The sequence below is a fragment of the Haemophilus haemolyticus M19501 genome, from assembly GCF_000222025.1.
Lineage (GTDB): Bacteria > Pseudomonadota > Gammaproteobacteria > Enterobacterales > Pasteurellaceae > Haemophilus > Haemophilus haemolyticus_G.
This window is the reverse complement of sequence record NZ_AFQO01000013.1, coordinates 1-51,126: the sequence shown is the minus strand read 5'-3', so window position 1 is coordinate 51,126 and position 51,126 is coordinate 1. Positions and strand designations below refer to the sequence as shown.

At 37.6% G+C, this 51,126-nt stretch carries 42 protein-coding genes, 1 tRNA gene, 1 rRNA gene and 2 pseudogenes; 17 read left to right on the top strand and 29 right to left on the bottom strand.

Annotated elements, in window-relative coordinates:
- Window positions 1-27: 27 nt before the first annotated feature.
- The 6 genes from GG9_RS02195 to glpA all read right to left on the bottom strand — a co-directional run bounded on the left by GG9_RS02195 (window position 28) and on the right by glpA (window position 10,405).
- Window positions 28-1,686, bottom strand: coding sequence for an amino acid ABC transporter ATP-binding/permease protein (locus GG9_RS02195; RefSeq protein ID WP_005632262.1), 1,659 nt, complete (start codon window positions 1,684-1,686; stop codon window positions 28-30).
- Window positions 1,679-3,424 carry an ABC transporter ATP-binding protein/permease gene (locus GG9_RS02200; RefSeq protein ID WP_005632259.1) on the bottom strand — a complete coding sequence of 582 codons (1,746 nt, stop codon included), beginning with the start codon at window positions 3,422-3,424 and terminating at the stop codon, window positions 1,679-1,681. The genes GG9_RS02195 and GG9_RS02200 overlap by 8 nt, the downstream gene beginning before the upstream one ends.
- Window positions 3,425-3,551: 127 nt before the next feature.
- Window positions 3,552-5,906, bottom strand: a complete 2,355-nt coding sequence (locus GG9_RS02205) for a TonB-dependent hemoglobin/transferrin/lactoferrin family receptor (protein ID WP_005632257.1) — start codon at window positions 5,904-5,906, stop codon at window positions 3,552-3,554.
- Window positions 5,907-6,134: 228 nt separating this feature from the next.
- On the bottom strand, window positions 6,135-7,415 hold the full coding sequence (glpC, locus tag GG9_RS02210; RefSeq protein WP_005632254.1) for an anaerobic glycerol-3-phosphate dehydrogenase subunit GlpC: 1,281 nt from the start codon (window positions 7,413-7,415) through the stop codon (window positions 6,135-6,137).
- 10 nt (window positions 7,416-7,425) lie between these two features.
- Entirely contained in the window at window positions 7,426-8,724 is a 1,299-nt protein-coding gene (glpB, locus tag GG9_RS02215; RefSeq protein ID WP_005632252.1) for a glycerol-3-phosphate dehydrogenase subunit GlpB, read from the bottom strand.
- Complete coding sequence (gene glpA / locus GG9_RS02220) at window positions 8,714-10,405, bottom strand: anaerobic glycerol-3-phosphate dehydrogenase subunit A (protein ID WP_005629395.1); 1,692 nt, start codon at window positions 10,403-10,405, stop codon at window positions 8,714-8,716. The genes glpB and glpA overlap by 11 nt, the downstream gene beginning before the upstream one ends.
- 292 nt (window positions 10,406-10,697) lie before the next feature.
- Between glpA and glpT the strand changes: the two genes are divergently transcribed.
- The 4 genes and pseudogenes from glpT to GG9_RS09525 form a co-directional block, all read left to right on the top strand.
- Window positions 10,698-12,140, top strand: a complete 1,443-nt coding sequence (glpT, locus tag GG9_RS02225) for a glycerol-3-phosphate transporter (protein WP_005632249.1) — start codon at window positions 10,698-10,700, stop codon at window positions 12,138-12,140.
- A 103-nt stretch (window positions 12,141-12,243) separates the two neighbouring features.
- Window positions 12,244-13,338 (top strand): glycerophosphodiester phosphodiesterase, encoded by a 1,095-nt coding sequence (gene glpQ / locus GG9_RS02230; RefSeq protein WP_005632247.1) that lies wholly within the window; start codon window positions 12,244-12,246, stop codon window positions 13,336-13,338.
- Window positions 13,339-13,545: 207 nt separating this feature from the next.
- Window positions 13,546-13,824, top strand: a pseudogene (locus GG9_RS02235) (aquaporin); the annotation flags it as partial.
- Window positions 13,818-13,982, top strand: a pseudogene (locus tag GG9_RS09525) (glycerol kinase); the annotation flags it as partial. The pseudogenes GG9_RS02235 and GG9_RS09525, both read left to right, overlap by 7 nt.
- 76 nt (window positions 13,983-14,058) lie before the next feature.
- Here the strand turns inward: GG9_RS09525 and gpt are convergent.
- Window positions 14,059-14,526, bottom strand: a complete 468-nt coding sequence (gene gpt, locus GG9_RS02240; protein WP_005632242.1) for a xanthine phosphoribosyltransferase — start codon at window positions 14,524-14,526, stop codon at window positions 14,059-14,061.
- Window positions 14,527-14,636: 110 nt separating this feature from the next.
- Between gpt and pepD the strand changes: the two genes are divergently transcribed.
- Entirely contained in the window at window positions 14,637-16,091 is a 1,455-nt protein-coding gene (gene pepD, locus GG9_RS02245; RefSeq protein WP_005632239.1) for an aminoacyl-histidine dipeptidase, read from the top strand.
- Between the two features lie 98 nt (window positions 16,092-16,189).
- On the opposite strand, the gene GG9_RS0108860 is transcribed toward pepD, so the two are convergent.
- Window positions 16,190-16,284 (bottom strand) — tRNA-Sec (locus GG9_RS0108860).
- Between the two features lie 70 nt (window positions 16,285-16,354).
- Between GG9_RS0108860 and selA the strand changes: the two genes are divergently transcribed.
- Genes selA through GG9_RS02260 form a run of 3 tightly spaced genes read left to right on the top strand, consistent with a single transcriptional unit; the run spans window position 16,355 to window position 20,478 of the window.
- Window positions 16,355-17,740 carry an L-seryl-tRNA(Sec) selenium transferase gene (selA, locus tag GG9_RS02250; protein WP_005632236.1) on the top strand — a complete coding sequence of 462 codons (1,386 nt, stop codon included), beginning with the start codon at window positions 16,355-16,357 and terminating at the stop codon, window positions 17,738-17,740.
- On the top strand, window positions 17,737-19,596 hold the full coding sequence (gene selB / locus GG9_RS02255; protein WP_005632234.1) for a selenocysteine-specific translation elongation factor: 1,860 nt from the start codon (window positions 17,737-17,739) through the stop codon (window positions 19,594-19,596). Before selA ends, selB begins: the two co-directional genes overlap by 4 nt.
- Window positions 19,597-19,614: 18 nt before the next feature.
- Window positions 19,615-20,478 carry a DUF3298 domain-containing protein gene (locus GG9_RS02260; RefSeq protein ID WP_005632231.1) on the top strand — a complete coding sequence of 288 codons (864 nt, stop codon included), beginning with the start codon at window positions 19,615-19,617 and terminating at the stop codon, window positions 20,476-20,478.
- Between the two features lie 44 nt (window positions 20,479-20,522).
- On the opposite strand, the gene GG9_RS02265 is transcribed toward GG9_RS02260, so the two are convergent.
- From GG9_RS02265 to mnmG, 11 genes are all read right to left on the bottom strand, one after another.
- Complete coding sequence (locus GG9_RS02265; RefSeq protein ID WP_005629232.1) at window positions 20,523-20,951, bottom strand: F0F1 ATP synthase subunit epsilon; 429 nt, start codon at window positions 20,949-20,951, stop codon at window positions 20,523-20,525.
- A 30-nt stretch (window positions 20,952-20,981) separates the two neighbouring features.
- Complete coding sequence (gene atpD / locus GG9_RS02270) at window positions 20,982-22,355, bottom strand: F0F1 ATP synthase subunit beta (protein WP_005632228.1); 1,374 nt, start codon at window positions 22,353-22,355, stop codon at window positions 20,982-20,984.
- Window positions 22,356-22,371: 16 nt separating this feature from the next.
- A complete protein-coding gene (gene atpG / locus GG9_RS02275; protein WP_005632226.1) occupies window positions 22,372-23,241 on the bottom strand; it encodes a F0F1 ATP synthase subunit gamma in 870 nt (289 codons plus the stop codon).
- 15 nt (window positions 23,242-23,256) lie between these two features.
- The gene (gene atpA, locus GG9_RS02280; protein WP_005632225.1) at window positions 23,257-24,798 is read right to left on the bottom strand and encodes a F0F1 ATP synthase subunit alpha; all 1,542 of its coding nucleotides are present in this window, start codon (window positions 24,796-24,798) and stop codon (window positions 23,257-23,259) included.
- A 12-nt stretch (window positions 24,799-24,810) separates the two neighbouring features.
- Window positions 24,811-25,344, bottom strand: a complete 534-nt coding sequence (atpH, locus tag GG9_RS02285; RefSeq protein ID WP_005632223.1) for a F0F1 ATP synthase subunit delta — start codon at window positions 25,342-25,344, stop codon at window positions 24,811-24,813.
- 12 nt (window positions 25,345-25,356) lie between these two features.
- The gene (gene atpF, locus GG9_RS02290) at window positions 25,357-25,827 is read right to left on the bottom strand and encodes a F0F1 ATP synthase subunit B (RefSeq protein WP_005632221.1); all 471 of its coding nucleotides are present in this window, start codon (window positions 25,825-25,827) and stop codon (window positions 25,357-25,359) included.
- A gap of 38 nt (window positions 25,828-25,865) precedes the next feature.
- Window positions 25,866-26,120, bottom strand: coding sequence for a F0F1 ATP synthase subunit C (gene atpE / locus GG9_RS02295; protein ID WP_005632219.1), 255 nt, complete (start codon window positions 26,118-26,120; stop codon window positions 25,866-25,868).
- Between the two features lie 48 nt (window positions 26,121-26,168).
- Entirely contained in the window at window positions 26,169-26,966 is a 798-nt protein-coding gene (gene atpB / locus GG9_RS02300) for a F0F1 ATP synthase subunit A (protein ID WP_005632216.1), read from the bottom strand.
- 36 nt (window positions 26,967-27,002) lie between these two features.
- Entirely contained in the window at window positions 27,003-27,377 is a 375-nt protein-coding gene (locus GG9_RS02305) for an ATP synthase subunit I (protein WP_005632214.1), read from the bottom strand.
- Between the two features lie 125 nt (window positions 27,378-27,502).
- Complete coding sequence (gene rsmG / locus GG9_RS02310) at window positions 27,503-28,114, bottom strand: 16S rRNA (guanine(527)-N(7))-methyltransferase RsmG (RefSeq protein WP_005632213.1); 612 nt, start codon at window positions 28,112-28,114, stop codon at window positions 27,503-27,505.
- 167 nt (window positions 28,115-28,281) lie between these two features.
- Window positions 28,282-30,171, bottom strand: coding sequence for a tRNA uridine-5-carboxymethylaminomethyl(34) synthesis enzyme MnmG (gene mnmG / locus GG9_RS02315; RefSeq protein WP_005632212.1), 1,890 nt, complete (start codon window positions 30,169-30,171; stop codon window positions 28,282-28,284).
- A 507-nt stretch (window positions 30,172-30,678) separates the two neighbouring features.
- On the opposite strand from mnmG, the gene GG9_RS02320 reads away from it, so the two are divergent.
- The gene (locus tag GG9_RS02320) at window positions 30,679-31,356 is read left to right on the top strand and encodes a cation diffusion facilitator family transporter (protein ID WP_005632210.1); all 678 of its coding nucleotides are present in this window, start codon (window positions 30,679-30,681) and stop codon (window positions 31,354-31,356) included.
- Between the two features lie 24 nt (window positions 31,357-31,380).
- On the top strand, window positions 31,381-31,773 hold the full coding sequence (locus GG9_RS02325) for a MerR family transcriptional regulator (RefSeq protein WP_005632208.1): 393 nt from the start codon (window positions 31,381-31,383) through the stop codon (window positions 31,771-31,773).
- An 86-nt stretch (window positions 31,774-31,859) separates the two neighbouring features.
- Here the strand turns inward: GG9_RS02325 and cpdB are convergent, their stop codons facing one another.
- The 4 genes from cpdB to pepE form a co-directional block, all read right to left on the bottom strand.
- On the bottom strand, window positions 31,860-33,833 hold the full coding sequence (cpdB, locus tag GG9_RS02330) for a 2',3'-cyclic-nucleotide 2'-phosphodiesterase (RefSeq protein ID WP_005632207.1): 1,974 nt from the start codon (window positions 33,831-33,833) through the stop codon (window positions 31,860-31,862).
- 92 nt (window positions 33,834-33,925) lie between these two features.
- Window positions 33,926-35,197 (bottom strand): M20 family metallo-hydrolase, encoded by a 1,272-nt coding sequence (locus GG9_RS02335; protein WP_032825128.1) that lies wholly within the window; start codon window positions 35,195-35,197, stop codon window positions 33,926-33,928.
- 70 nt (window positions 35,198-35,267) lie between these two features.
- Entirely contained in the window at window positions 35,268-36,563 is a 1,296-nt protein-coding gene (dcuC, locus tag GG9_RS02340) for a C4-dicarboxylate transporter DcuC (RefSeq protein WP_005632205.1), read from the bottom strand.
- A 17-nt stretch (window positions 36,564-36,580) separates the two neighbouring features.
- Complete coding sequence (pepE, locus tag GG9_RS02345; protein WP_005632204.1) at window positions 36,581-37,285, bottom strand: dipeptidase PepE; 705 nt, start codon at window positions 37,283-37,285, stop codon at window positions 36,581-36,583.
- A gap of 122 nt (window positions 37,286-37,407) precedes the next feature.
- On the opposite strand from pepE, the gene GG9_RS02350 reads away from it, so the two are divergent.
- Complete coding sequence (locus GG9_RS02350) at window positions 37,408-38,643, top strand: Zn-dependent hydrolase (RefSeq protein ID WP_005632203.1); 1,236 nt, start codon at window positions 37,408-37,410, stop codon at window positions 38,641-38,643.
- 36 nt (window positions 38,644-38,679) lie between these two features.
- Here GG9_RS02350 and GG9_RS02355 read toward each other — a convergent pair whose 3' ends face one another.
- From GG9_RS02355 to GG9_RS02370, 4 genes are all read right to left on the bottom strand, one after another.
- Window positions 38,680-39,147: an Lrp/AsnC family transcriptional regulator gene (locus GG9_RS02355; RefSeq protein ID WP_005632202.1), complete on the bottom strand. Its 468-nt coding sequence runs from the start codon at window positions 39,145-39,147 to the stop codon at window positions 38,680-38,682.
- Between the two features lie 93 nt (window positions 39,148-39,240).
- On the bottom strand, window positions 39,241-40,770 hold the full coding sequence (locus GG9_RS02360; RefSeq protein WP_005632201.1) for a YfcC family protein: 1,530 nt from the start codon (window positions 40,768-40,770) through the stop codon (window positions 39,241-39,243).
- Between the two features lie 105 nt (window positions 40,771-40,875).
- The gene (gene arcC / locus GG9_RS02365; protein WP_005632200.1) at window positions 40,876-41,808 is read right to left on the bottom strand and encodes a carbamate kinase; all 933 of its coding nucleotides are present in this window, start codon (window positions 41,806-41,808) and stop codon (window positions 40,876-40,878) included.
- Between the two features lie 9 nt (window positions 41,809-41,817).
- Window positions 41,818-42,822: an ornithine carbamoyltransferase gene (locus GG9_RS02370; RefSeq protein ID WP_005632198.1), complete on the bottom strand. Its 1,005-nt coding sequence runs from the start codon at window positions 42,820-42,822 to the stop codon at window positions 41,818-41,820.
- A gap of 365 nt (window positions 42,823-43,187) precedes the next feature.
- On the opposite strand from GG9_RS02370, the gene hcp reads away from it, so the two are divergent.
- From hcp to crcB, 4 genes are all read left to right on the top strand, one after another.
- The gene (gene hcp, locus GG9_RS02375) at window positions 43,188-44,840 is read left to right on the top strand and encodes a hydroxylamine reductase (RefSeq protein WP_005632197.1); all 1,653 of its coding nucleotides are present in this window, start codon (window positions 43,188-43,190) and stop codon (window positions 44,838-44,840) included.
- Between the two features lie 103 nt (window positions 44,841-44,943).
- Window positions 44,944-45,966 (top strand): NADH oxidoreductase, encoded by a 1,023-nt coding sequence (gene hcr, locus GG9_RS02380; protein ID WP_005632196.1) that lies wholly within the window; start codon window positions 44,944-44,946, stop codon window positions 45,964-45,966.
- A 111-nt stretch (window positions 45,967-46,077) separates the two neighbouring features.
- A complete protein-coding gene (locus GG9_RS02385) occupies window positions 46,078-46,896 on the top strand; it encodes a Cof-type HAD-IIB family hydrolase (protein ID WP_005632195.1) in 819 nt (272 codons plus the stop codon).
- A complete protein-coding gene (gene crcB, locus GG9_RS02390; protein ID WP_005632194.1) occupies window positions 46,896-47,282 on the top strand; it encodes a fluoride efflux transporter CrcB in 387 nt (128 codons plus the stop codon). Before GG9_RS02385 ends, crcB begins: the two co-directional genes overlap by 1 nt.
- Here the strand turns inward: crcB and recX are convergent.
- Complete coding sequence (gene recX / locus GG9_RS02395) at window positions 47,279-47,737, bottom strand: recombination regulator RecX (RefSeq protein WP_005632193.1); 459 nt, start codon at window positions 47,735-47,737, stop codon at window positions 47,279-47,281. The two genes, crcB and recX, sit on opposite strands and share 4 nt — an antisense overlap.
- 79 nt (window positions 47,738-47,816) lie before the next feature.
- Window positions 47,817-48,881: a recombinase RecA gene (gene recA / locus GG9_RS02400; protein ID WP_005632192.1), complete on the bottom strand. Its 1,065-nt coding sequence runs from the start codon at window positions 48,879-48,881 to the stop codon at window positions 47,817-47,819.
- Window positions 48,882-49,268: 387 nt separating this feature from the next.
- Here recA and tfoX point away from each other — a divergent pair, with 387 nt between their 5' ends.
- Window positions 49,269-49,922, top strand: a complete 654-nt coding sequence (tfoX, locus tag GG9_RS02405; RefSeq protein ID WP_005632191.1) for a DNA transformation protein TfoX — start codon at window positions 49,269-49,271, stop codon at window positions 49,920-49,922.
- A 295-nt stretch (window positions 49,923-50,217) separates the two neighbouring features.
- Window positions 50,218-51,126 (top strand): 16S ribosomal RNA (locus GG9_RS0108855); the annotation flags it as partial.

Genomic DNA, 51,126 nt, shown 5'->3' with positions numbered 1-51,126 from the left:
AACAGTGCGATTTTTTGTTGTCTTAGTTTAGGACATTCTGCCGTTTTCTATTCCAATCACCTGATCACAAATTGCCATTGTGGATTGGCGATGGCTGACGAGAATAATCAATTTTTCAGCTTTAACATCGAGTAATGATTTCAAAATCATTGCTTCGTTTAAACTATCTAAATTGCTAGTCGGTTCATCAAGTAAGATAATCGAGGCATTATGCAAGAATGCTCGGGCAATACCGATACGTTGTTTTTCACCGTCAGAGAGATTGCCGCCCAATTCGGTCATTTTTGTTTGATAACCTTGTGGCAAGCTTAAAATGAAATCATGAATTGAGGCTTTCTTCGCGGCTTCCATAATTTCTTCTAATGTTGCATCACGGCGCGCAAGGCGAATATTTTCCTCAATAGTTTCGTTGAAAATATAGGTTTGCTGAGTAATGTACGCCATACTGTCACGCAAACTATGGGTGTTGATGTTAGGTAAAGTTTCGCCGTTAATTTTGATGCTACCTGATTTAGGATCGTAAAAACGCATCAGCAATTTCAATAAGGTACTTTTACCGCTACCGCTTCTGCCGTGAATCCCTAAGATTTCACCTTTTTTCACAGACAAGCTGACATCCGATAAAATTTGTTCTTCGCCGTAAGCGAAGTTTACATTCTCAACATCAATGAGAGAAACCTCTTTCAAATCGACCGCACTTTCTACATCTTTTAACTCTGGTTCTTCTGCTAGCAAGCTTAATACTCGCTCACCTGAAGCCAAGGTTTGTAATAAGTTGCTTGAAAGGTTACTTAAGGCGATAACTGGCCCGTAACTCGACATCAATAAAATTACGCCGATTAAAAAGGCTGAAAAATCAATTTTATCTAGGCTAAACAAAATTAAGCCTGTGAATAACATAATGATGTTAAACGCCGATACTGCCACTTCAGTATAAACACGAACTTTTGCTTCTTGGTCTTTAATGCGTTCAAAAGCCGTATCAATTTTTTGGCTGCGTTGTTGGATTTCTGCTAAACGTTGTTGTGCATAGCCAAAAAGTTGAATTTCTTTCATACCACGCACGCTGTCGAGGAAAAAGTCATTCATTTCGCCCACTAATTCTCGATAACGTCTGCCATCTTCACGTGCCAATTTGGTGGTGATAATCGGTAAAATTACACCCACTGTTAAATACGCCGCCAATGCCACAAGCACAAACCAGCCTGAAAGATGCGTAAAAACCAACAATAAAATCGCAGAGGTAAAAAACGCAATCATAATTGGTGCAATGGTGTGTGCATAGAACACTTCGAGTAATTCGATATCGTTGGTCACCAATGACACTAATTGCCCCGCTTGTTTATCTTGCAACTTCACAAAAGCCAAACGGCGCAAGGAAGAAAACACTTTATCACGCAATAAAGCCAATAATTTAAAAGCAATATAGTGCCCAGACATTTGCTCTAAATAACGCAATGCGCCACGAGCCACCGCTAACACGATAAGTGCGGTCAAAATTCCAGAAAAACTTAAATGGGTGTCAAAGTTTAAGATATTCACTAACCCCATCGCACCCAGTACCATAATAAAGATGGCAGCCAGGAAACCGAGCGTACCCATAGTAATGGTAAACGCCATAATGTGTGCAAGTGGAGTCACTAATTTCAACAAATGCCCCATCACAACAAAACCATTTTTACGCATTTGCCACCTCTCTAATTTGTTCTAAATCTTTTTGTTGTTGGAACATTTCAGCATACGCACCTTGTTTTGCCATTAAGCTTTCGTGTGTGCCTTGCTCAATCAATTTACCTTGGTCAAGTACGTTAATACAGTCGGCATTTACCGCATTTGCCAAGCGGTGAGAAATCATCACAATGGTTTTTTGTTGTTTAAATTGTTGAATGAACTGCAAAATAATTTCTTCGCTTTCCACATCAATGTTACTGGTCGCTTCATCAAAAATATAAAGCTCGGCATTGTGTAATAAAGCACGCGCTAAGGCTAAACGTTGAATTTGACCGCCCGATAAATTTGCGCCACGGCTTAATAATTGCATATCTAAGCCGCCATTTTCGCGTACAAATTGGGCAAGATTCACTTGTTCTAAACACGCATAAATTTGCTCGTCTGTGGCATCAATTTTCGCCATTGTCATATTTTCACGCAGCGAGCCTTTAAACACGTAGCTACTATGGCTCACCAAGGATACTTTTTGATAGAAAGAAGTGCGGTCTATTTCAGAGGCGTTTTGTCCATTAAACAAAATCTCACCTTGTTGCGCTTTATTAAAGCCCATCAACAACGAAACTAAGGTTGATTTACCGCAACCACTTTTACCCACAAACACCGAAAGTTGGTTTGGTTGAATCGTTAAAGTTAAACCTTGAATTGCCGGTTTTTCTGCAGAATACGCAAAATGTAGATCTTTAATTTCCACTTGAACGTTATTTTTGGCTTCAAAATTTACCGCACTTTGTTGGGTTTCCACAGGTGTATCAAGTAATGTGAAGATCTTATCTGAAGCCGCTTTACCATTCATCGCCACATGGAAGAATGAACCAAGCAAACGAAGCGGAATAAAAAACTCGGAGGAAAGGAGAATAAATAAAATCACGCCTAACACGCTGAGTTGTGCATCTTGGAATTGCAATAATGCGGTTAAAATCCCGATTGCCGCGCCGCCGTAAGCAAGTAAATCCATCAGTGATACCGAGTTAAGCTGCATGGTAAGCACTTTCATGGTAATTTTGCGGAAATGCTCTGCTTCTTCATCCATTGCTTTCGCTTTGTAAGCATCATCTTGATAGATTTTTAGCGTAATTAAACCTTGTAAGTTATCTAAAAAGCTGCTGCCTAATCCCACATAAATCGACCAATATTTTGCCAAAAGTTTTTTAGCGATTTTATTTACCGCAATAATCGACATTGGAATAAGTGGCACGCAAATTAATAAAATAATGGCTGTTTTAAAGCTGAAAAAGATCAGGAAAGCAAAGAGTGTAAGTGGAGCAAGCAAGCTATAAAAAAGCTGCGGCAAATAACGCCCAAAGTAGATTTCAAGCTGTTCCACACCTTCTGATGCCACTTGGATAATGCTTGAGGTGGATTGTTGATTCACTTGGTTAAGCGGCATAGAAGCCAATTTACGATAAATAAGGCTACGCAATTCATGCTTCACTTTTGTGCTGGCAAAATAAGACGCCTGCACCGATTTTTTACCCGCAAAAGCACGTAATGCCAATGCCGCAATTAAAATCACACCTAAACCCACCGCACTTGACATCGTCAACTCTTTAAAATAAGCGGCTTGTAAAATATAAGAAAACACGACGGCACTAATAATCCCGCCAACTAGCGCCACCCAATTCCACAACACCGTGACGCCAATCCATTTTTTGCTGTCAGCCACAGTGTTAATTAGGCGTTTATCTATCATCATAATGATTGCTCCTAAAATAAAAAGAAGTACGCATAGAATTATGCGTACTTAGTGTAGGGTGGGCTTCAGCCCACCAACAAATAATCGTGAGATATTTTGGTGGGCTAAAGCCCACCCTACAAATTAATTAGAATCTAATTTCTACAGAGGCTGCGAAGTTACGGCCTGGAGCATAGAAACGTTGAAGACCTTTTCCTTGTGAATCAACTGTGTTAGTTGTAGCTCCAACTAATGGGATACCTCTTAATGAATCCCAAGTATGATAACGACGGTTAAACACATTATATACGCCAGCTCTTAATGTTATATCTTTTGTTACATTTAGATAGCCGTATAAATCAAAAATCATTGCTCGTTTATTTAAATAAGGAAATTCAATACTATCTAAATAAGTTTTTCTGTAAGTTGGACATATTGTTTCGGGTTCATACCAACTACTATCTTCGTTGTAATTTGGATTAGGAACAACTGGAACAGTACAACGAAAATCATCTTTTAAAACCTTTGCATCCTTCCCTTTTTTACCACTTAAATAAGTTAAACGACTGAATATTCCCCATTTTCCATTAGGATCTTCATAATCTAGCCCCAAAATTGCTTTTAATGGTTGAATAGATAATAAACTAGTTTCTCCCGATACTTTACCTTTTGAATATCCTAATCCCCCCATAAACTTGAATCCATTTGGAATAGATGAGGCTAATTGATGCAAATTGAGGTGTCCATTAATTTCAATTCCAGAAATATGAGCGTTATCTTTATTTACTTGTTGAGTAAACAAGGTATGATTATCAGTACCAACCGTTGTTTCATCAAACAAGAAATTTCTATATTTGGTGTAATATAAATTAACACTCAGTTTGCCTAACTCCCCTTTTCCTTCTAATAAAATATTATGCGTTAAGCTTTTTTCCGATTTTAAATTTGGATTAGCCAGCCAGTTTCCCGCTGGATGTTCGTAAGTGAAATAAATTTCTGAAGCATTCGGAACTCTAAAACCACTCGATAATGTATATCCTAATTTCCATATTTCAGTTAAATTCGTACTTAATCCCACAAACCCACTTAAACCATTAAAACTTGCCTCATCAATATCACTAGTGCATGAAATACATCTTGCATTTAAAGCTTGAGGTTTGAGTTTGTAGCGATCATAACGTATTCCTACATCAGAGCTAAAAGTATTATTCCAAGTTATTGAATCAAGCAAAGAAATATAAGTATGATTAGTTCTTATTGGTCTTTGTATTGTATTACGATCAATTTGGGAAGTAGTAACATCGTGTCTATCTATATTTATATTTCTAAAATTATGGCGAGATGTTCCTACCTTTAATGAAAATTTATGAATACCAATATCACTATCAAATTCCTTACTATCCAATCTAAAAGAAATTCGATTGAAGTCAGTTTGCATAAGACGATCATAAATGTTGTCTAATACTTTTTTATTAAAATCAGGTAGAAATGTAGTATTGTTACGTTCGTATGAACCTTTGTAATTTATAGCCCCAACATCTGTTTTTTGCCAATCATAATCTGTACGAAAATAGCTAATTCCCCCTCCTTGAGGAAAATATTCATAGGCTAAATTAACCATTTGACGTTTTCCCAAATCACTAGTTTCACGCCAATTGCTCTCTAGTAAATTATAAGATTTCTCATCTGTATTATTTTTATTTATTTGTCCATTTAATGATGCACTAAATTTATGAGTATCATTTAGTAAATAGGATATTTTAGCTAAATAACTATGATTAGTATGTTGAGATGGGTCTGGAATACCACGTGAATTACCATAAGTATCTAGTCCGCCCTTACCATTACTTTTCATTTCATGACCACGACGTTGAGAATAAAGTAATGCAGCTTCCCATTTTCCATCTTTATAACCTAGACCTGATGTATAAATCCATTCTCGGTTTTTACTGGAATAACCGCTTTTTAATAACCCACCAAACTTATTTTCAGGTTTTACTAAATCAATAGCTTCTAAAGTATGATAATTTACTCCACCACCTAAATACCCACTACCAGAGTTAAAAGAACTAGAACCACGAACAACATCAATTCCACGTACTAACTCAGGATCAATAGTCAAACGAGAGCTATTAAAGTTACCATAACGAGCATAAAGAGAGTTTTCTTCAAAATCAGGAATAGAAACACCATCAATACTAGTACCAACGCGATTACCTTCTACACCACGCATAGCAAAGCCTTTTAAATGGCGACCATTATCACTTATACCAACATCTGTTGTATAACGTACAAGATCTCGTGTATCACGAATCATTTCTTCACGAATAGCTCTTACATTTTTATGAATCACAGCCGGTTGAGCTTGTGTATGAGTTGTACTACTCATTTCATCCGTAACCTTAATTTCAGACAATTGCTCCTCAGCCAAAGCATAACTCGTAACAGACATGCCTGCAGTAATCAGCAACAGAGCATAAGGGGTTAATTTATGTTGTTTCATTTATGATTTCCTCAAGTTAATAAACAGGTGGATTATAAAAAATAAATTTATTTTTGAATAGTATTTTTGAGAATTATTTTTATTTTGATCTAGATCAAGAATTTAGAGAGCATCTCTTCAAATTGAGTTTTAACTCTCATTAAAACCAAAAGTGCGGTAAAAAATTTACCGCACTTTTTTCTACTTATAAAAAATGCACTTTCATTACAAAGTGCATTTTTCTTATTTTTAAGCATCCATCGACATACAGAGTAAGGTTAATGGGTGAATACAGGTCACATTGGATGACATATCAATTTGCCATTTACAGGTTTGGCATTCCGATATGACGTAATCAAACCCACCTTCGTTAATATTATCGAATAGGTTTTTACCAATAGATTGTGAAACTTCATAGTTTTCTGATTTAAAACCGTAAGTCCCAGCAATACCACAGCATTGGCTAGGTAACATGATGATTTCTAAACCAGGAATTTTTTTCAACACTTCTAAAGTATAAGGTGCCCAACCTGCTTTATCTACGTGACAAGCGGTGTGATAAGCCACTCGAAGTTTGAGTGGTTTCAACGGTAATGTTTTACCTTCTTTGAAAAGTTGGTATAGGAACGGTGTCACCATATGAATATGCGGACGCACTTTAGCATTGTCGATGCCTAAAATATGATGGTATTCATCACGCAGATTAAGTGAACAACTTGATGCTTCACTGATCACGTCTAGTCCATTTTCATCTACCATTTTTCCAATGTAATCGGTATTGAACTGTGCGATATTACGGGCACGTTCAGGGAAACCGTTCACCATTAATGGTAAACCACAGCATTTTTCTTTTTCTAATAGCATCACCCCAATGTTCATCGCATTGAACACTTTGAGGAATTCTTTACCAAGCTGTGGATTATTATAGTTCACATAACAACCATGATAATACGCGACTTTACGCTCAAATTTTTGTTGGTCTTGTAACGCATTTTTCATATACCAGCTACGGAACGTGCCAAACGCATATTTAGGTAAAGTACGTTCTTTACTAATTTTAAGCGTTTTTTCCAACATAAATTTGGTCGCTTTTAGGCTTGTGATGGTGTTTACAATCGGCGCTAATGGCGTATTAATTTTCCCCATTACATCCGTGTTACTTAAAATAGCATCACGCAATTTATTCATTAACGGTTTTTTAGACTGTGCTAAGTGGTTATTACGCGCACGCACAATTAAATCACCGATTTTCACATCAGATGGGCAAGCCACTTCACAGCGTTTACAGTTAGTACAATATTTAAGCGCTTCATCGTAAAGTTCTGCTGATTTTAAGCGTAAACGCTCACCATCTGGGCCAGATTGTTTTGGTCCAGGATAAAGCGGGTTGTTGCGTGAAACTGGACAAACAGCGGTACAAGCCGTACATTTAATACAGCTTTCAAAACTTTCGTCGATATATTTATGGCTTTCAGGTGAATTAAGGGATTGTTTTGCACTATCAATGAGTCGTTGAATATTATTATCCATATTATTCCCCCTATTTCGCCAAGATTTCATCAGCAACCGCCAAGGCAGTTACAACTGCGACACCCGAACCACAACCAAGCTCAAGCGCATTAAAACCACCAATCACATTACCGACAGCATATAAGTTCGTTAAATATTGACCGCTCTTTTGTACTTGGCATTGAGCATTAATTGCCACACCAGCAGATTGATAAGGTTGTGGATGAGCAAAACGATGAGCAGTCCAAGTGAAGCGATCTTTATCGTTAAACCCTTCAACACCGATAATATCGGATTCAAAAACTGGCTCATAAATTTTATCAAATTCGGAAATAAGCCCTTTGCTGAAGAAACTTCCTGAAGCTAGTACGAAATTATCTGCGCTGATTTCTTCATCTTCGAGCAAGCGAGTATTAATACAACGCACTTGATTTCCTTCAAATGTTGCACTCAATGCACTATCACCGTTAATCATTAAACCGCCAAGGGATTCAAATTTACGGCGTAATTGAATACGTTGACGCATACCGAGTAATGATGGTGGCAATGTTGGTAATTCAAATAATGCGAGTTTAGTTGCATCACGAAGTGCGGTCATAAATTCTTGGTTTTCTAAACCAAAACAAGCTGGTAAAAATACGGCTTCTGCACCTTGTGCTGATTCAATAATTTCTTTAACGAGATCATTGAATGCAAGTTTGTGCTCTAGAAGTTGAGAGATGTTTACGCTACGGAACTCACGCGCATTTTTGCGAAGCTCGTCTAATTGCGGAATATTTAAGAAACCACTGGTAATCTCACAATGCTCAAATTGTGGATTTAACACCAAATTCGCCGCTAAAAGTTGCGGTTGAAAATCGTGATAACCTTCGATACCAAGCACCGCAATACGTTTATGCGGAAAACGTTCATTGCCTTGTACAGTTGGCACGCTATTTGGTGAAAGCCACGCACCACGTAAACTGCCTAATCCTGTTACACGCCAATGGTTCTTTTCCGTAGAACCAATTAAATCAAGATTTAATTCATTGGCTAAACGTTCAAAATCTTGTGCTTTAGCAAGCACTTTATCAGCACCCAATAAACTATAAGGGTGAGCTGGTAATTCATTACGAAGTGCGGTGATATTTTCTTTTAAATTTTCTACCGCGCGACCTTCTCCATTTTGGGTTGATGGCATACGGCTTAATAAATCTAAAGAGCCGGATGCGAAATCAATGGCTGCTTGACCGTTGTTGATAATCACGCAACGTTTGCCGCGTTGTTGAAGGGCGATGCCACAGGTTAAACCCGCTAAACCACCGCCAATAATGGCTACATCAAAATTCATTGCTATCCGTCCCTTGTTGTGCTTGTTCATCAAGCGGTTTCACATCATTTAAACCTAATACGCTACCATACATCCAAGATGTAAATTCGGCTTCGCGAATAGCTTCACCCCAAGCAATCGGCTCAATACCGCGCCAGCGTTCTTCCATAAAGGCAGAAAGTTGAGTGGTTGATTGAGTTGGTGTTGCCACTTCAAAACGGTTCATTAAACCTGCAGCACGACATGCACAAAGCTCAGCTTGGCAAGTTCCCATACCAACACGTGTACGGCGACGTAAATCCACAATGTTATTTACACCCAGTTCATCAATTGCATAACGAACTTCTCCCGCCGTCACCGCTTCACATTCACAAACCATTGAACGATCTAAACGTTCTTTTTCAAGCAAACGAGTCGCGCGTGAACCATGACGATACACAGCAGAATAACGAATAGTACTTGGTAATGAAATAACTTTTTGGTTGGTCTCTTGACGGCTTTCAGTAGAGCCTGGCAAAGGTTGTTCCGCAGTCACACAACGAGCCGTTTTATTGAGTTTTTTACAAACAAGGTCGGTCGCCCATTCAGCCATTAAACGATAAGTCATTAACTTACCGCCAGTGATTGTAATAAAGCCGTCTAAACCATCGCGTTCTGCGTGGTCAAGTAGCACAATACCACGACTCACATTACGACCAGATGGATCATCATCGCTTGCAACTAACGGGCGCACCCCAGCATAAGCACGTAATACGCGAGTATGACGCAAGCTAGGTGCAAGTTTTTCACCTTCACGGAAAAGAATATCCACTTCTTCTGGCGTAACTTGCATGTTATCGATTTGATCATAAGGAACACGACTTGACGTTGTACCAATAACACAAATTGTGTCGCCTGGAACAAGAATATCCGCATCAGCTGGTTTACGACAGCGGTTAATTACAAGTTTATTAATACGATGGCCCATTACGAGCAATGCACCTTTCGCTGGGAACATTTTGATTTTGAGATCGGCATATTCTGCAATCCCTTGTCCCCAAATACCACCGGCATTCACAACAAGCGGTGCAAAAAATTGGCGTTCTCTACGATTTTTATGATCGTACACATTCACACCAATCACTTTTCCACCCTCACGAATCAAATTTTTTACTTCGCAATAAGTGAACATTTTTGCGCCATTTTCTGTCGCATCCATCATATTAGAGGCAGTTAAGCGGAATGGGTCAATCGAACCATCTGGCACAACAACAGCGCCTACTAAATCTGGATTTACAGAAGGCTCCATAATTTTAGCTAAGTCAGGATCAATGGCTTGCGCATCAATTCCAGATTTTGCACAACTCTCAAGGAAGGTTTTTTGATAGTCGAGAGAATCTTCAGGCAAGGTGATAAATAAGCCTTCCGTTTCATCTACGCAATGACGCGCAATTTTACGCAAAATGCGGTTTTCTTTAATACATTCTTCAGCAGATTCTTGGTCGTTCACTGCATAACGTGCACCACTGTGTAATAATCCGTGGTTGCGTCCTGTAGCACCCGTTGCGATGTCTCGGCGTTCCAATAAAATACAATCAATGCCACGAAGTGCACAGTCACGCGCAATACCTGCACCCGTTGCACCACCACCGATAATAATGACATCGGTACTGAGTGGCGAAAAATCTCCAACATCTTTGTACATGCTAGGCGATAATCCCATGTGTACCCCCAATTCCCAAAATTTAACAAAAAAGTAATATAAAAATCACAGGCATTGTAGAGAAGTGCGGCCAAATTAACAACATTTTGAGCGCAAAAGAAAACAATTTTGTGATACCGATCACAATAATTTTCGCATTCGCTCAAATGGTGTAAAAATTTTGTGAAATACCTCACATTTTTTACTTTTTTTACTTCCTTATTTTTTATTTTCTTTTATCATGCGCCCATCCCTTAGTGTCTAATAAAGGGTGAATAAAACTTACACATAATTAAAAGTTGGAGAAAAAATTATGTTTGGACCATTCAAACCCGCTCCGCATATTGCGGAACTTCCAGCGGAAAAAATTGATTCCACGTATAAACGCTTACGTTGGCAAGTATTCGCAGGGATCTTCTTTGGTTATGCCGCATACTATTTCGTGCGTGCAAACTTTGACTTAGCACAACCTGGTTTAATTCAAGCTGGTCTTTATACAAAAGCTGAGCTTGGTGTAATCGGTTCTGCAGCTGGCCTTGCTTACGGTTTATCAAAATTCGTCATGGCAGGTATGTCTGACCGTTCTAACCCTCGTGTATTCCTACCATTTGGTTTATTGCTCTCTGGTTTATGTATGACCTTAATGGGTCTATTCCCATGGGCGACCTCAGGCATCGCTATTATGTGGGTGATGATCTTCTTAAATGGTTGGTTCCAAGGTATGGGTTGGCCTCCATGTGGTCGTACTATGGTGCATTGGTGGTCTAAATCTGAACGCGGTACTATCGTGTCAATTTGGAATACTGCGCACAATATCGGTGGTATGATGCCTGGTGCAATGGTGTTATTAGCTAGTGCAATTTTCTTCAGCACTCACGGTATTGAAGCGCAAGCAAAAGACATCTGGCAACAATCTTTATACTACCCTGGTATTGCAGCAATGATCTGTGCAATTCCTGTGTACTTCGTCATGCGTGATACTCCACAATCTTGTGGTTTACCATCAATCGAAAAATGGCGTAATGACTACCCAGATGACTATAACGAAAAAACTTACGAAAACGATTTAACTGCAAAAGAAATCTTCGTAACTTATGTATTAAAAAACAAATTGTTATGGTATATCGCGATTGCTAATGTGTTCGTCTATTTAATCCGCTACGGTGTATTAAAATGGTCTCCAGTTTACTTGAGTGAAGTGAAACACTTCAACATCAAAGGTACTGCATGGGCATACACAATCTATGAATTAGCAGCGGTTCCAGGTACATTATTATGTGGTTGGGTATCAGATAAAGTGTTTAAAGGTAAACGTGGTTTAACTGGTTTCATCTTTATGATCTTAACCACTGCAGCGGTTGTTGCGTACTGGATGAACCCAGCTACACCAGAAGCAGAGCTTGCAAACTACTCAGCTTGGTATGAAAACCCATATCAATTAACTGATTTCGTATTAATGACCTTAATCGGTTTCTTAATCTACGGTCCTGTAATGTTAATCGGTTTACATGCTCTTGAGCTTGCACCGAAAAAAGCAGCAGGTACTGCAGCAGGTTTCACTGGTTTATTCGGTTACTTAGGTGGTACTGTATCAGCTTCAGCAGTTATTGGTTGGGCAGCTCAACATTACGGATGGGACGGTGGTTTCTACGTAATGATCGGCGGTGGCGTATTAGCGGTGTTATTACTCTTAATCGTAATGGTTGAAGAAGGAAAACACAAAGCGAAATTAGGCGATACTTACGGTACTAAATAATTAGCTTAAAAAAGGCGGTGGGCAAATTGCTTAGTCGCCTTTTTTGTAACTAAAATCTAAAAACTCTATAAAAATTTACCGCACTCTTAAGGAGAAAATACTTATGAAACTTAAAACTTTAGCCCTTTCTTTATTAGCAGCTGGCGTACTAGCAGGTTGTAGCAGCCATTCATCAAATATGGCGAATACCCAAATGAAATCAGACAAAATCATTATTGCTCACCGTGGTGCTAGCGGTTATTTACCAGAGCATACGTTAGAATCTAAAGCACTTGCGTTTGCACAACAGGCTGATTATTTAGAGCAAGATTTAGCAATGACTAAGGATGGTCGTTTAGTGGTTATTCACGATCACTTTTTAGATGGCTTGACTGATGTTGCGAAAAAATTCCCACATCGTCATCGTAAAGATGGTCGTTACTATGTCATCGACTTTACCTTAAAAGAAATTCAAAGTTTAGAAATGACAGAAAACTTTGAAACCAAAGATGGCAAACAAGCGCAAGTTTATCCTAATCGTTTCCCTCTTTGGAAATCACATTTTAGAATTCATACCTTTGAAGATGAAATTGAATTTATCCAAGGCTTAGAAAAATCCACTGGCAAAAAAGTAGGGATTTATCCAGAAATCAAAGCACCTTGGTTCCACCATCAAAATGGTAAAGATATTGCTGCTGAAACGCTCAAAGTGTTAAAAAAATATGGCTATGATAAGAAAACCGATATGGTTTACTTACAAACTTTCGATTTTAATGAATTAAAACGTATCAAAACGGAATTACTTCCACAAATGGGAATGGATTTGAAATTAGTTCAATTAATTGCTTATACAGATTGGAAAGAAACACAAGAAAAAGACCCAAAGGGTTATTGGGTAAACTATAATTACGATTGGATGTTTAAACCTGGTGCAATGGCAGAAGTGGTTAAATATGCCGATGGTGTTGGCCCAGGTTGGTATATGTTAGTTAATAAAGAAGAATCCAAACCTGATAATATTGTGTACACTCCGTTGGTAAAAGAACTTGCACAATATAATGTGGAAGTGCATCCTTACACCGTGCGTAAAGATGCACTGCCCGAGTTTTTCACAGACGTAAATCAAATGTATGATGCCTTATTGAATAAATCAGGGGCAACAGGTGTATTTACTGATTTCCCAGATACTGGCGTGGAATTCTTAAAAGGGAAAAAATAATATCCCTCACAACCGTGGGTAAACATACCCACGGTTAAATAGGTTTCTATATTGTAGAAGCTAAAAATCTACTCTAACGAGTAACATCATAGTCAATCTAGGTGTTCTAACCTAGAATTCAAATAAGGAGGCTATTTCAAAACACTCCGTATTCTTTTCTAATAAATTCTTCTTTCCTTTTATTTAGGGAAAACACCCTTCATTTAAGTAATTCCTTACATCATTTAACAAATGCTTGGCGCATTCTTTGCTGCAGCATTAGTTTATGCCTTATACCGCAATGTTTTTATCGATTATGAAACAGCCCACAATATTGTTCGTGGTACACAAGAAAGTTTAAGCCTTGCGGGTACATTCTCCACTTACCCTCATCCAAGTTTAAGCATTGGTGGTGCCTTTGCTGTGGAATTTGTGATTACTGCAATTCTTATGGCATTAACTGACGATGGAAACGGAGTACCTCGTGGTCCACTTGCCCCATTATTACAGGCTTCTGGAAAGATTTAGACGAGCTTCGCGATAAAGCCCGCGTAGAACGCACTTTCAGTCCAGACAGCGACAATGACAAACGCGAACGTCGCTACAAAGGCTGGAAAAAAGCAGTTAAACGCTCATTAGAATGGGCAAAAGAAGATGAAGAATAATTTATAATTCTCATACAAAGAGCGGTCAAAACTTCTTTTATTTTGACCGCTCTTTTATTCTGTATCTGTATAAAAATTATTTTCTAGAGAGAGGTGGAACAAAGGTTAAACCTAAATCCCAAGGTTGCTCAATCCAAGTATTTTGTGGAATATCAATCACATAATCATCCACTAATTCCGCACCTGCAGGTTTTGCAAATACAGTCACAAATTTTGCATTAGGATACATTTGACGAATCGCACGCGCAGTATTACCCGTATCAACTAAATCATCTACCACGATAAATCCTTCGCCGCCATTTGGCACTTGGGCTGCATGAAGAACTTGTAATTCACCTTGATTGTTATGATCGTGATAACTTGCGATACAAACGGTTTCAATATGACGAAGACCCAATTCTCTAGCCAATACAGCCGCTGGAAACAAACCACCGCGACTCACCGCAATAATACCTTTCCATTGGGAAGCTGGAAGTAAACGTTCTGATAATTTTCGGGCATGCATTTGAAACATATCCCAAGTCACCACATATTTTTCGCTCATAATTGCACCTTAGTTTAAATTTATCGAGAAATAAAAAATTGCGTAAGGATAACCCGAAATGGCATTTTATGCTATTATTTCGTAAATATTTTCAGTAAAAAGGAGCAATTATGTCTGAAATTACAACACTTAAACCAGCATTACTGTGGAAATGGTTCGATCAAATCTGTGCAATCCCTCACCCTTCTCATTATGAAGATACGTTAGCTAACTTTATTGTAAATTGGGCGAAAGAAAAGCATTTTTTTGTTGAACGCGATGAAGTGGGGAATGTCCTCATTCGTAAACCCGCTACGAAAGGAATGGAAAATCACACACCTGTTGTTCTACAAGCGCACTTAGATATGGTGCCACAGGCTAATGAAGGCAACCCACATGATTTTACCAAAGATCCTATTCAACCTTATATTGACGGGGAATGGGTGAAAGCACAAGGCACAACACTAGGATCTGACAATGGTATCGGTTTAGCCTCTACGTTAGCGGTGCTAGAAAGCAATGATTTAGCTCATCCACCTCTTGAAGTGCTTTTAACAATGACAGAAGAAACGGGCATGGATGGCGCAAAAGGCTTACGTCATAACTGGTTACAATCTGAAATTTTAATCAATACAGATACCGAAGAAATTGGCGAAATTTACATTGGTTGTGCGGGCGGCATTAATGCAAACTTTGAAATCCCCGTTCAATATGAAACCAATACGTTTGAGCACAGCGCACAAATCACCCTTAAAGGTTTACGTGGCGGTCACTCTGGCGGCGATATTCATACAGGGCGTGCAAATGCAATCAAAGTGTTAGCGCGAGTATTAGCAAAACTCTCTCAAAATGAACCGCACTTTGCTCTCTCTGAAATTCGTGGTGGCTCAATTCGTAATGCAATTCCTCGAGAAGCGGTGGCTGTGTTAGCCTTTAATGGCGATGTAAAAGCCACAGAAAGTGCGGTAGAAAATCTAGCGATTGTTCTTAAAGAAGAATTAGCAATTGCAGAACCTAATTTCACACTTTTTGTAGAATCAGCAGAAAAATCTGCAACAGTATTCACTGCACAAAGTACTCAAACGGTTATTAACGCACTCAACGTATTGCCAAACGGCGTAATCCGCAATAGTGATGTAGTTAAAAATGTCGTAGAAAGTTCATTAAGCGTTGGCGTATTGAAAACAGAAGGTAATGTTGTAAAAAGCACCATTTTAGTTCGTTCATTAATTGAAAGCGGTAAATATTACGTAACTGAAATGCTTAGCTCACTTGCAATCTTAGCAAATGCAAAAGTTAAATTTTCTGCACCTTATCCGGGCTGGCAACCGGTAAATGACTCTACTATCTTAGACATTACTCGCAAACATTATGCTGAAGTGCTAGGCGAGCAACCTGTAGTGAAAGTCATTCACGCAGGATTAGAATGTGGTCTTTTAAAAGAACATTATCCACACATAGAAATGATTTCTATCGGGCCAACAATTCGAAATGCTCATTCACCAGATGAGAAAGTGGAAATTTCAACGGTGCAAACCTATTGGGATTTATTGACAAGAGTACTCGCAGACATTCCAGCAAAATAATTAGGCATTAGTCCTAAAGAGCGGTCAAAATTAAAAACAGTTTTGACCGCTTTTATTTTTATAGACAATAGAAATGATAAAAATGAAATATATAGAGTTGGCGGAGGGGAATGGGAGTCGAACCCACCCAAGAACGCTGGCGTCCTCAACAGGATTTGAAATCCTGCCACCTCACCGGAGATGACGCCCCTCCGTGGTTGAAATTACATTTACTTTAGCGTAAATTAATCGGCAATTCAACGTTATTTTAAACGGATTCAAAAATGACCGCACTTTTTCAACAACTTCCTTCCGTTGATAAAATTCTCAAAACACCTCAAGGCTTACAACTCATTACCAAATTTGGTCACACTGCCGTCGTGGTAACGTGTCGAGAATTATTAACGCAAGCTCGTCAATTTATTCAAAAAAATAATCAACTTCCTGAATATTTTTCTAATTTTGACCGCACTTTTGTAGAAATTCATTCTCGACTACAAAAACAAAACCAAGTACAAATCAAAGCGGTGCATAATCTGACTGGCACGGTGTTGCACACAAATCTTGGGCGGGCACTTTGGTCTGAAGCAGCACAACAGGCAGCGCTTTCTGCGATGCAAAAAAATGTTTCACTTGAATATGATTTAGATGAAGGTAAGCGTAGTCATCGCGATAATTACATCAGTGAATTATTATGCAAACTCACAGGTGCTGAAGCAGCCTGTATTGTGAATAACAACGCTGCTGCGGTATTGTTAATGTTAGCGACCTTTGCTCAAGGTAAAGAAGTAATTATTTCTCGTGGCGAATTAATTGAAATTGGTGGTGCATTTCGTATTCCAGATATTATGGAACAAGCTGGATGCCATTTAGTGGAAGTGGGCACAACTAATCGTACTCACCTGAAAGATTATCGTAATGCTATCACTGAAAATACGGCTTTTTTAATGAAAGTGCATAGCAGCAATTATCAAATTTGTGGTTTTACCTCTTCTGTTTCAGAAGAAGAGCTTGCGGAACTAGGCAGAGAAATGAATGTACCTGTAGTCACTGATTTAGGTAGCGGCGCATTGATAGATTTAAGCCAATATAGCTTGCCAAAAGAACCGACCGTGCAAGAAAAAGTAGCACAAGGTGTAGATTTGGTCTCTTTCTCTGGCGATAAATTACTTGGTGGCGTACAAGCAGGCATTATAGTAGGTAAAAAAGAATGGATCGAACAATTACAAGCACATCCTCTCAAGCGTGTATTACGTTGCGATAAAGTCATTTTATCAGGCTTAGAAGCCACATTACGTTTATATTTAAATCCTGAAAAATTAACTGAAAAATTACCCACTTTGCGCTTACTCACTCAGCCATTAGAACAACTCAAAATAAATGCTACGCGTCTCAAAGAGCGGTTAGAATCTCGCTTAAATTCACAATTTGAGATTCAAATTGAAGATAGCCAAGCACTAATCGGTAGTGGCTCACAACCAATGGAAAGAATCCCTTCCATTGCTGTTACTATTGCAGAAAAAACAAACGCAAAACTTTCCGCACTTTCAGCTCGTTTTAAACAACTTTCTCAACCTATTATTGGCCGAATGGAAAACGGAAAAATTTGGCTAGATTTACGTAGCCTTGCGGATATTGAAACACTATTAAATACATTGGATGAACTATGATTATTGTTACTTCAGGTCACGTTGATCACGGCAAAACAGCATTATTAAAAGCATTAACTGGCACAAGTACCGCGCATTTACCAGAAGAAAAAAAACGCGGAATGACCATTGATTTGGGGTATGCCTATCTGCCTTTAGAAAACAAAGTACTTGGCTTTATTGATGTGCCAGGACACGAAAAATTCTTATCAAATATGCTGGCAGGCTTAGGTGGTGTGCATTATGCAATGTTAATTGTCGCCGCCGATGAAGGCGTTGCAGCGCAAACAAAAGAACATTTAGCAATCTTACGCCAGCTTCAATTCCACGAAATTATTGTTGTCATCACAAAAGCAGATCGTACAAATTCAAAGCAAATTGAATCGTTAATCCAAGCAATTAAACAAAATTATAGTTTTTTACGCGATGCTAACTACTTCGTTACTTCAGCAGAAACGGGACAAGGCATCAGTGAATTACGTCATTACTTAGCTAATTTGGCAGAATTAGCTGATACTCAAAAACCTTTCCGCTATGCAATAGACCGAGTATTCAGCGTAAAAGGGGCGGGTACTGTAGTAACAGGCACAGCCTTTTCAGGAACAGTGAAAGTCAACGATGAAATTTACCTTTCCACAGGACAGAAAGTTCGCATAAAAGCGATTCACGCACAAAATACATCAAGCGAACAAGGTATTGCGGGGCAACGTTTAGCGTTAAATTTAAATGCTGATTTAGACCGCACACCAATGAAACGAGGCGATTGGTTATTGCAGAATGACCCACTTCCACCAACAGATCGCATAAGTGTACAAATTTTGGCTGAAGTACCATTAAATGAAAGCCAACCTGTGCATATTTATCACGGAGCGAGTCGCACTACGGGTAAACTCACCTTATTACAGGGAAAAAATGCCGCCAAAAATGACCGCACTTTAGCTGAAATCATATTAGATTCGCCATTATTCTTGGCTTTCGGAGACAAACTTATTTTACGCAGTGGCGATACAAAAACCTTAATTGCCGGCGCAAGAGTATTGGAAATTAACTCGCCAAAACGTCATAAACGAACTGAAGTGCGGTTAAATTTCTTAGCGAATTTAGCATTGGCAGAGAATGCTTCGCAACGTATTGCGCTTACCCTTCAACATAATTCGACAACAGCGCGCCAATTAATGTGGACGGAACAACTGACTTCCTTGCAATTAGATAAAGCACTCGCCGAACGTGGCGCGGTGCGTCATCAAGATTGGTGTTTTAATACTAATTACGTACAAGAAAAAACGCAGCAAATTTTAACTGCGCTTAATACCTATCACGAGCAACATAATGATCAACTTGGTGTAAGCAAAGCCAGATTATATCGAATGGCGACATTGAATCAGCCAGAAAATCTGATTCATCATTTTATCGATGAAATGCTTGATGATGGACGATTACAACAAACGCGTGGCTGGATTCATCTACCAGAGCACAAAATTCAGTTTAATACTGAAGAAAAATCACGTTGGACAGATGTATTAAACGAGTTTGAAAAAGCAAATGGCCAAGCGATTTGGGTGCGAGATATGGCAAATGCGCTCGCTATTGATGAATCAATTATGCGTAATTTTATGTATAAAGCAGGGAAACTGGGTTACCTCACGCCAATCGTAAAAGATAGATTTTTCTTAACTGAAACCATCTATGCTTATGCAAGTCTCATCAAACAAATCGCAGAAGAAAAAGGAAAAGTTTCAGTAAATGAAGTGCGTGATAAATTGAATTTCGGGCGCAAACTTACCGTTCAACTGATGGAATATTTCGACCGAATGGGATTTTTGCGTCGCAAAGGCAATGACCATATTCTACGCGATAAGAATGTTTTTGATTTATGATTTAAAAAGGAAAAGAGTATGAAAAAAACGCTCGTTGCTACATTAATTAGTTCTGTCATATTACTCACAGGCTGCCAAGATAAAGATACTGAAGCAAAAATAAAACAACTAAATCAAACAGTAGCACAACTCACTACTGAAAATACCAAATTAAAAGAGCAAATAGAAAAAACAGTCCCAGCAATTTTTGTGGAAAATGATGAAATATTTAATCAATCTGAAATTATTAAACATCCTAAATCGAAAGAAGATTACCAGCCTGAAGAAACCAAAATTGAGTATTCAATTTCAACAATAAAAACCAATATTGATTGGCTTAATGATTTGTTATGGAAAAAATTGACTGAAAACGAAGAAACGAAAAATATTTCTCGCGAACAATTTGTAGCACGTTATCAAACAGCTTTTGAGGAAGACAAAAAAGAAGTAAAAGAAACACCATCTCTTGGTATTTCTCATTCCATGTGGACAGATTTTATTGCACAAAAAGAAAAACTTGCAACCTTTGCTATTAGTTTTTATGACTATGAAGGTGGTGCTCATGGGATAGAAGGTAATCGCTATTTCACAATTGATCTAACTACACGCCATATTTTGACATTAAATGATTTATTTAATGAAAAAGATTTACCGAAAGTAAAAACACTTTTATGGGAGCAATATAATAATAGCAATAAGGAATATGAACCTGTTATTGGAGCTGATAATTTTAATTTATCGAACAATATTTACTTAGATTCAAGGGGTGTACATTTTATTTATGATGTCTATGAAATTGCCCCTTACGCAGCAGGAGAGCAGGATTTATTGCTCTATTTTGGGCAACTAGAAGAATTATTTAGACCTGAATTTAAGCAAAATAACTATGTAAAATTTCTTTAAGAAAACAAACAAAAAGTGCGGTGAAAATTCACCGCACTTTTTTATTACCGTCTTGTTTTCAAGAGTTTTTCTGTCAATTCATAAGCTCGAAGTTTTGCTAACTCTTTAGAAAGTTTCGCAACCAGTAAATCATGATCTACATCTGATGCATGAGATACAATGTTCTCTTCAGCTTTACGTTTTGCTTCGCGAATACGATCAGCATCTAATTCACTACCACGGATAGCAACATCTGCTAGTACCGTAACAATATTTGGTTGAACCTCTAAAAAACCACCGGAAACATAGATAACTTCTTCATTTCCATCTTGAAGGGTAAATTTAACAATCCCTGGCTTAATTGCCGTTAGCAATGGGGTGTGTCCAGGGAGAATGCCTAATTCCCCCTCAACACCTGTTGCTTGAATTTGTTTTACTTCACCTTCAAAGATTTTTCGCTCTGCGCTTACTATCGTTAAATTAAATGTCGCCATTTTTGTTCTCCTTCAAATGACTTGAAGTGATTACATATTTTTGGCTTTTTCTAGCGCTTCATCGATTGAACCTACCATATAGAACGCTTGTTCTGGGATATGGTCGTAATCACCGCTTAAAATACCTTTAAAGCCGCGAATGGTTTCTTTTAATGGAACATATTTACCCGGAGTACCGTTAAATACTTCAGCAACGAAGAACGGTTGTGATAAGAAACGTTCAATTTTACGTGCACGCGCTACTACTAATTTATCTTCTTCAGATAATTCGTCCATACCAAGAATTGCGATGATATCTTTCAATTCTTTATAACGTTGTAAAATACCTTGTACACCACGAGCAACATCATAATGTTCTTGACCAACAACAAGTGGATCTAATTGGCGTGAAGTTGAATCTAATGGATCAACCGCAGGGTAGATACCTAAAGATGCAATTTGACGACTTAATACAACGGTTGAGTCTAAGTGCGCAAAGGTTGTTGCTGGAGATGGGTCAGTTAAGTCATCCGCAGGTACATATACTGCTTGAACAGAGGTAATAGAACCTGTTTTGGTTGAAGTAATACGTTCTTGTAATACACCCATTTCTTCAGCTAAGGTTGGTTGATAACCTACCGCAGATGGCATACGACCTAATAACGCAGATACTTCAGTACCAGCAAGGGTATAACGATAGATATTATCCACGAAGAATAATACATCACGACCTTCATCACGGAATTTTTCAGCCATGGTTAAACCAGTTAACGCAACACGTAAACGGTTACCTGGTGGCTCATTCATCTGACCATAAACCAAAGATACTTTATCTAATACATTAGAATCTTTCATTTCATGATAGAAGTCGTTACCTTCACGAGTACGTTCACCTACACCCGCAAATACGGAGTAACCTGAGTGTTCGATCGCGATGTTACGGATTAATTCCATCATATTTACGGTTTTACCTACACCCGCACCACCGAATAAACCAACTTTACCACCTTTTGCAAATGGACAAATTAAGTCGATAACTTTGATACCGGTTTCTAATAATTCCGTACTGTTTGATTGTTCTTCATAGCTTGGTGCAGAACGGTGGATAGCCCAACGCTCTTCTTCACCGATTGGACCTTGTTCGTCAATTGGTTCACCCAATACATTCATAATACGACCAAGAGTTTTTGTGCCTACTGGTACTTGAATCGGATCATTCGTGTTTTCTACTTTTAAACCACGTTTTAAACCGTCAGAAGCACCTAATGCGATACAACGTACCACACCGCCACCTAATTGTTGTTGCACCTCAAGTGTTAAACCTGATTCAACTTTTAATGCATCGTAAACTTTTGGCACTGCATCTTGTGGAAATTCAACGTCAATCACCGCACCGATGATTTGTACAATTTTTCCTGCTGACATTACCGTTCCTCTTTTCTTAAATCGCTGCCGCACCGGCTACGATTTCATTCAATTCATTTGTGATACTTGCTTGACGAGCTTTGTTATACACCAACCGCAGATCATTAATTAAATTACCTGCATTATCAGTTGCTGCTTTCATTGCTACCATTCGAGCCGCTTGTTCTGAAGCTAAATTATCTACAACCGCTTGATAAATTTGGGATTCTAAATAACGAACTAAAAGGCTATCTAATAGTACTTTTGGTTCTGGCTCATAAAGATAATCCCAAGTCTGTTGTCTTTCATTTAAATGATCGTCTTTAGATTCTGGTAAAGGAACTAATTGTTGTACAACAGGTTTTTGCGACATCGTATTAACAAATTTATTGTATGCAATATAAACTGCATCAATTTCACCATTACGATAAGCATCAAACATTGTATTTGCGACACCAATTAATTCTTCTAGAGCAGGCGTATCGCCTAAACCAGAAAGTTGACCTTTGATATTAAATCCAAAGGAACGGAAAAAACTAATCCCTTTTGAACCTATTAAGCCCAAATCTGTAGAGATATTTTGTTCTTTCCAATTTTTGATTTGGTTAAGTGTGGTTTTGAATAAATTAACATTTAAACCACCACACATACCACGATCTGTTGAAATAACCAAGATACCGATTTTCTTTACTTCACGCTCAACTAAGAACGGATGTTTATAACCGACACTTGCTTTAGACACATGACTAATAACGTTACGGATAGTTTCAGAATACGGACGAGATGCAGCCATACGATCCTGCGTTTTACGCATTTTCGAGGTCGCCACCATTTCCATTGCCTTAGTAATTTTTTGTGTACTTTGTACACTGGCAATTTTGGTTTTTATCTCTTTTGCACCTGCCATCTTATCTCTCCGTTACTACCAAGCACTATTCGCTTTAAAACTATCTAAAATACCTTTTAATGTATCTTTGATTTCGTCATTATAGTTACCGGTTTTAGTAAGCTCTTGCATAAACTCAGCGTAATTACGGTTAGAATAATCTAAAAGTGCGGCCTCAAAACTTGCAATTTTTGATAATTCCACATCATCCAAATAACCAAATTCAACAGCAAACAATACAACCGCTTGTTCTGCAACAGATAATGGAGCAAATTGTTTTTGTTTTAATAATTCAGTTACTTTTTCACCGTGAGAAAGTTGCTTACGAGTCGCATCATCAAGATCTGATGCAAACTGTGCAAACGCTGCTAATTCACGATATTGAGCTAGCGCGGTACGAATACCACCCGCTAATTTCTTAATAACTTTAGTTTGCGCTGAACCACCAACACGAGATACCGAAATACCTGGGTTTACCGCAGGACGAATACCTGAGTTAAATAAGTTAGATTCTAAGAAGATCTGACCATCGGTAATAGAAATTACGTTGGTTGGAACAAACGCAGATACGTCACCAGCTTGGGTTTCAATAATAGGAAGTGCGGTTAAAGAACCTGTTTTTCCTTTCACTTCACCTTTAGTGAATTTTTCTACGTAATCTTCGTTTACACGAGAAGCACGTTCTAGTAAACGAGAATGTAAATAGAATACATCACCGGGATAAGCTTCACGACCTGGTGGACGGCGTAATAATAATGAAATTTGACGATAAGCTACGGCTTGTTTTGATAAATCATCATAAACAATTAATGCATCTTCGCCGCGATCACGGAAATATTCACCCATCGCACAACCAGCATAAGGTGCTAAATATTGTAACGCTGCTGATTCAGATGCTGATGCAGCTACCACGATAGTATTTGAAAGCGCACCATGTTCTTCTAATTTACGTACGACGTTTGCGATAGTAGAGGCTTTTTGACCAATCGCAACATAGATACATTTAATACCAGAATTACGTTGGTTAATAATAGCGTCAATTGCTAACGCAGTTTTACCCGTTTGACGGTCACCGATGATTAATTCACGTTGACCACGGCCGATTGGCACCATTGAGTCAACCGCTTTATAACCAGTTTGAACAGGTTGATCAACAGAACGACGATCGATAACACCTGGCGCAATCACTTCTACAGGTGAGAAACCATCATTTTCAATTTCGCCTTTACCATCGATTGGTTGACCAAGCGTATTAACTACACGACCTAATAAACCACGACCAACTGGTACTTCAAGAATACGACCTGTACATTGAACTTCCATACCTTCCGCTAAATCTGCGTAAGGTCCCATAACTACAGCACCAACAGAATCGCGTTCAAGGTTAAGTGCCATCGCATAACGATTACCTGGTAAGGCGATCATTTCACCTTGCATCACATCGCTTAAACCGTGGATACGAATAATACCATCGCTTACAGAAACAATTGTCCCTGTATTACGCGCTTTACTGACCACGTCGAATTGAGCGATGCGTTTTTTAATCAATTCACTAATTTCAGTTGAATTTAGTTGCATCTTGTATTCCTCTTATAATTGCAACTCGTTTGCGAGACGAGTAAGTTGCCCACGGCTACTTCCGTCAATCACAAAGTCTTCAGTACGAATAATCACACCAGCAATAAGTGCGCTATCCACGTTGCAATTTAATTTCACTTTGCGAGCTAATCTTTTTTCCATTGCGGCTGCAATTTTTTCGATTTGTGTTGCATTCAATGGTTGCGCAGACGTTACTTCAACTTCTGCAATAGCTTGGTGTTCCTCTACGTGATGTTTAAATTCTTCAAACACTGCAGGAATAGCACTCAAACGCTTATTTTCAGCCATTAACCGAATAAGATTTTGCCCATATTGATCCAATTGTTCGCCACAAATAGAAATTACTGTATCAGCTAATTTCTGTGCAGAAAGAGAACTACTTAAGTAAGCTTTTACCGTTTCATCTTCAGCTACGGCTGCAGCAAAACCTAACATATCAGTCCATTTTTCGACCGCACTTTGTTCAATGGCAAAGTCGAATGCAGCTTTTGCATAAGGGCGAGCTATTGTAGTTAATTCTGACATAAGCTAAGCCTCTTATAACTCTGCAACTAATTTATCAATAATGTCATTGTTTGCCGCTTCATCAATAGAGCGACCCACAATTTTCTCAGCACCAGCCACTGCCAATGAAGCCACTTTAAGACGCAATTCTTCTTGAACACGTTTACGTTCTGCTTCTACTTCTGCATAACCTTGAGCAATAATTTTTGCTTTTAGTTCTTCGGCTTCTGACTTCACTTCGTCTAATACTTCATTGCGACGTTTATTCGCAGCATCTAAAATATCTTGAGCTTGTACTTTTGCAGCTGAAAGTTCTTGTTCAACAAGATTTTTCGTATCTGCTTGCTCTTTTTTAGCTGCTTCAGCTGACGCTAAAGCGTTCGCAATTTGGCTTTGACGAGTTTCAATCGCATTAATAATTGGTGGCCAAACAAATTTCACACAAAACCATACAAAAATAATAAAGGCGATGGTTTGACCAATTAATGTTGCATTAATATTCACAACATACCTCCTTCGTTAATTAGGAAATTTGTTGTTTATTAACCTAATAATGCAGCAAATGGATTTGCAAATGCGAAATATAAACCGATACCTACCGCGATCATCGCAATCGCATCAAGAAGACCTGCAACAATAAACATCTTAGTAAGTAGTGAATTAGCTAATTCAGGCTGACGAGCGGCAGACTCAAGGTATTTACCGCCAAGAAGACCAAAGCCAATCGCAGTACCTAAAGCAGCAAAAGCAAGCATAATCGCAGAGGCAATGATTGTTGCACTAATTACAGTTTCCATAAATTTTCTCCGTTGTTGAGAGTTGAGTTGTTAAATAAAAAATAAAAATTAATGTTCCGCTTTATTATATGCAATACTCAGGTAAACCACAGTAAGCATCATAAAGACGAAGGCTTGTAATGCGATAACCAAAATATGGAAAATCGCCCACACCAACTGCAATGGCACACCCAGTGCAGCCACAAACGCATTGGCTGAATACATCACGGCAATCAAAATAAAGATCAGCTCACCAGCATACATATTTCCGAATAAACGAAGTGCTAATGAAACAGGCTTTGAGATCAACGTCACGGATTCAAGAAGAAGATTAACAGGGATAAATGCCCAATGATTGAACGGGTGTAAAGTGTATTCTTTTGCAAGACCTTTAATACCCTTAGATTTAATCGTATAAAAAAGGATCAATACAAATACTGAAATCGACATTGCAAATGTCATATTCATATCCGTAGTCGGCACAGCTCGTACAGGAATATGATGATCACCTGTAATAATAGCAAACAACTGGGGAATATAATCCACAGGTACCAAATCAATAGTATTCATAATCATCACCCATACGAAAATGGTTAAAGCCAATGGCGCTATCACATCTCGTTTACCGTGATAATTTTCTTTTACCACACCATCAATCCATTCTACAGCCATTTCAACAGCACATTGTAGTTTACTCGGCACACCTGCTGTTGCTTTTTTAGCCACTTTACGAAAAATAGCTAAGAAAAGGAAACCGCACAACACAGAGAAGAAAAACGTATCAAGATTAAACGTCCAAAAACCTTCACCTGCTGTAAGATAAGTTAAATGGTGTTGGATATATTCAATTGAAGTTTGTCCAGACATAATCGATCCTTTGTTCTGAAGAAGAATAACCCAAAGTTAAATTTTATTGAGAATAAGTGGAATAATATTATTCAGCACTAATGCCAATAAAAAACCAACAAAAAACGCAATAAAATTGACAACGAATAACCATTTAATGGCAATAATGATAAAAACCATCGTTAAAATAAACTTTATTGCTTCAGCACGATAAAGTGCGATCAGTTTTGTTGAAAAATTTTGTTTTCTGTAAAAAATGATAAATATAAATGTACAAAAAGGCAAAAAGGCACTTAAAAAACCGTAGCTAAAATCTACCGCACTTTGGCGTTGCCATCCATAAATAAGCAAATAAAAAACTACAAGCAAAAGACTCTCAATAACAATAGCTTTTCTGTAGTTTTTTTTAGCGTGAGATAAAATGCGCGACATCACTTTTACAAAATAATTTTAGCCTGCCGATTATACCTTTGCTGGCTTTAGATTCAACTTAAAAACACATAAAAAGTGTTATATAAATCACACTTTTAGAAATTTTTTTACAAGATTGTAACTATTTAACGTAAAACGATTAAATGTCGTTCACCTATAAGTTCTGGAACATGTAATTCAATCGCTTCTTGAATAGTATATTTTTCATTCAATTCATTAATTTCATCTTCCTGATAAATACCCTTTAATGCATAAAAATATCCATTTTCTTTTGGTAAATGATGACACCAATCTGTCATATCTTTTAACGAAGCAAAAGCACGACTTAATACACCATCAAATTTATCTTCAGGTTGGTATTCTTCTACTCGACTTAAAACAGGGATTACATTAGTTAGTCCAAGCTCACGTATAGCATTTCGAATAAAACTAATGCGCTTGCCTAAACTATCAAGGAGGACAAATTGTTTAGAAGGATTAATAATTGCCAAAGGTAAACCAGGCAAACCAGGCCCTGTACCGACATCAATAAAACGATCACCCTGTAAATAAGGACTTACAACAAGACTATCTAAAATATGTTTGACTAACATTTCTTGAGGATCACGTACAGAGGTTAAGTTATAAGCTTTATTCCACTTATGAAGTAATTGTACCAACTGAATCAGTTGATTTTTTTGTAGATCTGTTAATTGAATTTCTGCTTGAGCCAGTAAATTTTCGAGTTTTGCTTTCATTTTTCTATCTATCTTGTCTGTTTGTCGTCATTCTACGAAAGTGCGGTTAAAATCCTTAGTGTTTTTATTTCAGCAAAAATTTAGCCTACTAATTACATCTTTTTAATTTGTAATATAAAAAATACGGTGAAAATTCACCGCACTTTTACATTTAAATTAAGAAAACATTATTCCCCACGCTTCAGCATGCCTTGTTTTTTCAAATTAACCAGAATAATTGAAATAGCAGCAGGCGTTATACCTGAAATTCGGCTTGCTTGTCCAATGGAAACAGGACGATGCTGTTCCAATTTCGCACGTACTTCATTAGATAAACCAGACACTTTGCTGTAATCAAAGTTAGCTGGAATAGCTGTATTTTCGTGGCGTTTTTGTTTTTCAATTTCTTCTTGTTGATGCTCAATATAGCCTTGATACTTAATGGCAATTTCCACTTGTTCTACGGCTTCTCTATCTTCCATTGCTGGTTTGTATGGCGTTAAAGAAGTCAAAATATCATAGGTCATTTCTGGACGGCGCAATAAATCTTCACCGCTAGCTTCACGCACAAGTGGGCTGCCAAGTACTTTATTGGCTTCTTCTAAATATTCAGAACGCGGATGTAACCAAATGCTGCGTAAGCGTTGGCGTTCCTGTTCAATATTTTCCATTTTTTGATTAAAGCGCGCCCAGCGAGCATCATCAATTAAACCTAATTCATGAGCTATTGGCGTTAAACGAATGTCTGCATTGTCTTCACGTAGTAATAAACGGTATTCAGCACGAGAAGTGAATACGCGATACGGTTCTTTAGTACCAAGCGTACAAAGGTCATCAACCAATACGCCAGTATAAGATTGATCACGGCGTGGATACCATGCATCCTTCTCTTGAACATAAAGACCTGCGTTAATCCCAGCCAATAAACCTTGTGCCGCTGCTTCTTCATAACCCGTTGTACCGTTAATTTGACCTGCAAAGAATAAACCTGAAATAGCTTTTGTTTCTAACGTTGGTTTTAAATCACGTGGATCAAAATAATCATATTCAATGGCATAACCTGGTTTAATGATGCGAGCTTTTTCCAAACCTTTCATAGAATTCACAATACCCATTTGCACGTCAAACGGCAAACTGGTAGAGATCCCGTTTGGATACACTTCGTTACTGGTTAAGCCTTCTGGTTCCAAATAAATTTGATGTGAATTACGATCCGCAAAACGCATCACTTTATCTTCAATGGATGGACAATAACGTGGACCGATCCCTTCAATCACACCAGTATACATTGGACTGCGATCCAAATTATTACGGATCACTTCATGAGTTTGTTCATTGGTGTGGGTAATGTAACAAGGAATTTGTTGTGGGTGATCATCCACTGATCCCATAAAAGAGAATACAGGCAACACCGCATCACCATGCTGTTTAGCTAAAATATCAAAATTGATCGTACGCGCATCAATACGCGGTGGTGTACCTGTTTTAAGACGATCTACACGTAATCCGAGATCTCTTAATCGATGTGAAAGATTTACAGAAGCAGGATCCCCAGCTCGACCACCTTCATAGTTTTCCAAACCTATGTGGATCTTACCGGCTAAGAAAGTACCTGCAGTTAATACCACTGATTTAGCACGAAAAGTTAATCCCATTTTTGTGCTAACGCCTGTAACTCGATCTTGCTCAATTAGAATATCTGTCGCCTCTTGTTGGAAAATATCTAAATTAGGTTGATTTTCTAATGCTGTACGAACAGCTTGACGATATAGAACTCTATCAGCTTGAGCTCGAGTAGCACGCACTGCTGGGCCTTTACTGTTATTTAAAGTACGAAATTGGATCCCTGCTTTATCTGCAGCATGCGCCATTAAACCGCCCATTGCATCTACTTCTTTTACTAAATGACCTTTACCGATCCCTCCAATTGCAGGGTTACAAGACATTTGCCCTAAAGTATCTACATTATGCGTTAATAAAAGGGTTTTTAATCCCATTCGAGCTGGTGCAAGCGCAGCTTCTGTACCCGCATGACCACCACCGATCACAATCACATCATAAGTTTCAGTGTAAAACATATCTATCTCTATTATTTGTTCGGATCAAAAAATTGGCGCTATTTTACAGAAATTTAAAACACCTGACAAAAAAAGAATGGATCTATTGATCCTTTCAAAGATCACGTTTGTATTAGTAAATAAGATCTCTTTTTATATATAAAGATTTTATTATTGTTACTATTAAGATCCTTTGTGGTTGTGAGTAACCTTATTCGATCCTTATGGAAACAGGTGTTATATGATCCAAAGATCTTGTGAAAATGCGATCATTTTCTTTAAAAATCTTGTGTGTAAAATGGAAAGTTATTAACAATTTTATTTTTGCTCAAAGTTACCAAGTGAGTAAAAACAGTTTTATGACAGATTATTTATGAGTTATCCACAGATAAAAATGAATTTTTATTGAAATCCCTATAATTTAGTTTTTTTAAACAATTAATTTTATTAAATATATGTTTTATGGTTTGACTTTGTAGTTACTACAGGTTTTATGCTTCCTTCAAATCAAATAGTAAAGGAAGCAAAATGAAAAAAATTTCTACAGTACAAAATAATCTCCCTAAAGAATATCAGCAGCATGCATCTTGCCCTCATAGTCAAATCTCTAAAAATAAAATAGTATTAGGCATTAGTTTTGCAATTATTACCTTTTATATGGTTGTTGAATTTCTAGGGGGATATTGGTTTAACAGCCTTACTTTGATGGCTGATGCTGGGCATATGGCAAATGATAGTTTATCTATTTTTTTAGCATGGATTGGGTTATTTTTAGGTCTAAAATGGCAAAAATGGTTCGCTTTAATCAATGGAATTTCATTAGTTTGGGTCGCTATTTGGATTTTTATCGAGGCTGTAACACGTTGGCAGGCTCCAATAGAAATAGCCGCTTTGCCAATGTTAGGCGTAGCTTTACTAGGGTTTGGGATTAATTTGTTGGTAGCTTTTATTATGCTAAAAAGTAATCGCCATAATTTGAATATTCGTGCAGCGTATTTGCATGTTTTAGTAGATTTATTTGGTTCGGTTGTTGCTATTATTGCAGGAATCTGTGCTTGGTGGTTAAATTGGCAGTGGGTTGATGTAGTCGCTAGTGGTATTTTAAGTCTTTTTGTCTTATACAGCGGTATTTCCATAGTTTCTAGAGCTGTTAAATCCTTGTATGATAGTAATACACATTTTTTATTAGATGATCATTCTCATTAAAGTAAAAAATTGCTTGAGGAAATAATGAAAATTAGTGAATTAAGTAAATCTACGCATACTAATATTGAAACTATCCGCTACTATGAAAAGCAAGGAGTATTGCAGCCACCTAAGCGATTGGCTAATGGTTATCGACATTATGATGAAGAAAGTGTAGAACAATTAAAATTCATCAAAAAATGTCGAACGTTGGGTTTCTCTTTAGAGAATATTAAGGTACTCAATCGTATTAAATTTAGTATGAAAGATCATTATCAAGCAGATCAATTAGTACTTAATCAACTGATTCAAGTGGAAAATAAAATATCTCAATTATTAGAAATTAAAGCTTTTTTGCAGTCCATTGTTACCGAAAGTGAACATAATGAAGAGGAATGTAAAGCAATAGAAGGATTGAAAAGCGAATGCAATTTGTAAAAATACTCAAAAATTTGACCGCTCTTTAGGAAGAAAAAATGCCGCCTAAATTTTAATTTTTAGACGGCATTTTATTTTCCTAATTATTATTTAGATAAATCAATTTGATACACTGCAAAACCGATTTCGTCAGTACCCACTTGTTTCATCGGATATTGTGCTTTTTCAGCGATAAATTTCGCCGCTTGTTCGCTTGGCGATGTTTCAAAACGGACATCTAATTTATCGTTACCTGTGATAGGCACAAAACGCCAGTTTTTATCCGCATTTGGATTGACTGAACCCTCTTTCTCACTGGTTGCTTTAATATAATCAGCCAAAATTTGACGGCTTTCATCAGGCGAAGCGTAAACAATATGTTTATCACCAGTACCTGGGAATTTATTGCCGTAAGCACGATAGTTATTCGTTGCAATCAAAAATTCTGCTTTTGGATCAACTGGTTTACCTTGATAGGTTAAATTTACTACGCGATGTGATTCTGGATTGATCAATTTACATTCACCATCATAACGTGCAGGTTTGGTTAGATCGTATTCGTAATTGACCCCATCAATCACATCGAAGTTGTAAGTGCGGAAACCTTCCCAATCAATTAATGATTGAGGTTTGTCACTTGCAGGGTCAATTTGTTTAAACATACCAGCACTACATTCTAACCATTCTTTTAATTGTTCGCCTGTCGCTTTAACAACCACTAGCGTATTTGGATAAAGGTATAAATCTGCCGCATTACGGAAAGTTAATTCACCTTTGTTCACTTCGGTATAGCCCGTTGGATCATTTTTACGACCACCCGCTTTAAATGGTGCACCTGCACTTAAAATAGGTAAGCCAGCCATTTCTGCCACACTGGATGCCACTTTTTCAACGTATGCTTTTTGTGCTTGGTTTACAATTTGAATGGTTGGATCATCTTGCACTAATGCAAGGTAACTATACATATTGTCTGTAGCTTTGCCGATAGGTTGAGACACAAACTTACGTGTTGCCTCGTGAACTGGTGCTAAAAGAGCGGTTATTTCTGGGTCATTTTTTGCAAGTGCTTTTTTGGTTTCTACATCATAAATTGGACGAAGCACCGCTTTGCCTGAAGTCACAATCCATTTACCTTTGTGTTCTGTTAAACCTAAATCTACCACACTGATATTATTTGCCCAATAGCCAGCCATACTTTCTGGTACACCTTTTACTGTACCATTTACGATGTCTGCATTTGGTGATTTTGCAAATTCTTTATTTGGGAATAAACGGTGTGAGTGTCCAAAAATAACCGCATCAATATGTGGAACGTCTGCCAAATAGAATGCCGAGTTTTCAGCGCCTTCTTTGTATGGTTCATCAGACGGGCCAGTGTGAGCTAATGCAACGATAATATCAGCCCCTTTTTTCTTCATTTCAGGGACATATTTTTGTGCTGTTTTTACAATATCGCGGGTTTCCACTTTGCCTTGAAGGTTCGCTTTATCCCAAACTATAATTTGTGGCGGTACAAAACCGATATAACCGATTTTTAATTTATGTGTTTTGCCATTATTATCCACCACCGATTTTTCTTGAATGACATAAGGTGTGAAATAAGGTTCTTCTGTCCCTGCTTTTACTACGTTAGCATTTACAATCGGGAATTTAGCTTGTTTGATGGCATCTGCAAGATAATTGAGACCATAGTTAAATTCGTGGTTACCTAATGTACCCACTTCATAATTCATCGCATTTAAACAATCCACCGCAGGGTTAGATTTACCCTCTTTATAGCCTTGTGCAGCTTGATAGTCTGCAATTGGATTACCTTGAATTAGGTCACCGTTATCTACTAATACACTATTTTTTACTTCAGCACGTGCTTGACGAATAAGGCTTGCCGCACGAGTAAAACCGAATTTATCGGTTGGTGCATCTTTATAATAGTCAAAATCGGTCAAGAAACTATGAATATCTGTTGTTGCCACAATGCGTAGATCAACATCGCTCTTTCCTTTTGCTATCGCAAAACGGTTTGCACTTAATGCAAGAAGACTGGTCGCACCAATTTGAATAAAATGACGTCTATTAATCATTGAGTTTTCCTTATAAGGTGAGTAGATACTGCCTTTATTCTAAGAAAAATAGAGGATTCTTAAAAGAAAGGAATAAAAATATTTTTATTTAATTAAGCTAATAATCTTTGTACTAAAGAAGTATAAATATTAACCCCAGTAAGCAATTGATTTTCATCAAAATCAAATTCAGCTTCATGATGACCTGCTGTGCGATCTGCTCCAAGAATGAAGTAAATAGCTTTACCTCCGTGTTCTTGTACACGTCTACCTAAAATAGTCGCATCTTCACTTGCATTGAAAGCATAATCTGAATTTACGTTATTTATTTGTGGTTGTTCAAGGGATATTTCTTCGATCAGTTTTATAAGTTCAACATCATTATTCATATCCACGGCTTCACCTACAATTTCAGTTTCATATGCGACATCAAAACTTATGGAGATACCTTTGGCTATTTGCATGACTTGTTCAGTCATGTATTCATTAATTGCTTTATTTTCTCCCCGCACTTCTAATTGTAATTCAGCGGAGGATGGAATGACATTTCGTCCTTCACCCGCTTTTAGCACACCCACATTAATTCTTGTCATGCCTTCGCCATGGCGTGCAATACCATGAAGTTGAGTGACTGTATGCGCTGCAGCTAATAAAGCATTACGACCTAAATGGGGCGCAGCACCTGCGTGTGCAGGTTTACCTTTATAGCGAATATCAATTTTTGTGGTGGAAAGAAAATTTCTTGGATTAGCAATAACTGTGCCTGTATTCGCGCAAAAACTAATGTGTGAAGAAGCAAAATAATCTGCATCATCAATTATGCCACTTTGTGCAATGGCTGCTGCACCACGAACACCTTCTTCTGCTGGTTGGAATACAATTTTTACTTTTCCAGTGAGTTTATCTTTGTTCTGAGCGATCCATAATGCAACGCCTAAACCTATTGTAATATGTGAATCATGTCCACAAGCATGCATAAAACCATCGTTAATTGAGGCAAAACCTTCTTTATTTGGAATATGCTCGGGTGAGCAAGTTTCCGTTACATTCACACAGTCGATATCAAAACGTAACGCAATAGTTTTTCCTGGTTTACCTGAATCAAATAATGCTACACAACCAGTGTACCCTTCCATTTTTTCGAGCCATTTTTCATTGGCTCCATAGGCTTTTGCATTAGCTAAGCCTTTATCTACTACGGCTTGTTTTCGTCCACGAACAAAGTCCGGATTTATAATTTGTTTGCCAAGAAAAATTTTAAAACAACCTAAGTCTTCCAAGTAATCCGCAATGCGAGAAGTTGTCCAAAATTCACTCCAACCAATTTCTGGAAAATGATGAAATTCACGACGCCATTTAACAAGTTGATTTAAATCTAAGTTCATTTTTTTCTCCTTTAAAAGTCTATAAAAACAGACCGCACTTAAATAAAGTGCGGTCAATTTTTTACTATTTCTACAACATAAATAATGCTAAGAATAAAACAGCAAGTATCATGCCTGGTGCGGTACGTTTTACCATTTCTACTGGGCTTACCATCGCAAGGCCTGCACAAACAATGGTTACACCCGCAATTGGTGAAGCTGTACGACCGATTGCACCGGCAATAGCTGCTGCCATACCAAGATTTACGTGAGTGTAGCCGAGTTCTACAGCATGTGGCGTGACGGCTGTGTTAAAGGCAATCGCTGCTGCATCGCCAGAGCCTGTAATTAAACCCATTAAGAATGGTCCAATTGTTGCACCCCAACGTACAAATTCGTTGGATTCTTTTAAGAAAGAAATTGCAGCATCCACTGCGCCCGTAGATTTTAATCCTGCTACAAATACACTGGCTGCAATGATGATACCAAGTACGTTTGCATAAGAATTTCCCATACCATTGAAAAATTCTTCAGTGATTTTTACTGGGGAAATACGAGTGACGATAATGCCGTAAATTGCGCCAATAAGCATCGCTTGAGGCACACCCATTTTAGTCCATTCAAGACCCGGTACTTGTTGTAATGACGTTCCACCAATCACTAAAATAACTAATGGTATTAATGGTGCAAGGGCATAAAGTACATTGACGCCTTTAACAACTTTAATTTCACTTTCTTTTTGTTCTGCAAGATAAGCTTGGCGATGTTGTTCACCATAATCTTTAAAAACAAGCGCAAGAATTGTTAAAACAACCGCACCTATTGCTCCCGCAATCATGTTATATGGAGCATGTGAAAGGTTTACTTGAGTGATAGTTAAGCCTGACATTTCACTAATCATTGCTGAGTGAGAAGAACCCGGACTCATCATTGATCCAAAAGTACCTGCTAAAATAGCTGCACCAGCAGTAGCTGGTCGAACACCCGCACTTTTTAAAACGGGAATTAATGTTGCGCCAACCGCAGCAGCACAACCAGCAGCAGAAGGAATAGCAATATTGATGAAAAAGGTAATGACGGTTGCAATTGGAATTAAGAAGAATTTTAATCCGCTTAATGGTTTGGTAAGTAAATGCACTAGATGAGTATCACATTGAGTGTATTTCATTACATAAGCAAAACCCATACTGGAACAGATAGCCATAATTAATCCGCCAGATGTCATACTTTTGGCAAAAGCATCTAATGCACCCATTGGATTCAGCGTTAGAATGGACATTATTAAACCGACACCAATCAAAACAGTTCGGGTTTCGGCTTTTTTAATCAGAAAATAAATTGTGGCAATAATGCCAATCACTGCAACGATGGATTTAAATAATTCCATTATATGTTCCCTTTAAGTTAATAAGAAAAAGTTGTATTGATGTCAAATGTGCCACATTCCATATTTTCACTGAAGCACAAAATAGGATTTTCACCTAACACAGTTGCCATTTCATTTTGTATATGAAGCGCAGAACCTTCAGGTAAGGCATATACAAATGCAGTTGGATTAACGAGTAAAAATTCTTCCAAACGTTCTTCTCGACTTTCACCATTGTGGCCTTGCATTTTACCTGAAATAAAGTGCGGATTAATTTGATGAGGAAAAAGTTGTAATGCTTGAAATGAAGGAGGATAAGTAATTGGCATATCATTCGTTGTCATAATAGATGCGCCAGCTACATTGGCCCCAGCACTCCAACCAAAATAAGGTGTACCGTTATTTACTTTTTCACGAATGATATCAATCAAATTGTGTTCATAAAGCTGTTTTAACAAACAAAATGTATTCCCGCCGCCAATAGCGATGACATCTGCTTGTTCAATGATATCTCGATGTTGTTTACCATGATGAACGGAAACAATATTCATCCCTAAATCAGAAAGTGCATTTTGCACAGTTTTTTCATATTCATCAAAAGTGCGGCGTACCCCAGCATAAGGCACAAAAGCAATTGTTTTACCACGATAATCAGTCAGGAAATTTTGTAACCAAGGTATGGTGTGTTCTAGATAATCTGTGTTCTTGTATTTTGAGCTACTGAGCAGTAACATGTTTTTCATTTTTTACTCCTTTTTAGAGGCATTTAACAATACCGATATTACGCTTAGAAAAGGTTAATTTTCAACGAAAAATTATTATTGTTTGACGAATATCAAAAAATAAACCGTATCAGGAGAAAACTATGTCAATTAATCTTAATCGTGTTCAAAATTTAATTGAAAAACTGGCTTTTATTTCATCAGTACCAAACGAGCTGACTCGCTTAGCTTTTACAGAGGAGGATGAAAAGGCCCATAATATGATTATTGAGTTATGTAAAGAATATGATTTGTCTATTCGTCGAGATTCAATTGGAAATCTTTTTATTCGTAAGGCAGGTAAAGAAGATTTTTTACCTACAGTTGCATTCGGTTCTCATATTGATACTGTTGTGAATGCTGGTAAATTTGATGGTCCTTTGGGATCTGTTGCTGGGTTGGAAATTCTTTTGCAATTGTGTGAACAGAATATTAAGACTCGTTATCCTTTAGAATTGATAATTTTTACTTGTGAAGAATCGAGTAGATTTAATTTTGCTACATTGGGTAGTAAAGTTATGTGCGGCATAGTAAATCAAGAAAAATTAAGTTCATTACGTGATAAACAAGGAAAGGGTTTATCAGAAGCTATGGCTGAAGTAGGAATGAATTTTAATTTGGTTAATCAAGCAAAACGTGATGCAAAGGAATTTAAATGTTTTTTTGAACTTCATATAGAACAAGGTCCTCGTTTAGAGAATGAAGGAAAAACAATAGGTGTTGTGACAGGTATTGCTGCTCCGATTCGTGTAATTGTTAAAATTAAAGGACAAGCAGATCATTCAGGAGCAACAGCAATGCATTATCGTCATGATGCATTGTTAGGAGGAGCTGAATTATCACTTGCTATTGAGCAAGCGGCTATTCAAGCTGGACATTCTACAGTAGCCACAGTAGGTAATATTACAGCTAAACCAGGAGTAATGAATGTTGTGCCAGGATATTGCGAATTATTAGTAGATATTCGAGGTACACATGTACAAGCTAGAGATTCTGTATTTGAATTATTACAAGAGGAAATTAGTAAAGTTTCAGAAAAAAGAGGATTATTAATTGAGTTACAACTTATTTCAAAAGATAATCCAATAGTATTACCTGAAAATATGGTAAATCAAATAGCTGAAACCGCTCATTCCCTTGGTTATTCTTACGAAATAATGCCAAGTGGTGCAGGACATGATGCCATGCATATGGCAACACTTTGTCCAACAGGTATGATTTTTGTTCCATCTCATTTGGGAATTAGTCATAACCCTCTTGAATTTACTGATTGGAAAGATATAGAGGCAGGAATTAAAGTTTTACAAAAAGTTATATTAGAACAGGCTGAAGTTTGTTAATTGTTATAAAAACTCGTATCAATAATACGAGTTTTTTTATAAAGGCAACTCAGTTGTTGATTTGACCGTTTTTAGAGTAACTTCTGATTTTAAGGTTTTAATGCCAAGCCTAGAATTAAGATAGGTGGTTTTAATGTGGTTAAATTCTTCTAAATCTGATACACAAAGTTTCAGAAGAAAATCGAAAGTTCCTGCCATAAAATGACATTCGATGATCTGTGGGATTAATTTTACCTCAAAAATAAACCGCTCTTTTAATTCAGGATCTTCTTCAAAGAAAGAACCTAATGCATAAACGATGAGATTACAGTTTACTTTTTTAGGATTTAACAAGGCTACATAGTTATCAATTACGCCACTTTCTTCTAAGTGATTCACTCGACGTAAACAAGCTGAATTTGAAAGTCCTATTTCGTTAGCCAGTTCATTATTTTGTAATCGACCATTGCGTTGCAATGCTTTAAGAATACGGGTATCGATATTGTCGAAGCGTTTTTTAAGCATAGTAAATCCTTTTTATGCTAACAAAAAAGATAACTTATTATAAAAGAAACCGCCTAGAAAAACTGTGATCTAGGCGGCAATTTGACTAATTAGTTAAACACTATATAAAGATACTTGTACTACCAATAAAATGGAACCAATTAGCAATAAGCATCCAATCATTGGCATGACGAATTTAACCCATCTATCAAATGGAATATGCAACATTTGGAGTGTCACCAAAACTAATCCTGTCGGTGCCAAGAATAGCATTGCATATTGTCCCCAGTTGTAAGCGGAAACTACGATATCGCGTGGAATACCCACTGAGTCAGCAAGTGGCGCCATAATTGGCATTGAAAGTACGGCTAAACCAGAAGAAGATGGTACGATTAAACCTAGGAAAATAAATACGACTAATTGGCCTAAGATGAATACGCTACCTGGCATACCACTAACCACATTAGACATATAATCAAGGATAGTGTCAGAAATCATACCTTGTTCAAGCACTAAGTTCACTCCACGAGCAAGACCGATGATTAAGGACACGCCTACTAATTCTGATGCACCTTCAGTGAAGGATTCCACAATATCTTTTTCAGACAAGCCACTAATAAACATAATGATGATAGTAATGGCAAGGAAAGATGCAGCCATTTGAGGGAACCACCATCCGCCAACCATTACACCCCAAATCATAATAGGGAATGCGATGCAGAAAAGCGTTAAGATTAATTTGCGACGAGCTGAGAATGCAATAGTTGCATTTGGATCAAAGTTCTTCATATAACGTTGGCGAAATTCTTCGCGATCGTCATAAGTGAAAGAAAAACTTGGGTCAGCTTTGATTTTTTTACAGTACCAATAAAGATATGCGATTACGCAAGTTGCACCTAAAGCTAAACCTAGAGCACGGAAACCAATACCTTCAGTAAATTGAATACCAGCTGCATTTGATGCAATAACAACGGAGAATGGGTTAATTGTAGAGAATGCCGTTCCCATAGATGAAGCAAGGAATATTGCCCCTACGCAGACTATCGCATCATATCCCAGAGCCAAGAATACCGGCACCAGAATTGGATAGAATGCCACGGCCTCTTCTTCAATACCGCATGTTGTGCCGCCTAACACCATTAAGACGGATACGCTGAATACAATAAAAAACTCATTACCTTTGGTTTTTTTTGCGAGAGCCATCAAACCAGCATTAAAAGAACCGGTTCGGTTAATAACACCAATCATACCCCCCAATACGAAGATAAAGACCATAACATCAACGGCTTCAATGGTGCCTTCCACCATACTTTTAGTGATGTCTTCAATACCTTTGTGGTGTTGTTCTACACGTTGATAGGTGCCTGGAATAGCGATTGGTTTTTTGATCACGCCTTCGGTGAAGTTGGAGAGTTTAATTTTGATATTTAGATTATCAAGAGTGTCTGTTGTGGCGGGATAAGTTTTATCGTCAACGCCGTAAGCTTTGACTACAAAAACATTATCAGTGGAATTATATGTTAATTTTGAATATGAACCGGATGGAATTACCCAGGTCAATCCAACAGCGAGAATTAATATTGCAAATAAAATGGTAAACGCTGATGGGAAATTAAACGTTTTCTTCTTTTTGGACGCATCCATAGCGAGCTCCTTATGTTTAACGTTTAAAGTGCGGTTGGTAAAAACATCGGTTAAACTGACCGCACTTTTTACTTTGAGAATGATTTCTCAAAGTTCTTTTATTATTTAAGCATAATAGGATATGCCTTCAGCTTTTTTCGTAATACGAGTACCAGCTTTGCCTTTTACAATGTCCACAATATCAGATAAAGAGCCTATTACGGCATCTTTTCCTGTTTGTTTCGCAAAGTTGATCGCGGCTTGTACTTTCGGCCCCATGGAACCTGCAGCGAAACCAAGTTCTGAAATGGCTTCAGGTGATGCAACAGAAATTGCTTTTTGAGTTGGTTTACCCCAATCTACGAAAGTTGCAGAAACGTCAGTTGCGATGATAAATAAATCCGCATCAAGATTTTCCGCAAGTAAAGCTGAACATAAATCTTTGTCGATAACGGCTTCAACACCTTGTAAATTATGGTTTTCATCATAATAGGTCGGAATGCCTCCGCCCCCCGCACAAATTACGATACTGCCTTTTTCAAGCAACCATTTGACCGGACGAATTTCAAAAATACGTTTTGGCAATGGACTTGGCACAACGCGACGATATTTATCACCATCTTGTGCGATAGACCAATTTTTTTCTTTTGCCAAACGTTCAGCTTCTTCTTTCGTATAAACAGGGCCAATTGGTTTAGTTGGATTTTTAAAGGCTGGGTCGTTGATATCAACTTCTACTTGAGATAATAAAGTTGCAAATGGCACTTCAAATGGAACTAAATTACCGAGTTCTTGTTGAATCATATAACCAATCATTCCTACTGATTCTGCACCTAATACATCTAAAGGATAGGTTGGTACATCAGTATAGGCAGCGCCTTGTAAGGCGAGCAAACCCACTTGTGGGCCATTACCGTGTGCAATTACTAATTCATTATTTGGCCAAATTTTAGCAATTTGCTCACAAGCAATGCGAACATTTTGTCGTTGATTTTCGGCTGTCAGCGGCTCTCCGCGTCGTAATAACGCATTACCGCCTAATGCAATCACTATTCTCATACGTTCTCCTTATGCCAAACTTGCTACCATTACCGCTTTAATTGTGTGCATACGGTTTTCTGCTTGTTCAAATGCAATGTTCATTGGCGATTCAAATACATCTTCAGTCACTTCAATACCATTAGCTAATTCAGGATATTTTTCAGCAATTTGACGACCAACTTTGGTTTCACTGTTATGGAAGGCAGGTAAGCAGTGCATAAATTTCACTTTTGGATTACCAGTGCGTTTCATTAATTCAGGTGTGACTTGATAAGGAAGTAATAATTTAATGCGTTCGCCCCAAGTTTCTAATGGTTCACCCATTGAAACCCACACATCAGTATGGACAAAATCTACACCTTTCACCGCTTTGTCGATATCTTCAGTTACAGTAATACGAGCACCACTTTCTTTCGCAAATTTTTCGCACATTTCAACAAGGCTTACTTCTGGTAATAAAGCTTTAGGTCCGCAAATACGAACATCCATACCTAATTTAGCACCAATTAATAAAAGTGAATTACCCATGTTATTGCGTGCATCCCCAATATATACATAGCTAATTTCGCTTAATGGTTTGTCGCAATGTTCAATCATGGTAAGTACGTCGGCAAGCATTTGTGTTGGGTGGAATTCATCGGTTAAACCATTGAATACTGGCACACCAGCATAATCAGCCAATTCTTGAACGATACTTTGTTTAAAGCCACGATATTCAATGCCATCATACATTCTGCCTAATACGCGGGCGGTATCTTTCATACTTTCTTTGTGGCCAATTTGGGAGGAGTTAGGGTCGATGTAGGTGACTTGAGCGCCTTGGTCATGAGCGGCGACTTCGAATGCACAGCGTGTGCGGGTGGAGGTTTTTTCAAAGATGAGCGCGATATTTTTGCCTTTTAATTTTTGTTGTTCTGTGCCTGCATATTTGGCTCGTTTCAAATCTCGGGAGAGATCTAAGAGATATTTAATTTCACGTTCTGTGTGATGAACAAGACTAAGTAAATGTCTGTTTTTCATATTGAAAGCCATAATAATCTCCTTGTGTTTTGACTATCCATTGGGGAATAAACATACATCATTCGAGATACTGCTTGTTGTTCGAACAGTTGCATTATAAGAGAAATAAAATGAAATTTGTTATCGTTTTTCAACTGGTAATGCCAATATATGAAATTTTATTGCGTGGTTTTTAGTATTGTTAGAATTTGTGTTCTTTCAAATAAAAATAGATTAACTCGTTATTGGTGTTAGCTTAATCTAGATCAAGCAAATTCTAATTAATCAAATTTCCTTTTGTATCTGCAAGAAAAAAGGTTTTATCATTCTTTTATAAATCTGAATGATTTTATCGGGTTTATAACGAAACTTTCTATTCTAATCAAAAGGACTTAATTATGTACTGCGTACAATGCGAACAAACAATGCGCACACCCGTGGGTAACGGTTGTAGTTACTCTCAAGGAATGTGCGGTAAAACTGCGGAAACTTCTGATTTACAAGACCTCCTTGTTGCAACTCTGCAAAGCTTATCTGCTTGGGCTATTCAAGCGAGAGATTTAGCTATTATCGATAATGAAATTGATGCTTTTACGGCACAAGCATTTTTCTCTACCTTGACTAATGTAAACTTTGATTCTCAACGTATAGTTGAATATGCGCAACAAGCCATCGCTTATCGTGATAATTTAATGAAACGTTGCCGTACACTAAATCCAAGTATTGATATAAACCATCCATTGGCTCATTTACAGCTTGAATCCGCAACGATTTCTGATTTAACAAAACAAGCTGCGAATTTTGCCCTAAATTCTGACCGCACTTTGATTAGGGAAGAAGTACACGGCGTGCGTATGCTTTGTTTATACGGTTTAAAAGGTGCGGCTGCTTACATGGAACATGCCCATGTTTTAGGTAAATTTGATAATGAGGTATATCGTCAATTCCATGAGTTTATGGCGTGGCTAGGAACGAATCCAAGCGATCTAAATGAATTGTTAGAAAAGGCGCTTGGCATCGGTAATATGAATTTTCAAGTAATGAGTTTATTAGATGCGGGTGAAACAGAAGCATTTGGTCATCCTGTTCCAGCAACAGTAAATGTGAAGCCTGTAGCAGGAAAATGTATTTTAATTTCTGGTCATGATTTAAAAGATTTAAAAGCACTTTTAGAACAAACGGAAGGAACAGGGATAAATATTTATACTCATGGTGAAATGTTACCTGCGCATGGTTATCCAGAATTGAAAAAATACAACCATTTGGTTGGTAACTATGGAAGCGGCTGGCAAAATCAGCAGAAAGAATTTGCCAAATTCCCTGGCCCCGTAATTATGACGTCTAACTGTATTATTGATCCTAATGTTGGTAATTACGCAGATCGTATTTATACCCGTAGTATTGTGGGCTGGCCTGGTGTAACGCACATTGAAGATCGTGATTTCAGTCAAGTTATCGCGAAAGCGCAAGAAATGGCAGGATTCCCTTATGATGAATTAGAACACAAAATTACAGTTGGGTTTGGTCGTCAAACTTTATTAGATGCTTCAGATGCGGTGATTAATCTTGTTGCTGGTGGAAAATTACGTCATGTTTTCTTAGTGGGCGGTTGTGATGGCAGCAAAGGTGAACGTAGCTATTACACTGATTTCGCTCGTCAAGTACCGGAAGATTGTGCGATTTTAACTTTAGGTTGTGGTAAATATCGTTTTAATAAATTGGATTTTGGCGCTATTGATGGGTTACCTCGCTTGTTAGATGTTGGGCAATGTAATGATGCGTATTCTGCGATAATGCTTGCTGTAAATCTTTCACAAAAACTGGGTATTGGCGTTAACGAATTGCCATTAACACTTGTGCTTTCTTGGTTTGAACAAAAAGCTATTGTTATTTTGCTTACCTTATTGGCGTTAGGTGTAAAAAATATCTATACAGGGCCGACTGCTCCAGCATTTTTAAATGATAATATGATGGCATTATTAAATGAAAAATTCGGTTTGCGCGGTTTGACAACACCTGAACAAGATATGGCAGAAGCTTTAGCTAAATAACATTTCATAGAAAAGTGCGGTCGATTTTTTAATTTGTAGTATTAGCTTTATAAACATTTTAAAAATCCACCGCACTTTTTTCTATCTTCAAAGAGAAAATTCTATGTCAAATAATCAGAATCCGTTGTGTTATAACGAAATGCAGGTGCATTCTATTCATCAGGAAACTGATGATGTTTATACAATTGAATTAATAGCACAAGATTTTTACCCTTATGAGCCTGGTCAGTATGCTTTAGTAAGTATTCGTAATACACCAAATATTGTACGAGCTTATACGCTATCGTCTACGCCAGGAATGAGCCGTTTTGTTACTTTAACCGTTCGTCGTATTAAAAATGGAGTTGGTTCTAATTGGATTACATCCGAAATTAAAGAAGGTGATCAAATTTGGCTATCTGATCCAATGGGTAAATTTACCTGTACCCGCATTGTAAGTGATCGATATTTACTTGTGGCTGGTGGATGTGGCGTTACGCCAATCATGTCTATGACTCGCTGGTTATTAAAAAATAAACCGGGTGTAGATGTGGTTGTATTCTACAGTGTCCATTCGCCTAAAGATGTTATTTTTAAACGAGAATGGGCGTTACTGAAAGAACAATTTCCACAGTTAAAACTATTTATTAATGCTTCTGTTGATGCGGATGATGGCTTTATAGCTGGACGTTTAAATAGTCAAATGTTATCTGACCTTGTACCCAATATAGCTGATTATACAGTGCTTACTTGTGGCCCAGAGAGCTACATGAGTGATTTACGAGCGATGACAGAATCCCTTGGTATCCCATCTGAGCGTTTCTTTTTAGAGCAATTTCATTCTTCAGCAGAAAATTGTATGTTAGATAATAGTAAACAAGTGACGCTTTCTATTACTAATCCAGTACCTCAAACTTTTTCTGTACCTGTTGGAAAAACATTGTTAGCTGCTTTGGAAGAGCATAAAGCACCGATTATTGCCGCTTGTAGAGAAGGTATTTGTGGTTCTTGTAAAACTTTAGTGGTGAGTGGTGATTATGAAGTGAGTTCAAACGGACCGCTGACAGAAGATGAAATTAAACAAGGTTATGTTTTAGCTTGCTGCTGTCAAATGAAAGGAAATATATCAGTTGATTTAATGCCTTAATCCTTAATAAAGTGCGGTTATTTTTATTACGTTTTTTATACATTGATCTTAGACAAGGGCAATTTGTATATTTAGTGATATGATAACCGCAAATTATTTTTTGAGGTTTTTATGAATTTACCTTTTCGAGCAATGGTGTCTGATTTAGATGGCACACTTTTAACACCTGAACATTTAGTCGCAGATCTTACCATTGATACGCTGAGAGCATTAGAGCAAAATGGCGTGGATATCATTTTGGCAACGGGGCGTAACCATACTGATGTGTCATCCATTCTTGGAAAAATTGGTGCGGAACGAGCGGTTATGATTACATCAAACGGTGCTCGTGTATGGGATTTACAGGGTAATTTGCTTTATAGCAACAGCTTGCCTGAAGAATTAGTTCTCGAGTTTTACAAAACGCCATTTGATACTTCCAAAGTATGCATGAATAGCTATCAAGATGAAGGTTGGTTTACTAATAAAGATATTCCTGCAATGCGTCAGTTCCACAAAGAATCTGGATTTGATTATAACGTTGTCGATTTCTCTAAACATCATGGACGTGGGACAGAAAAAGTTTTTTTTATTGGTAAAACTCCTGAGGATTTAGTTGAAGTAGAAACTTATTTACGAGATAAGTTTGGTGACGTAACGACAATTGTTTATTCTGCATTAGCTTGTTTGGAAGTAATGAATAAGAATGTTTCAAAAGGGGATGCATTAAAACATTTACTTGAATCACGCGAGTATGAGTTAAAAGACTGTATTGCTTTTGGTGATGGAATGAATGATGTAGAAATGCTTTCTTGGTCTGGTAAAGGCTGTATCATGCAAGATGCAGATATTCGTTTAAAAAAAGCTTGTCCAGAGTTAGAAGTTATTGGCTCAAATAAAGAAGAATCAGTCGCTCGTTATTTGCGAACTGAATTTGGATTAGATTATTAATGCAGGCATTATTATTCATAAGTTGTGGTGCAATATTAGGCGCGTCATTGCGTTGGGCTATAGGATTGCTATTTAATCCTTTATTTTCCTCATTTGCTTTTGGGACTTTAATCGCTAATTTGCTTGGTTGTTTAATTATTGGTTTATTACTTGGGCTTTTTTGGCAATTTCCACAAATTAGTGCTGAATGGCGATTATTTTTAATTACTGGTTTTTTAGGATCGCTAACCACATTTTCTTCTTTTTCTTCCGAAGTTGTGGAATTATTTTTTAATGACAAGTGGTTAAATGGATTTTGTGTATTGACAATGCATTTATTCGGATGTTTAGCTATGACTGTGTTAGGCATTTGGATATATAAAATTTGTTCTCAACTTTTACATTAATCCCATTCACTTTGGTTTTGCCCAATTAAATCAGCAAATTCATCGCTACGAAATCCGTGTGATAGCATATATTGCCAAATTTTTTGTTTCATTTTAGGTGTTTGTTGTTCGTTGTAATTTGGGAATTTTTTACGTAACAAGTTCTCAGCTATTTCATACCAATCAATTTCTGATTCGATTAAAACTTCATTAATAATATCAGAAGACACACCTTTTAATTGGAGTAATTCTTGTCGAATTCGTCCTAAACCATAACCTTTTTGCACGCGTGAATTTAGATAATTTTCTGAAAAACGACGATCGCTTTGCCAATTTTTTGCCTGGCATAAAGATAATGCATCATCAATTTCTTCTTCCGAAAAGTTCTTTTCCTGCATTTTATTGCGGAGCTCGAATTCACTATATTCTCTGCGAGAAAGAAGATTAACTATGTAATTAAAAGCAAGGGATGACAAGGAATGATTCCTTTATTTTTATTGAGTTGATATAAAGTGCGGTTAAAAATGACCGCACTTTTGGCGTTGATGATTTGATTTATTCAAAATCACTTTCTGATTCTGAACTATTTTCAGATTGTTCAATGTCAGCCATTAAAGCTTGTTCTGGATTAGCCACTAATTCTGTGCGTAAACGAGCTTCTAATTCATCTGCTTTTTCTGGATTTTCATTGAGCCATTTCATTGAGTTAGTTTTACCTTGGCCAATTTTTTCTCCATTATAGGCATACCATGCACCTGATTTCTCTACAAGCTTGTGTTTTACACCAAGTTCTAATAATTCCCCTGCTTTTGAGATACCTTCGCCATAAAGAATTTGGAAATCTACTTGACGGAATGGTGCCGCTAGTTTGTTTTTTACTACTTTTACGCGGGTTTCATTTCCAATAATATTTTCGCCATCTTTTACAGAACCTGTACGACGAATATCCAAGCGAACTGAAGAATAGAATTTTAATGCATTACCGCCAGTGGTGGTTTCAGGGTTACCAAACATCACACCTATTTTCATTCGGATTTGGTTAATAAATACAACTAAACAGTTTGCATTTTTAATTTGGCCAGTAAGTTTACGTAAAGCTTGTGACATTAAACGAGCTTGTAGCCCCATATGGGAATCACCCATATCCCCTTCAATTTCAGCTTTTGGTGTCAGTGCGGCAACGGAGTCCACAATAATTACATCAATTGCGCCAGAGCGAACCAATGCATCGCAGATTTCAAGTGCTTGTTCACCATTATCTGGTTGAGAAACAAAAAGTTCTTTTACATCTACCCCAAGTTTTGCTGCATAAATAGGATCAAGGGCGTGTTCTGCATCAATAAATGCACAAGTTTTCCCCGCTTTTTGCGCTTGAGCAATGACGGAAAGAGTTAATGTGGTTTTACCTGATGATTCAGGCCCGAAAATTTCTACAATTCGACCCATAGGTAAACCACCAATTCCTAGTGCAACATCTAAGCCAAGTGATCCAGTAGAAATAGATTCTACATCCAACGTTTTGGTATCACCTAATTTCATAATTGAGCCTTTACCAAATTGTTTTTCGATTTGCCCTAGTGCAGCCGCTAGAGCTTTTTGTTTTTCTTCTTGAGTCGCCATAATTAAAATCCTGTTTGAATGTTCAATTTTTTGTGATTATATCTGTATTGATGTACAGGTCAAGAAAAATATTTATATTTGTGAAATGTATGAGATCTGTATTCCAAAGAAAGTAGATCAAAACCTTAAAATGAGGAGGTTATGATAAAAGCTTGTTAATTAAACTTTTTTGGTTAAATTACATACAAAATATAATGGTAAGAAAATTTTTAAATATAGTATATTTATATATAAACCAATTGTTTACATAAAAATAAATTTCAAATTTACGATCAGCTTCACAAATCTGAAATTTATTCTTAGTAAGATGAAAAACTTCATGATATAAACCAAATCAGAAGTACTTCTACTGACTCTTTTAAAATAATTATTCATTGGAGGTTTAATATGAATATAAAGGATGAGCATATAGATAGTGTTTGCTCTATATTAGATCAGTTGGTAGGAAATGTTACCTTTAAAAATCTTTTTACAGGTTACGGTTTGTTTCACAAGGAAGAGACAATGTTTGCCATTTGGCAGAATAAAAAACTTTATCTACGTGGTGAAGATGAACTTGCTATTCAATTAAGTAAATTAGGTTGTGAACCATTTACAACAAATGAGTTGAATAAGCGATTTGTACTTTCTCAATATTATGCACTTTCAGATCAGGTGATGCGTAATAATATGTTGTGTAGAAAGTTGATTATTCTTTCTATTCAGCAAATTCGCAATCAGAAGTTAGATCGTACTTTAAGAAAGCTAAATAGATTAAAGGATTTACCCAATTTAACTATCAAGCATGAAAGAGCGCTAATAAAAGTTGGCATTACTGATGTTGCTATGCTAAGAGAAATTGGTGCAGAAAATTCATTGGTAGAATTAAAGAAAAGCGGTAGCGGAGCAACTTTAGATTTTTATTGGAAGTTAGTATGTGCTTTGCAAAATAAAAATAGTCAATTTTTAAGTCAATCGGAAAAAGAGCGTTTATTAAAGAAATTAAACGAAATTTTGAGAAAGAATGGCTTGAAAGGCTATAGAAAATTAGATGACGAATAAAATTTGTTCATTCAAATAATTTTTTGCAAAAAGTACTTGCAAGGGATTTGAAAATCCCTATAATGCACCGCACACAACGACGCACTGTTGTGAAATATTTAAGTTTACAAGTGCGTCGTTGTTTTTTGCTCTTTAACAATGTATCAGACAATCTGTGTGGGCACTTGTTGATTGACTTGTTTTAAAATATTTTTTAATTTTGAAGTCTTAATAGGTGCTTAACTGAAAATTCATCATTACTTTTTTAACTAGTATTTTTATTTATAGCTAAGCAGTTTATTGAGCGATTGAACTTGAATTGAAGAGTTTGATCATGGCTCAGATTGAACGCTGGCGGCAGGCTTAACACATGCAAGTCGAACGGTAGCAGGAGAAAGCTTGCTTTCTTGCTGACGAGTGGCGGACGGGTGAGTAATGCTTGGGAATCTGGCTTATGGAGGGGGATAACGACGGGAAACTGTCGCTAATACCGCGTAATATCGAAAGATTAAAGTGTGGGACCTTCGGGCCACATGCCATGAGATGAGCCCAAGTGGGATTAGGTAGTTGGTGGGGTAAAGGCCTACCAAGCCTGCGATCTCTAGCTGGTCTGAGAGGATGGCCAGCCACACTGGAACTGAGACACGGTCCAGACTCCTACGGGAGGCAGCAGTGGGGAATATTGCGCAATGGGGGGAACCCTGACGCAGCCATGCCGCGTGAATGAAGAAGGCCTTCGGGTTGTAAAGTTCTTTCGGTATTGAGGAAGGTTGATGTGTTAATAGTACATCAAATTGACGTTAAATACAGAAGAAGCACCGGCTAACTCCGTGCCAGCAGCCGCGGTAATACGGAGGGTGCGAGCGTTAATCGGAATAACTGGGCGTAAAGGGCACGCAGGCGGTTATTTAAGTGAGGTGTGAAAGCCCCGGGCTTAACCTGGGAATAGCATTTCAGACTGGGTAACTAGAGTACTTTAGGGAGGGGTAGAATTCCACGTGTAGCGGTGAAATGCGTAGAGATGTGGAGGAATACCGAAGGCGAAGGCAGCCCCTTGGGAATGTACTGACGCTCATGTGCGAAAGCGTGGGGAGCAAACAGGATTAGATACCCTGGTAGTCCACGCTGTAAACGCTGTCGATTTGGGGATTGGGCTTAAAGCTTGGTGCCCGTAGCTAACGTGATAAATCGACCGCCTGGGGAGTACGGCCGCAAGGTTAAAACT

Bases quoted from the DNA above. Each gene is read 5' to 3' on its own strand.
- GG9_RS02385 (WP_005632195.1), top strand. From the start codon at position 46,078: ATGAATTTACCTTTTCGAGCAATGGTGTCTGATTTAGATGGCACACTT.
- tfoX (WP_005632191.1), top strand. From the start codon at position 49,269: ATGAATATAAAGGATGAGCATATAGATAGTGTTTGCTCTATATTAGAT.
- pepD (WP_005632239.1), top strand. From the start codon at position 14,637: ATGTCTGAAATTACAACACTTAAACCAGCATTACTGTGGAAATGGTTC.
- GG9_RS02335 (WP_032825128.1), bottom strand. From the start codon at position 35,197: ATGAACTTAGATTTAAATCAACTTGTTAAATGGCGTCGTGAATTTCAT.
- GG9_RS02370 (WP_005632198.1), bottom strand. From the start codon at position 42,822: ATGGCTTTCAATATGAAAAACAGACATTTACTTAGTCTTGTTCATCAC.
- atpB (WP_005632216.1), bottom strand. From the start codon at position 26,966: ATGTCTGGACAAACTTCAATTGAATATATCCAACACCATTTAACTTAT.
- GG9_RS02260 (WP_005632231.1), top strand. From the start codon at position 19,615: ATGAAAAAAACGCTCGTTGCTACATTAATTAGTTCTGTCATATTACTC.
- mnmG (WP_005632212.1), bottom strand. From the start codon at position 30,171: ATGTTTTACACTGAAACTTATGATGTGATTGTGATCGGTGGTGGTCAT.
- glpB (WP_005632252.1), bottom strand. From the start codon at position 8,724: ATGAATTTTGATGTAGCCATTATTGGCGGTGGTTTAGCGGGTTTAACC.
- dcuC (WP_005632205.1), bottom strand. From the start codon at position 36,563: ATGGAATTATTTAAATCCATCGTTGCAGTGATTGGCATTATTGCCACA.
- glpT (WP_005632249.1), top strand. From the start codon at position 10,698: ATGTTTGGACCATTCAAACCCGCTCCGCATATTGCGGAACTTCCAGCG.
- GG9_RS02200 (WP_005632259.1), bottom strand. From the start codon at position 3,424: ATGATGATAGATAAACGCCTAATTAACACTGTGGCTGACAGCAAAAAA.
- gpt (WP_005632242.1), bottom strand. From the start codon at position 14,526: ATGAGCGAAAAATATGTGGTGACTTGGGATATGTTTCAAATGCATGCC.
- hcr (WP_005632196.1), top strand. From the start codon at position 44,944: ATGTCAAATAATCAGAATCCGTTGTGTTATAACGAAATGCAGGTGCAT.
- GG9_RS02360 (WP_005632201.1), bottom strand. From the start codon at position 40,770: ATGGATGCGTCCAAAAAGAAGAAAACGTTTAATTTCCCATCAGCGTTT.
- selA (WP_005632236.1), top strand. From the start codon at position 16,355: ATGACCGCACTTTTTCAACAACTTCCTTCCGTTGATAAAATTCTCAAA.
- atpD (WP_005632228.1), bottom strand. From the start codon at position 22,355: ATGTCAGCAGGAAAAATTGTACAAATCATCGGTGCGGTGATTGACGTT.
- GG9_RS02320 (WP_005632210.1), top strand. From the start codon at position 30,679: ATGAAAAAAATTTCTACAGTACAAAATAATCTCCCTAAAGAATATCAG.
- pepE (WP_005632204.1), bottom strand. From the start codon at position 37,285: ATGAAAAACATGTTACTGCTCAGTAGCTCAAAATACAAGAACACAGAT.
- GG9_RS02325 (WP_005632208.1), top strand. From the start codon at position 31,381: ATGAAAATTAGTGAATTAAGTAAATCTACGCATACTAATATTGAAACT.
- GG9_RS02205 (WP_005632257.1), bottom strand. From the start codon at position 5,906: ATGAAACAACATAAATTAACCCCTTATGCTCTGTTGCTGATTACTGCA.
- atpG (WP_005632226.1), bottom strand. From the start codon at position 23,241: ATGGCAGGTGCAAAAGAGATAAAAACCAAAATTGCCAGTGTACAAAGT.
- glpC (WP_005632254.1), bottom strand. From the start codon at position 7,415: ATGGATAATAATATTCAACGACTCATTGATAGTGCAAAACAATCCCTT.
- rsmG (WP_005632213.1), bottom strand. From the start codon at position 28,114: ATGAAAGCAAAACTCGAAAATTTACTGGCTCAAGCAGAAATTCAATTA.
- recA (WP_005632192.1), bottom strand. From the start codon at position 48,881: ATGGCGACTCAAGAAGAAAAACAAAAAGCTCTAGCGGCTGCACTAGGG.
- atpH (WP_005632223.1), bottom strand. From the start codon at position 25,344: ATGTCAGAATTAACTACAATAGCTCGCCCTTATGCAAAAGCTGCATTC.
- cpdB (WP_005632207.1), bottom strand. From the start codon at position 33,833: ATGATTAATAGACGTCATTTTATTCAAATTGGTGCGACCAGTCTTCTT.
- glpQ (WP_005632247.1), top strand. From the start codon at position 12,244: ATGAAACTTAAAACTTTAGCCCTTTCTTTATTAGCAGCTGGCGTACTA.
- GG9_RS02355 (WP_005632202.1), bottom strand. From the start codon at position 39,147: ATGCTTAAAAAACGCTTCGACAATATCGATACCCGTATTCTTAAAGCA.
- GG9_RS02195 (WP_005632262.1), bottom strand. From the start codon at position 1,686: ATGCGTAAAAATGGTTTTGTTGTGATGGGGCATTTGTTGAAATTAGTG.
- hcp (WP_005632197.1), top strand. From the start codon at position 43,188: ATGTACTGCGTACAATGCGAACAAACAATGCGCACACCCGTGGGTAAC.
- crcB (WP_005632194.1), top strand. From the start codon at position 46,896: ATGCAGGCATTATTATTCATAAGTTGTGGTGCAATATTAGGCGCGTCA.
- selB (WP_005632234.1), top strand. From the start codon at position 17,737: ATGATTATTGTTACTTCAGGTCACGTTGATCACGGCAAAACAGCATTA.
- GG9_RS02305 (WP_005632214.1), bottom strand. From the start codon at position 27,377: ATGTCGCGCATTTTATCTCACGCTAAAAAAAACTACAGAAAAGCTATT.
- GG9_RS02265 (WP_005629232.1), bottom strand. From the start codon at position 20,951: ATGGCGACATTTAATTTAACGATAGTAAGCGCAGAGCGAAAAATCTTT.
- atpE (WP_005632219.1), bottom strand. From the start codon at position 26,120: ATGGAAACTGTAATTAGTGCAACAATCATTGCCTCTGCGATTATGCTT.
- GG9_RS02350 (WP_005632203.1), top strand. From the start codon at position 37,408: ATGTCAATTAATCTTAATCGTGTTCAAAATTTAATTGAAAAACTGGCT.
- glpA (WP_005629395.1), bottom strand. From the start codon at position 10,405: ATGGGATTATCGCCTAGCATGTACAAAGATGTTGGAGATTTTTCGCCA.
- atpA (WP_005632225.1), bottom strand. From the start codon at position 24,798: ATGCAACTAAATTCAACTGAAATTAGTGAATTGATTAAAAAACGCATC.
- arcC (WP_005632200.1), bottom strand. From the start codon at position 41,808: ATGAGAATAGTGATTGCATTAGGCGGTAATGCGTTATTACGACGCGGA.